The organism is Bacillus sp. J33 (genome assembly GCF_000518885.1).
Lineage (GTDB): Bacteria > Bacillota > Bacilli > Bacillales > Cytobacillaceae > Cytobacillus.
In genome coordinates, this window is sequence record NZ_JAEL01000045.1 from 1 (window position 1) to 45,567 (window position 45,567).

General features: G+C 41.6%; 42 protein-coding genes, 2 tRNA genes and 1 rRNA gene. 43 read left to right on the plus strand and 2 right to left on the minus strand.

The genetic code is table 11. From position 1 onward, the window contains the following. Positions 1–394: 394 nt before the first annotated feature. The 23 genes from rnmV to L634_RS0114105 all read left to right on the plus strand — a co-directional run bounded on the left by rnmV (position 395) and on the right by L634_RS0114105 (position 22,630). Positions 395–955: a ribonuclease M5 gene (rnmV, locus tag L634_RS0113990; RefSeq protein WP_026582986.1), complete on the plus strand. Its 561-nt coding sequence runs from the start codon at positions 395–397 to the stop codon at positions 953–955. Next, positions 948–1,826 (plus strand): 16S rRNA (adenine(1518)-N(6)/adenine(1519)-N(6))-dimethyltransferase RsmA, encoded by an 879-nt coding sequence (gene rsmA, locus L634_RS0113995; RefSeq protein ID WP_026582987.1) that lies wholly within the window; start codon positions 948–950, stop codon positions 1,824–1,826. The genes rnmV and rsmA overlap by 8 nt, the downstream gene beginning before the upstream one ends. Positions 1,827–2,226: 400 nt before the next feature. Continuing rightward, complete coding sequence (gene yabG, locus L634_RS0114000) at positions 2,227–3,111, plus strand: sporulation peptidase YabG (protein ID WP_026582988.1); 885 nt, start codon at positions 2,227–2,229, stop codon at positions 3,109–3,111. A gap of 306 nt (positions 3,112–3,417) precedes the next feature. After that, on the plus strand, positions 3,418–3,681 hold the full coding sequence (gene veg, locus L634_RS0114005; RefSeq protein ID WP_026582989.1) for a biofilm formation stimulator Veg: 264 nt from the start codon (positions 3,418–3,420) through the stop codon (positions 3,679–3,681). Positions 3,682–3,838: 157 nt separating this feature from the next. Beyond that, positions 3,839–4,012, plus strand: coding sequence for a small, acid-soluble spore protein, alpha/beta type (locus L634_RS0114010; protein WP_026582990.1), 174 nt, complete (start codon positions 3,839–3,841; stop codon positions 4,010–4,012). Between the two features lie 315 nt (positions 4,013–4,327). After that, entirely contained in the window at positions 4,328–5,197 is an 870-nt protein-coding gene (ispE, locus tag L634_RS0114020; protein ID WP_026582991.1) for a 4-(cytidine 5'-diphospho)-2-C-methyl-D-erythritol kinase, read from the plus strand. A 60-nt stretch (positions 5,198–5,257) separates the two neighbouring features. Then, positions 5,258–6,076: a pur operon repressor gene (gene purR / locus L634_RS0114025; RefSeq protein WP_026582992.1), complete on the plus strand. Its 819-nt coding sequence runs from the start codon at positions 5,258–5,260 to the stop codon at positions 6,074–6,076. Positions 6,077–6,337: 261 nt separating this feature from the next. After that, entirely contained in the window at positions 6,338–6,712 is a 375-nt protein-coding gene (locus L634_RS0114030) for a RidA family protein (RefSeq protein WP_026582993.1), read from the plus strand. Positions 6,713–6,945: 233 nt separating this feature from the next. Continuing rightward, a complete protein-coding gene (gene spoVG / locus L634_RS0114035; protein WP_009336662.1) occupies positions 6,946–7,236 on the plus strand; it encodes a septation regulator SpoVG in 291 nt (96 codons plus the stop codon). A 260-nt stretch (positions 7,237–7,496) separates the two neighbouring features. Further along, entirely contained in the window at positions 7,497–8,870 is a 1,374-nt protein-coding gene (gene glmU, locus L634_RS0114040) for a bifunctional UDP-N-acetylglucosamine diphosphorylase/glucosamine-1-phosphate N-acetyltransferase GlmU (RefSeq protein WP_026582994.1), read from the plus strand. 55 nt (positions 8,871–8,925) lie between these two features. Next, positions 8,926–9,882, plus strand: coding sequence for a ribose-phosphate diphosphokinase (locus L634_RS0114045; protein ID WP_026582995.1), 957 nt, complete (start codon positions 8,926–8,928; stop codon positions 9,880–9,882). 174 nt (positions 9,883–10,056) lie between these two features. Next, positions 10,057–10,710 carry a 50S ribosomal protein L25/general stress protein Ctc gene (locus L634_RS0114050; protein WP_026582996.1) on the plus strand — a complete coding sequence of 218 codons (654 nt, stop codon included), beginning with the start codon at positions 10,057–10,059 and terminating at the stop codon, positions 10,708–10,710. A gap of 183 nt (positions 10,711–10,893) precedes the next feature. After that, a complete protein-coding gene (gene pth, locus L634_RS0114055; protein ID WP_026582997.1) occupies positions 10,894–11,454 on the plus strand; it encodes an aminoacyl-tRNA hydrolase in 561 nt (186 codons plus the stop codon). Between the two features lie 131 nt (positions 11,455–11,585). Further along, a complete protein-coding gene (locus L634_RS0114060; RefSeq protein WP_026582998.1) occupies positions 11,586–11,816 on the plus strand; it encodes an anti-sigma-F factor Fin family protein in 231 nt (76 codons plus the stop codon). Positions 11,817–12,422: 606 nt separating this feature from the next. Then, positions 12,423–15,959 carry a transcription-repair coupling factor gene (mfd, locus tag L634_RS0114065; protein ID WP_026582999.1) on the plus strand — a complete coding sequence of 1,179 codons (3,537 nt, stop codon included), beginning with the start codon at positions 12,423–12,425 and terminating at the stop codon, positions 15,957–15,959. A 265-nt stretch (positions 15,960–16,224) separates the two neighbouring features. Next, the gene (gene spoVT / locus L634_RS0114070) at positions 16,225–16,761 is read left to right on the plus strand and encodes a stage V sporulation protein T (protein ID WP_026583000.1); all 537 of its coding nucleotides are present in this window, start codon (positions 16,225–16,227) and stop codon (positions 16,759–16,761) included. 470 nt (positions 16,762–17,231) lie between these two features. Further along, positions 17,232–18,839 carry a putative polysaccharide biosynthesis protein gene (locus tag L634_RS0114075; RefSeq protein ID WP_026583001.1) on the plus strand — a complete coding sequence of 536 codons (1,608 nt, stop codon included), beginning with the start codon at positions 17,232–17,234 and terminating at the stop codon, positions 18,837–18,839. 8 nt (positions 18,840–18,847) lie between these two features. Next, positions 18,848–20,302, plus strand: coding sequence for a nucleoside triphosphate pyrophosphohydrolase (mazG, locus tag L634_RS0114080; RefSeq protein ID WP_026583002.1), 1,455 nt, complete (start codon positions 18,848–18,850; stop codon positions 20,300–20,302). A 25-nt stretch (positions 20,303–20,327) separates the two neighbouring features. Then, positions 20,328–20,594: an RNA-binding S4 domain-containing protein gene (locus L634_RS0114085; protein ID WP_026583003.1), complete on the plus strand. Its 267-nt coding sequence runs from the start codon at positions 20,328–20,330 to the stop codon at positions 20,592–20,594. A 136-nt stretch (positions 20,595–20,730) separates the two neighbouring features. After that, the gene (gene yabP / locus L634_RS0114090; RefSeq protein WP_026583004.1) at positions 20,731–21,033 is read left to right on the plus strand and encodes a sporulation protein YabP; all 303 of its coding nucleotides are present in this window, start codon (positions 20,731–20,733) and stop codon (positions 21,031–21,033) included. Further along, positions 21,030–21,662 carry a spore cortex biosynthesis protein YabQ gene (yabQ, locus tag L634_RS0114095; RefSeq protein WP_026583005.1) on the plus strand — a complete coding sequence of 211 codons (633 nt, stop codon included), beginning with the start codon at positions 21,030–21,032 and terminating at the stop codon, positions 21,660–21,662. Before yabP ends, yabQ begins: the two co-directional genes overlap by 4 nt. Before the next feature lie 15 nt (positions 21,663–21,677). Beyond that, on the plus strand, positions 21,678–22,091 hold the full coding sequence (locus L634_RS0114100; RefSeq protein ID WP_026583006.1) for an FtsB family cell division protein: 414 nt from the start codon (positions 21,678–21,680) through the stop codon (positions 22,089–22,091). 83 nt (positions 22,092–22,174) lie between these two features. After that, positions 22,175–22,630: a S1 domain-containing RNA-binding protein gene (locus tag L634_RS0114105; protein ID WP_026583007.1), complete on the plus strand. Its 456-nt coding sequence runs from the start codon at positions 22,175–22,177 to the stop codon at positions 22,628–22,630. A gap of 390 nt (positions 22,631–23,020) precedes the next feature. On the opposite strand, the gene L634_RS0114110 is transcribed toward L634_RS0114105, so the two are convergent. Then, positions 23,021–23,092 (minus strand) — tRNA-Glu (locus tag L634_RS0114110). Between the two features lie 383 nt (positions 23,093–23,475). Next, positions 23,476–23,549, minus strand: a tRNA-Met gene (locus L634_RS0114120). A 438-nt stretch (positions 23,550–23,987) separates the two neighbouring features. Between L634_RS0114120 and spoIIE the strand changes: the two genes are divergently transcribed. The 20 genes from spoIIE to L634_RS0114225 form a co-directional block, all read left to right on the plus strand. Then, a complete protein-coding gene (gene spoIIE, locus L634_RS0114130) occupies positions 23,988–26,468 on the plus strand; it encodes a stage II sporulation protein E (RefSeq protein WP_026583009.1) in 2,481 nt (826 codons plus the stop codon). Between the two features lie 88 nt (positions 26,469–26,556). Further along, the gene (locus L634_RS0114135) at positions 26,557–27,300 is read left to right on the plus strand and encodes a vWA domain-containing protein (RefSeq protein ID WP_026583010.1); all 744 of its coding nucleotides are present in this window, start codon (positions 26,557–26,559) and stop codon (positions 27,298–27,300) included. Further along, complete coding sequence (locus tag L634_RS0114140; RefSeq protein WP_026583011.1) at positions 27,269–28,246, plus strand: serine/threonine protein kinase; 978 nt, start codon at positions 27,269–27,271, stop codon at positions 28,244–28,246. The genes L634_RS0114135 and L634_RS0114140 overlap by 32 nt, the downstream gene beginning before the upstream one ends. A gap of 362 nt (positions 28,247–28,608) precedes the next feature. Further along, complete coding sequence (tilS, locus tag L634_RS0114145) at positions 28,609–29,997, plus strand: tRNA lysidine(34) synthetase TilS (RefSeq protein WP_026583012.1); 1,389 nt, start codon at positions 28,609–28,611, stop codon at positions 29,995–29,997. 20 nt (positions 29,998–30,017) lie between these two features. Beyond that, complete coding sequence (gene hpt / locus L634_RS0114150; RefSeq protein WP_026583013.1) at positions 30,018–30,566, plus strand: hypoxanthine phosphoribosyltransferase; 549 nt, start codon at positions 30,018–30,020, stop codon at positions 30,564–30,566. Between the two features lie 144 nt (positions 30,567–30,710). Further along, the gene (ftsH, locus tag L634_RS0114155) at positions 30,711–32,702 is read left to right on the plus strand and encodes an ATP-dependent zinc metalloprotease FtsH (protein WP_026583014.1); all 1,992 of its coding nucleotides are present in this window, start codon (positions 30,711–30,713) and stop codon (positions 32,700–32,702) included. A gap of 476 nt (positions 32,703–33,178) precedes the next feature. Continuing rightward, positions 33,179–33,958, plus strand: a complete 780-nt coding sequence (locus L634_RS0114160) for a type III pantothenate kinase (protein WP_026583015.1) — start codon at positions 33,179–33,181, stop codon at positions 33,956–33,958. Between the two features lie 62 nt (positions 33,959–34,020). Continuing rightward, on the plus strand, positions 34,021–34,899 hold the full coding sequence (gene hslO, locus L634_RS0114165) for an Hsp33 family molecular chaperone HslO (protein WP_026583016.1): 879 nt from the start codon (positions 34,021–34,023) through the stop codon (positions 34,897–34,899). A 27-nt stretch (positions 34,900–34,926) separates the two neighbouring features. Continuing rightward, positions 34,927–35,802, plus strand: coding sequence for a peptidyl-prolyl cis-trans isomerase (locus tag L634_RS0114170; RefSeq protein ID WP_026583017.1), 876 nt, complete (start codon positions 34,927–34,929; stop codon positions 35,800–35,802). A 225-nt stretch (positions 35,803–36,027) separates the two neighbouring features. Further along, positions 36,028–36,957, plus strand: a complete 930-nt coding sequence (cysK, locus tag L634_RS0114175; RefSeq protein ID WP_026583018.1) for a cysteine synthase A — start codon at positions 36,028–36,030, stop codon at positions 36,955–36,957. Positions 36,958–37,197: 240 nt separating this feature from the next. Then, the gene (gene pabB, locus L634_RS0114180; RefSeq protein WP_026583019.1) at positions 37,198–38,604 is read left to right on the plus strand and encodes an aminodeoxychorismate synthase, component I; all 1,407 of its coding nucleotides are present in this window, start codon (positions 37,198–37,200) and stop codon (positions 38,602–38,604) included. Continuing rightward, positions 38,601–39,194: an aminodeoxychorismate/anthranilate synthase component II gene (gene pabA / locus L634_RS0114185; protein ID WP_026583020.1), complete on the plus strand. Its 594-nt coding sequence runs from the start codon at positions 38,601–38,603 to the stop codon at positions 39,192–39,194. The genes pabB and pabA overlap by 4 nt, the downstream gene beginning before the upstream one ends. Positions 39,195–39,197: 3 nt before the next feature. Next, the gene (pabC, locus tag L634_RS0114190; RefSeq protein ID WP_026583021.1) at positions 39,198–40,055 is read left to right on the plus strand and encodes an aminodeoxychorismate lyase; all 858 of its coding nucleotides are present in this window, start codon (positions 39,198–39,200) and stop codon (positions 40,053–40,055) included. 11 nt (positions 40,056–40,066) lie between these two features. Beyond that, on the plus strand, positions 40,067–40,903 hold the full coding sequence (gene folP / locus L634_RS0114195) for a dihydropteroate synthase (protein ID WP_026583022.1): 837 nt from the start codon (positions 40,067–40,069) through the stop codon (positions 40,901–40,903). Continuing rightward, on the plus strand, positions 40,896–41,255 hold the full coding sequence (gene folB, locus L634_RS0114200) for a dihydroneopterin aldolase (RefSeq protein WP_026583023.1): 360 nt from the start codon (positions 40,896–40,898) through the stop codon (positions 41,253–41,255). Before folP ends, folB begins: the two co-directional genes overlap by 8 nt. Further along, positions 41,255–41,782, plus strand: coding sequence for a 2-amino-4-hydroxy-6-hydroxymethyldihydropteridine diphosphokinase (gene folK, locus L634_RS0114205; protein ID WP_026583024.1), 528 nt, complete (start codon positions 41,255–41,257; stop codon positions 41,780–41,782). The genes folB and folK overlap by 1 nt, the downstream gene beginning before the upstream one ends. Continuing rightward, positions 41,734–41,949 (plus strand): helix-turn-helix domain-containing protein, encoded by a 216-nt coding sequence (locus L634_RS0114210; RefSeq protein WP_026583025.1) that lies wholly within the window; start codon positions 41,734–41,736, stop codon positions 41,947–41,949. The genes folK and L634_RS0114210 overlap by 49 nt, the downstream gene beginning before the upstream one ends. A 30-nt stretch (positions 41,950–41,979) precedes the next feature. Then, positions 41,980–42,981, plus strand: coding sequence for a tRNA dihydrouridine synthase DusB (dusB, locus tag L634_RS0114215; RefSeq protein WP_026583026.1), 1,002 nt, complete (start codon positions 41,980–41,982; stop codon positions 42,979–42,981). Between the two features lie 200 nt (positions 42,982–43,181). After that, positions 43,182–44,681, plus strand: a complete 1,500-nt coding sequence (gene lysS / locus L634_RS0114220) for a lysine--tRNA ligase (RefSeq protein ID WP_034262711.1) — start codon at positions 43,182–43,184, stop codon at positions 44,679–44,681. Positions 44,682–45,344: 663 nt separating this feature from the next. Further along, positions 45,345–45,567 (plus strand): 16S ribosomal RNA (locus L634_RS0114225); the annotation flags it as partial.

Sequence of the window (45,567 nt, forward strand, 5' to 3'; positions counted from 1 at the left end):
GTTAATGGTAACATTTTTTCTTTTCCAGCTGCTTTCATATATAATAAAAAATGTTCTTTATAAATATATTCTTCTTTCATATATTTAGACGAATTACATTACAGAAATGTTTCAAGTTTTTTTCAGTTTTTTTATAATATTTTTTGGCTCTGTTAAATTTACCTGTTGATTTCCGCTGCAGGCACTCGCTTTCCGCGGGCGGTCCGGGAGCCTCCTCGGTGCATTCGCACCTGCGGGGTCTCCCGCTGACACGCTTCTCCCGCAGGAGTCTCGCACCTTCCGCTNCAATCAACAGGGTGCTAAAATCAACAATAAGCTTTAACACAGCCTATTTTTTATAAAGGCAGCTAAGCCAGTAAATCCAGCTGTTTCGTTTGTAATATTAGGAGGAAACATGAAGATAAAAGAAATTATTGTGGTGGAAGGCAAGGATGATACAGCAGCCATTAGAAGGGCGCTGAATGCCGATACGATTGAAACAAATGGGTCTGCCATTAATCGGGATACCATTGAAAAAATAAAGCTTGCCCAGAAAACAAGAGGCGTCATTGTTTTTACAGACCCGGATTTTCCAGGGCAAAAAATAAGAAATACGATTACAAATGAAGTTCCCGGGTGCAAACACGCATTTATTGAGAAAGCGGATGCCCTGCATAAACATGGAAAAGGGGTAGGGGTTGAGCATGCTTCCCCTGAAATGATTCGCCAGGCCCTTAAAAATGCCCAGATGATGCAGGAAACTTATGAAGAGACAATCACCCAGGAAGACCTGGTTACTGCCGGCCTAATTGGCGGAAGCGGGGCCAAGGAGAGAAGGGAAAAGCTTGGAAAGCTTCTTAAAATAGGCTACACAAATGGTAAACAGCTTCATAAAAGATTGATGATGTTTCAGGTTAGCCGTGAGGATTTTGCAGCTGCAATAGAAGCTATTCGCAAGGAGGAGCAAAATGCATAAAGATATTGCAACACCAGTCAGAACACGGGCGATCTTAGAAAAGTATGGGTTTTCTTTTAAAAAAAGCCTGGGACAAAACTTCCTGATTGATACCAATATACTCAGGAGAATTGTCGACCATGCAAATTTAACTGAGGAATCCGGAGCTATCGAGATTGGCCCAGGGATAGGTGCTTTGACTGAACAATTGGCACGCAGAAGTAAAAAGGTGCTTGCTTTTGAAATTGATCAGCGTCTTCTTCCTATTTTAGAAGAAACTTTGTCGCCATATCCTAATGCCGCCATTATTAACGAAGACGTCTTAAAAGCAGATGTTAAGGGAGCGATTGAAAAGGAATTTAGCGGGATTAACGATATTATGGTCGTAGCTAACCTTCCATATTATGTGACAACACCGATTATTATGAAACTGCTGGAGGATAAGCTGCCCATTAGGGGAATTGTTTGTATGCTCCAGAAGGAGGTTGCTGACAGGATCTCTGCCAGGCCAGGTACGAAAGACTATGGTTCGCTTTCAATCGCTGTACAGTACTATACGGAAGCAGAAACAGCCATGATCGTTCCTAAGACGGTATTTGTGCCGCAGCCGAATGTGGATTCTGCCGTTATCAAATTAACAAAGCGCAAAGAGCCCGCTGTAAAAGTTAAAAGTGAATCGTTCTTTTTCCAGGTGACGAAATCAAGTTTTGCACAGAGGCGAAAGACTCTGCTCAATAATTTAACAAGCCAGCTGCCAGAAGGGAAACAGAAGAAGGAGCAAATCCTCTCTGCTCTTGCGATGGCAGAGATTGAACCTGGAAGAAGAGGAGAAACGTTATCGATAGAAGAGTTTGCGCGTTTAAGCGATGCTCTTTTGCCTCACTTCTCCTAAATATGGAAGCCTGCGGAAAGCGGGCTTTTTTTATGGGCAAAAATAAGCTGTCTCCAACTAATCTCCTTTTATACGCACATGTTTATAGACGAATGCATAATTTATGACATGAATATTAAATTCCCTAAGCGGCTTTTTCCTGTTCATATGCTGTTTTAAAGCACATTGTTAGTTTTGGCCCACTGTTGGTTAAGCGGAAGGCACGAGGTCTCCAAGATGCATCCGCATTTACTGATTCAAAGTCCTGCGGGATATGCGGGGCTAAGGGAGACCGATCAGTTGAGTATGAGCAGAGTGCCTGGAGCGTGAATCAACAGGCATATATAACAGAGCCAAAAAATAAACGCAAAGAGATTAGAGAAGCCCGGGTGTTCATTGCGGGCTAATTGGAGTGACGACATTGACTATTAATATTATGGATATCGTCGGAAGAATTTCTTATCGCTGTGATATTCTTTTCCGGGTTATTGATATAAAAGAACAGGGCGGCAGAAAAATAGCTGTATTGTTCGGTGAGGATATACGTCTTGTAGCCGATGCTCCCTATGAGGATTTAATCGTCATCAACCAGGCGGACCGGATGAAAATTGAACAGGAGTATAGATCATTGGAGGAGCAATCTTTTCAGCTTTTTAGGCAGGATTTGGCTCTTTTAAGGGAAAAACAGGAGTATGACGTTACAGACGGGTATAGCAAGACCCCTAATTATTTTCAAATACCGGGAAGAGTGCTGCACTTGGATGGAGACCCGTCTTATTTAAAAAAATGCTTGAGCGTCTATGATAAAATAGGCATTCCTGTAACAGGCATCCATTGCAATGAAAAGGAGATGCCAATAAAAATCGGACAGCTTATTGATCATTACAGACCTGATATTCTGGTTATAACAGGACATGACGCTTATTCAAAGTCTAAAGGAAAGAAATCAGACATTAATGCTTACAGGCATTCCAAAGAGTTTGTGCAAACGGTAAGAGAAGCGAGGAAGAAGATTCCTCACCTTGATCAGCTCGTTATTTTTGCCGGAGCCTGCCAATCCCACTTTGAATCGCTGATCCATGCAGGAGCCAACTTTGCAAGTTCACCTTCAAGGGTAAATATACATGCGCTTGATCCTGTCTATATTGTTGCTAAAGTAAGCCTTACTCCATTTATGGAAAGAATTAATTTATGGGATATTTTAAGAAACACATTAACAGGAGAAAAGGGACTGGGCGGCATTGAAACGCGGGGTGTTTTAAGAACAGGAATGCCATTTAATGATGAACAGTTAAATGAATCGTAGCGGCAAGCCGTTTGTATTTTATGGAACGGCTTGTTTTTTTATTTAATGCTGCAAATTACGATATATTTTGACAATTCGCCATCGTGGATAATAAGGGGGATAACAGATAATAATCTCTTGTCTTAATGCCTTTTTAAAAACTATACATATTCTCTAGTGTTTAGGGCAATCCTAAAATTGTTGAAAATTAGAAGAAAAAGTAGAACAAAACATATTGACATTTATTTTTAAACACTGTTATAATTTATATTTTTGTTTGACAGTATTGTGTCAGTGTGATATACTTTACATAGTGAGGTGGACCGAATGGGAAAAACATTATTGGATATTAAAAAAGCTCTTGATTCAAATCTTGGGAAAAGGCTTTTGCTAAAAGCAAATGGCGGGCGCAGAAAGACAATCGAGCGTTCTGGTGTTTTGGCAGAAACATACCCTTCTGTATTTGTGATTGAATTAGATCAAGATGAAAATGCATTTGAACGTGTATCTTACAGCTATGCGGATGTTTTAACAGAAACGGTTCAAATTACATTCTACGATGACACATCAGGACAGGTTGCTTTAAGCTAACATATATTTTACAGCGGAGCGGTGAACAATTTGTTTGCTGCTTTTTGTTTTGCTTTTTTTAGGTGTTAATCTTTTGTTCAGGATAAATAAGGCTCTTATGAATGCAGGGCTCGTGTTCCATAATAAAAGTACCGCAGTGCGAAAGGAGATGTTAATGTTGGGCAGAAGAAGAGGCATTATGTCTGATGGGTTAAAAGAAGAAATTGCAAAAGAGCTTGGATTTTATGATGTTGTCCAAAAAGAAGGCTGGGGCGGAATACGCGCTAAAGATGCCGGGAATATGGTAAAGCGCGCCATTGAGATGGCACAGCAAAATCTTCTTAACAAATAAAATTGGCTTAGATCCATTATTTCAACCATTAACAATTAAATAGTACTGCGGCTGCCGGAGCATCTTGCTTCGGCATTTATATTTTAAAAATCTCTCCTGAAACCTGAAAATCATGAGAAAACCTTATATTTCAAGGCCTTGAGCTTTTCTGTTTATTTTGTGGTAAAATAGGACAAAAAATGGAGACGCTCTAAAAGAATAGCCCATGGCACCTGCTTATTGACCGCATAATCCGGGCAGATAGTGCCATCAGCTAGACAGTTGCCGAAGTCCAATTTTATAAATTTTTCATATTCAAAGAAGTAGGTGGAAATGTTGAAGGTCATGGTTAAGGCACCTGCTAAAATCAATTTGTCATTGGATGTTTTACATAAAAGGGAAGATGGCTATCATGAAGTTGAAATGATTATGACAACAATTGATTTGGCAGACCGCCTAGAATTAACGCTTTTAGACAAAAATGAAATAAAAATTATTTCCCACAACCGTTTTGTTCCGGATGATCAGCGTAATCTCGCATATCAGGCTGCACATCTTCTTAAAGAACGGTTTCAAGTACAAAAAGGTGTGGCCATTACAATTGAAAAAACGATTCCTGTTGCTGCTGGGCTGGCGGGCGGAAGCAGTGATGCAGCAGCAACTCTTAGAGGATTAAACAAGCTATGGAATTTGGGGCTTTCAATGGATGAGCTTGCTGAGATCGGTGCGGAAATCGGTTCGGATGTGTCCTTCTGTGTTTATGGAGGAACTGCCTTGGCAAAAGGAAGAGGAGAAGTGATTAAGGAGCTTCCTGCGCCTCCAACATGTTGGGTAATTCTAGCCAAGCCGTTTATAGGTGTATCTACAGCGGATGTATATAAAAGGCTGGATGTCAGCCGCGTTAAGCATCCAAATACTAATGGGATGATTGAGGCTATACATAACGGAAGCTATGAAGGTGTATGCAGCAACCTTGGGAATGTCCTCGAGGATGTGACGCTTCAGATGCATCCTGAGGTGGCACAAATTAAAGACCAAATGAAACGATTTGGGGCCGATGCAGTTCTGATGAGCGGAAGCGGGCCAACTGTGTTTGGACTGGTTCATCATGATTCAAGAATGCATCGGATTTATAATGGCCTTAGAGGATTCTGTGACCAGGTTTTTGCAGTCAGAATGCTTGGAGAAAGGCATAGGCTTGATTAAATCCGTATATTAATGGTATATTATCGTTAAAATATTCGGATTTATATGGGGGTTCCATAAATGAAATTTCGCAGGAGCGAACGGTTAATAGATATGACTAATTATTTATTAAACCATCCGCGTCAGCTGGTATCCTTAACTTTCTTCTCAGAAAGATATGGTTCTGCCAAGTCTTCCATAAGCGAGGACTTGACAATTATAAAAGAAACATTCGAACAGAGAGGGATAGGCACTCTGCAAACTGTGTCTGGAGCTGCTGGCGGGGTTAAATTCAATGTAAAGGTAAATGATGATGAGGCTCGGCCTTTTGTGGAGGAGCTTTGCAGCTTAATTGCCAGTCCGGAAAGGCTTTTGCCCGGAGGCTATCTTTATATGACCGACATTCTGGGTGACCCATCGATAGTCCAGCGTGCCGGAAGATTATTTGCATCCGCATTTGCTGATAAGCCAATTGATGTCGTTATGACAGTGGCTACAAAAGGAATTCCGCTCGCCTATGCCGCGGCCAATTATCTCAATGTCCCAGTCGTCATTGTTAGACGCGACAGCAAGGTGACAGAAGGGTCGACAGTAAGCATTAATTATGTTTCAGGCTCTGCCAAGAGGATTCAAACTATGGTTCTTTCGAAAAGGAGCCTCGCAGAAGGCTCAAATGTTTTAATCATAGATGATTTTATGAAAGCTGGCGGAACAGTGAATGGGATGGTCAGCATGCTTGAGGAATTCAAGGCCAATTTGGCTGGTATTGCCGTTCTGGTTGAGGCAGAAAAGGCTGAGGAACGGCTGGTTGATGAGTATCTTTCGCTTGTGCGCCTATCTGATGTAGATGTACGGGACAAAAAGATCAATGTAAGTGAGGGAAACTATTTTAGAAAATAGGCTGTCTAAAAGCTTAATGTTCACTTAACACTTGTTTATTGAAGCGGAAGGTTCCTTAAAAAAATCTTTGCATTCTTCGTGCGGTGTTTTTTCGAGGATGCCCAGCCATTCAATATCCTGCAGGAGAAGCATCCCAAGGGAGACCCGGCAGGCGTAAAACGCGCGACGAGCCGGAAGCTCGCAGTTCGCTCTAGTGTCTGCAGCAAATCAGCATTCAAAAATAACAGAGCCAAATTAAATAATGTTTTAGGGGGAGAATTCATGAAAGTCATTCAAACGAATCAGGCACCTGCAGCAATTGGCCCATACTCACAAGGGATTACGGTTAATAACCTCTTTTACAGCTCTGGCCAAATTCCGCTTACAGCAGAAGGCGTTTTGGTTGACGGCGATGTAAAAGAACAGACTCACCAGGTATTTAAAAATCTTCAGGCTGTGCTTGAAGAAGCAGGCGCTTCGTTAAACACAGTAGTGAAGGCGACTGTCTTTATTAAAAACATGGACGATTTTACAGCTATTAATGAAGTGTATGGAGAATATTTCAGCACACATAAGCCGGCCCGTTCCTGTGTTGAAGTTGCGCGCCTTCCCAAAGATGTACTGGTGGAAATTGAGGTCGTAGCACTAGTTAAATAAGTTTGGTTATTCCCATCGCTCGTTGAATTTTTAACGGGCGTTTTTTATTATACGAGAAGAGTTAAATATACTGGTATTAAGGTCCGAAGCTGATATAATTTCATGCTTAATTGCCATGAGGAAAAGCTTGCACAAAATATTCAAAAAATATTTTCCAATTAAGAAGGAGATTTAACAAATATGTTGAATTTATAAAATTAGGATTATATCTTCTCGAAAAGGTGGTGAACAGAATGGAAGTGACAGACGTTAGATTACGCCGCGTCAATACGGATGGACGAATGAGGGCAATCGCATCTATTACATTGGATCATGAATTTGTTGTTCATGATATTCGGGTAATTGATGGAAACAATGGCTTATTTGTAGCCATGCCTAGCAAACGTACTCCGGATGGGGAATTTAGAGATATTGCGCATCCTATCAATTCAGGAACGCGCGGTAAAATCCAGGAGGCTGTATTAGCCGAGTACCACCGTTTAGGTGAATTAGAAGTTGAATTTGAAGAAGCCGGTGCTTCCTAAAAAAATAAATCATCAAGGGCCTACTTCAAAAGTAAGGCTCTTTTTATTTCATTTCAAAAAAATTAAGCTCTAAGCCAGCCAGCTATTGGAGGTGCTTAGGGCTTTTTTCTTTTACCCAGCATGATTTGATGTAAACCTCTTTAGAAAAAATTCCGTGCATGGCAATGACAAATATTTGTACTTTATCATCATTCCTTGAAATGAGAGCCCATTTAAGATATATTCTTAATGGATAAAAAGGTTAAATTGGAGGCCTGTAAATGTCTAATCGATACGCGGTAATTTTAGCCGCAGGCCAGGGGACTAGAATGAAGTCAAAGCTTTATAAAGTCCTTCATCCTGTTTGCGGCAAACCGATGGTTCAACATGTTGTTGATCAAGTTACAAAGCTTAATATAAAAGAAATTGTCACCATAACAGGGCATGGTGCCGAGATGGTTGAAGATCAGCTTGGCTCAAGCAGCAAATATGCTCTTCAGGAAGAGCAGCTGGGCACAGCTCATGCCGTCATGCAAGCGCGCGAGCTTCTTGAAGGCAAAGATGGCGTTACAATCGTTGTTTGCGGAGATACTCCACTGATCAGGCATGAAACAATGGAAGCGCTTTTTAAGCACCATGAGGAGCTTTCTGCTAAAGCGACTATTTTAACTGCGCACGCTGAAAACCCGTTCGGATATGGACGTGTAATCCGCAATGATATGGGAATGGTGGAAAAGATAGTAGAGCATAAAGATGCATCCGAGGAAGAACGGAAAATCCAAGAAATCAATACTGGAACATACTGCTTTGATAATAAGGCGCTTTTTGAAGCCTTGAACAAGGTTACAAATGATAATGTACAGGGTGAGTATTATCTTCCAGATGTAATCGAGATTCTTAAAAATGAAGGTGAAGTAGTAACGGCTTATCAAACACCCGACTTTGAGGAAACTTTGGGCGTCAATGACAGGGTGGCATTATCCCAGGCAGAAACATTCATGAAAAAGCGGATTAATGAAGAACATATGCGTAATGGGGTTACAATCATTGATCCGTCAAACACCTATATTGGTCCCGATGTGAAGATTGGTTCCGATACAATTCTTCATCCTGGAACAATCGTATCCGGCAATACGGTGATCGGTTCAGATTGTGTAATCGGACCGAATACTGAGGTTTCAGATTGCCATATTGGAGACCAGACTGTGATCCGCCAATCTGCAGCGTATGACAGCCATATTGGCTCACATGTTAATATTGGTCCATTTGCGCATATTCGCCCTCAGTCTGATATTCATGATGAAGTAAAAATAGGCAATTTTGTGGAAGTGAAGAAGTCTGTTTTTGGAAAAGGAAGCAAGGCATCACACCTAAGCTATATTGGCGATGCGGAAATTGGCAAAGACGTAAATTTAGGCTGCGGCTCAATTACTGTCAATTATGACGGAAAAAATAAATATTTGACCAAGATAGAAGATGGCGTGTTTATTGGCTGTAACTCTAATCTGGTTGCACCCGTAACAATTGGTGAAGGTGCTTATGTAGCAGCAGGATCAACCATTACAGAAGATGTGCCGGGAGAGGCGCTTTCCATTGCCCGGGCACGCCAGGTAAATAAGGAAAATTACACTCAAAAATTAAATAATAAGAAATAATTTTCCTGGACTTATTAAATATTATGAGCAAGAAATAAATCGATGGAGGCCCAACATGTCAAACCAGTATTTAGATCCAAATTTGAAGGTGTTCAGTTTAAATTCAAACCGGAAGTTAGCGGCAGAAATTGCGAATGTTATAGGTGTAGAGCTTGGAAAATGCTCTGTAACCCGTTTTAGCGATGGAGAAATCCAAATAAATATCGAGGAAAGTATCCGCGGATGCGATGTGTATGTCATCCAATCAACAAGCTCTCCTGTAAATGAGCACTTAATGGAGCTTCTAATTATGATTGATGCACTAAAGCGTGCATCAGCGAAAACAATCAACATTGTTATGCCTTACTATGGCTATGCCCGCCAGGACCGAAAAGCAAGAGCCCGTGAACCGATTACAGCTAAGCTTGCAGCGAACTTACTGGAAACAGCAGGTGCAACCCGTGTTATTACGCTTGACTTGCACGCACCGCAAATTCAAGGTTTCTTTGATATCCCTATCGATCATTTAATGGGTGTGCCGATCCTGTCTGATTACTTTAAGAATAAAATTATGGATGGCGATATCGTTATCGTTTCCCCTGACCATGGCGGTGTAACGCGTGCCCGTAAAATGGCAGATCGCCTTAAAGCTCCGATTGCCATTATTGATAAGCGCCGTCCAAAGCCAAATGTCGCAGAGGTTATGAATATTGTTGGTAACATCGATGGGAAAATTGCCATCTTAATCGATGATATTATTGATACTGCCGGAACGATCACTCTTGCGGCTAATGCACTTGTGGAAAATGGCGCATCAGAAGTGTATGCATGCTGTACACACCCAGTACTATCCGGACCTGCCATCGAAAGAATCGAAAACTCAAAAATTAAAGAGCTGGTTGTGACAAACTCAATCACTCTTCCAGAAGAAAAGAAAACAGATAAGATTGTTGAACTTTCAGTAGCACCGCTTATCGGCGAAGCTATTATCCGTGTTCATGAAGAGCAATCTGTCAGCACTTTATTCGATTGATAGCATAATTTAATAAGCATTCCAGGCTTGCTGAAAAGCAAGCCTGCTGTGCTATCGCAAATAAATATTTCAAGCAGAGAAATCTAAAACGTTTAGACTTCCTCATTTTAGGGCATTTTTTTATATAGACAGTCAATGACTTAACTATTTCTAAATGAGGAAGGGGACGTAATAATGACAGCTGTATTGCAAGCAAAAGAAAGAAAAGGATCGCGAAATTCTCACTTAACCGAGCTGCGCCAGGAAGGAAACTTTCCTGCAGTAGTATATGGTTCAAAGCTTGAAAGCAAGTCCATCTACTTAAGTGAAGCGGACTTCCTTAAGACGATAAAGGAAGTTGGAAGAAATGGAGTTTTCTCTTTGGATTTGGATGGGAATAAATATGATGTAATGCTGGGCGACTACCAGTCCAATCCGTTGAAAAATGAAATTGTCCATGCTGATTTCCTTGCTGTGGATATGACAAAGGAAATCACAGCCGATGTACGGGTGGTACTGGTTGGGGAAGCAGCCGGAGTTAAAGACGGCGGCGTTATGCAGCAATCCATGCATGAAGTTTCTGTCACAGCCACGCCAAAAAATATTCCTTCTTCTGTTGAAGTCGATGTTACCAACCTTCAGGTAAATGACACTTTAACCATTGCTGATATTAAAGCTAATCGCGGCTATGAAATCAATAACGAAGAAGAACAGGTTATTGCTTCTATCCTTCCTCCTAGACAGGAAGAGGAAATTAATAGCGGTGAGGAACAGGAAGCGGGCACTCCTGAAAACGAAGAAGGAAGAGAGACAACAGCAAAAGAAGATGAAGCTAAGAGTGAGGAATAGGCTGAAAAAGCCTTTTCAAGCAGGGGCTGGGCAATTTTGGGCCAGCCCCTATTTGCTTGCATAATTGCCATTTGCAGCACTATATTAAAATGGAAGTCCAGCATTTTTAGACGTGCTTTCATATAAGCGTTTGGGCGTATGTCTGGGTAGGCATGCGATCGAGCTTAACTAGGGGGGAAAAAAATGAAGCTGATTGTAGGCTTGGGGAATCCCGGCAAACAATATGATAAAACAAGACATAATATTGGTTTTGATGTAATTGATGTCTTATCAGAACGGCTGAATATTCCTTTAAATCAAGCTAAATTAAAAGGGGTATTTGGAACTGGTTATGTAAATGGAGAAAAGGTGTTTCTTCTCAAGCCTCTTACATATATGAATTTATCTGGTGAATCCATACGTGCTGTGATGGACTATTTTGATATTAACGATGACGAATTGGTTATTATTTATGATGACCTTGATTTGCCTGTGGGCAAGATTCGCCTTCGTCAAAAAGGCAGTGCAGGAGGGCATAATGGCATTAAGTCTACAATAGCCCATCTGGGGACACAGGAGTTTAACAGAATAAGAGTGGGCATTGACCGGCCTCCCAGCGGCATGAAGGTTCCTGATTATGTTTTGGGGCGATTTACAAAAGAAGAACAGGAAATTATGGACGAAGTGTCCAGAAGGTGTGCGGATGCTTGTGAAGAGTGGTTTAAAAAGCCATTTTTGCAGGTCATGAATGATTTTAATCAATAAATTTCATATTTTCTTGCTCTTATCATAAAATAATGTTACTTATAAACATCAATGAAGGTGTGCATGATGAATAAGTTCCCTCTCAACCGTTCATAATAGAATTATGGACAGTTCGACGGGGAGGGACAGGCATGGCTATTCATTATCATTGCCGTCATTGCGGAACAAAGATTGGTTCAATTGAAAATGACTCTGTTCATACAGAACAGCTGGGCTTTCATAAGTTGAATGATGAAGAACGCCAGGAAATGATTTCTTATGACCAATCAGGAAATTTGCATGTAAAAGCTATTTGCGAGGATTGCCAGGAATCGCTGGAACGCAATCCGGATTATCATCAGCAGGATTTTATCATTCATTAACAAGCTTTGGAGACAATCCAAAGCATTTTTCTATTTTCTATTGCAAGAGGTTTTCGTTCTTCTTTTAAAGATAAATATATGTTCCATTTCCTTTAAATTTTGTTGGAAAGGGAATGATTTGATAGAAACTCATTTATCCCGCATTAACGGGCAGTAAGGCCCCCATTTCAAGAGTTTGAGAGTCAAAGGGATAATTCTAAGTGGGGGTTCAACTGCCCGTAAATGCCCGATTGGTTCAACTAACCATCAGTGGGGGGATGAAAAAACCCCCACTGATGGAAGTTTCACTTTATAGAGTCCTTGTTGCATAATGAGCTTTTTTAGTAAGATTATGATAGTTAAAGTCGATGAAGTATTTATAAAAAAAATTATTATTTCAAATTTGGCAGTGTTGGGCTTTGCTTTTGCAATTTGCCCTGCACTGCCATGGCGCTTGCGCTTTCTATAGATAAAGTAAATTTTTTCGAACTGCGATAACTGTCTAGCTCCAGCGCCTACCCCCTCGAGGTCACAAGAAAGGCAAAGAACGCCTTTCCGTGGGGCTCGTCTTGTGCTTGTCGGGGGTGGGCAAGGCGCTTGCGCTTTTCTTAATTAGGAGGGGCTTTCATGTTAGGTCTTAAACAGATAATTAGCCAGCAGGATGATTTAAGTGCCATCTTGTCTGGGATAGAGGAAGGATTAAGGGAGCAAATGCTTGCCGGTTTATCAGGATCTGCACGCACTCTGTTTCTTTCATCTGTATATGAGCAATCCGGAAGGCCAATGCTGGTTGTAACCCATAATCTCCTGCAGGCCCAAAAGCTTTATGATGATATTGTAAGTCTGGCAGAGGATACAGAGGTATTTTTATACCCTGCGAACGAACTGATTGCAGCCGAGATAGGAGTTGCCAGCCCGGAGTTAAAGGCCCAGCGGATTGAAGCTTTAAATTACTGGAGTAAAAATAAAAAAGGAATCATGATTGTTCCTATGGCTGGGCTAAGAAAAATATTGCCTCCTCCATCCCACTGGAGCAAATACCAGCTTTCCTTAAAGATTGGCGATGAATTGACCGAGGAACAGTTAAAAAGCTTTGTCAAAATGGGATATGTCCGGTCAGAAATGGTTTCTTCACCTGGGGAGTTCAGTGTCAGAGGCGGCATTATTGATATTTATCCATTAACAGAAGCAGATCCGGTAAGGATTGAGCTTTTTGATACAGAAGTTGATTCTATTCGAACTTTTTCTTTGGAAGATCAAAGGTCAAAAGAAAGATTAAATGAAGTGACCATTGGTCCTGCAACAGAAATACCTCTGGATGCTGAGCATTTTAATAAACTGATTGAAAAACTGGAAAAAGGCTTGGGTGATAGCCTAAAAAAATTAAAGGACGATAAAGCCAAAACGCAGCTGGCACAAAATGTAGGCTATGAATTGGAACAGCTGAGAATGGGAAATAAACCTGAACAGCTCTTCAAATACTTATCCTTTGCATTTGATAATGGAAGTAGTTTAATAGACTATCTCCCTGCAAATGGATTAATTTTCATAGATGAAATCAGCCGTGTGCAGGAAATGAACGACTCTCTTGAGAAGGAAGAAGCGGAATGGTACACGAGTCTGCTGGGTGAAGGGCAGATTATCCATGATGTTAAGGTTTCTCATAACTTAAAGGAAATTTTGCATCGATCCAAGCAGCCGATCACATATATGGCCTTGTTCTTAAGGCATGTGCCGAACACGAATCCGCAAAACATTATCAATATCTCCTGCAAGCAAATGCAAAATTTCCATGGGCAAATGCATGTGCTGAAAAGTGAGCTGGAAAGGTGGAAAAAAGGCAAGTATTCCGTTGTTTTTCTGGGTCCTGATGAAGAGCGGGTCAAGAAGCTTCAAAGAGTTCTTGAGGATTATGAAATTGATGCGGCTTTTGTCAATGCAGACCAGCCGCTTTTACGGGGCAAAGTTCAAATTTTAGAAGGAAGCCTTCAGACAGGCTTTGAGCTCCCAGGCCAAAAGCTTGCTGTTATTACGGAAGAAGAGCTTTTTAATAAACGCACGAAAAAGAAAGCACGCAGGCAAAAGCTATCAAATGCAGAGAGAATCAAAAGCTATTCAGAACTTAAAGTCGGAGACTATGTGGTCCATGTAAACCATGGTATCGGAAAGTATCTGGGGATTGAAACGCTTGAAATTAATGGAGTCCATAAAGATTACCTCCATATCCGTTATCAGGGCAGCGATAAGCTATATGTACCGGTGGAGCAAATTGACCTTGTCCAAAAATATGTTGGTTCAGAAGCAAAAGAGCCAAAAATCTATAAATTGGGCGGAAACGACTGGAAGAGAGTTAAGAAAAAGGTTCAATCATCTGTACAGGATATTGCAGATGATCTGATTAAGCTATATGCAGAGAGAGAGGCATCCAAGGGCTACGCATTCAGTCCTGATGGAGATATGCAAAGAGAGTTTGAAGCAGCATTCCCTTATCAGGAAACGGAGGATCAGGTTCGTTCTATTCACGAAATCAAAAAAGATATGGAAAGAGAACGCCCGATGGACCGCCTGCTATGCGGCGATGTGGGCTATGGCAAAACAGAAGTGGCAATCCGTGCTGCCTTCAAGGCAATTGCAGATGGAAAACAGGTAGCTTTCCTGGTTCCTACCACTATACTTGCCCAGCAGCATTATGAAACCATGAAAGAACGATTCCAGGATTATCCCATTGAAATAGGGCTATTGAGCAGATTCAGAACAAAAAAACAGCAAACAGAAACGCTAAAAGGCTTAAAAGCAGGGACTATTGACGTAGTTGTCGGCACGCACCGGATTTTGTCAAAAGATATCCAATATAGAGATTTAGGCCTGCTCATTATTGATGAAGAGCAGCGCTTTGGCGTGACGCATAAAGAGAAAATCAAACAGCTAAAGACCAATGTTGATGTCCTTACCTTGACTGCTACCCCTATTCCGAGAACCCTTCATATGTCAATGCTTGGAGTCAGGGACTTATCTGTTATTGAAACTCCGCCGGAAAATCGATTCCCGGTTCAAACCTATGTGATGGAGTATAATGGCTCATTAGTCCGTGAAGCGATTGAAAGGGAACTGGCAAGGGATGGACAGGTCTATTTTCTATATAATCGTGTAGAGGATATAGAACGAAAAGCCGAGGAAATATCCATGTTAGTTCCAGATGCAAAGGTAACTTATGCCCATGGGAAAATGACGGAAAATGAGTTAGAATCTGTAATGTTAAGCTTCCTTGAAGGCGAGTCCGATGTTCTTGTCAGTACAACGATTATTGAAACTGGAGTTGATATTCCAAATGTCAACACATTGATTGTACATGATGCTGACAAAATGGGCCTATCGCAGCTCTACCAATTAAGGGGAAGAGTTGGCCGATCCAATAGGGTTGCCTATGCGTATTTCACATACAGAAAAGATAAAGTATTAACAGAAGTAGCTGAAAAAAGGCTTCAGGCAATAAAAGAATTTACGGAACTAGGGTCAGGCTTTAAAATCGCAATGCGCGATTTATCGATTAGGGGGGCCGGCAATTTATTGGGAGCCGAACAGCATGGGTTTATTGACTCTGTCGGATTTGATTTATATTCTCAAATGCTTAAAGAAGCTATTGAAGAGAGAAAAGAGAATATTACCGGCGAAGTAAAGGCAGCTAAAATAGAAATTGATTTGGATGTAGATGCCTATATTCCAGACTTCTATTTGTCTGACGGCCACCAGAAAATTGAAATGTACAAACGTTTTCGGGGTATAACCTCTCTTGAAGAGGTAGAAGAACTTCAGGATGAAATGATTGACCGATTTGGTGAATACCCTGATGAAGTGGCTTATTTATTCCAAATTGCCGAAATGAAGGTTTATGGAGAGATGGCAGGAATTGAAACTGTAAAACAGTCTAAGCATGAAGTGCTCATTCTCTTATCTGAACATGCAAGCGAAAATATAGACGGCCAGAAAATATTCCAAATCACAAGCAAACACGGAAGAATGATTGGCCTTGGAATGGAAGGAAAGAAACTAAAGGCTGTCCTCCATATCAAAGGAATTAAAACAAATGAGTGGTTAAACATCGCCTACGAAGTAATAAAAGGCATGCATGAAGCCAAAAAAGAGCAACAACATCCAACTGCGTAAAAATATGGAAATATTTCTGTTAAAAAAATGAAACAATAGAAATGTTTATCTGTTCCATACAAGGGTAATTTCTATTTGAGGGATCATTTGGAATGTTTATCCGATTTTGGAATCTATATCATCTATGAGAAAAAGTTTTTGGTGCACGTATATAACTTTCCATATGAAAGATACTAAGTTCAAACATGGCGATGTATTCATTTTCTCCCAATATGAGTCATAGCCAAATTTAAAAAATCATCAGATGAAAGTGAGGCAACGTTGGATGAAAGCAACTGGTATAGTTCGTCGTATCGATGATTTGGGTCGTGTAGTAATTCCTAAAGAAATCCGCAGAACATTGCGGATTCGTGAAGGGGACCCGCTGGAGATTTTCGTAGATCGTGATGGAGAAGTCATCTTAAAGAAATATTCACCAATCAGTGAACTGAGCGATTTTGCAAAAGAATACGCAGAAGCCTTATATGACAGCCTGGGAAATCCAGTGTTAATCTGTGACAGAGATTCTTACATCGCTGTTGCAGGAGGTTCCAAAAAAGATTACTTAAACAAAAATATAAGCGATCTTGTTGAAAAGACAATGGAAGAGCGCAGTTCAGTCCTTGTTAACCAGCCTGGCGATATCTCGCTTGTTGACGGGAACACAGAACCTTCCTCCGCTTATACAATTGGCCCAATCATTGCAAATGGAGATCCAATTGGAGCAGTCATTATTTATGCTAAAGAAGATTCATTAGGCGATGTGGAGCAAAAAGCAGTTGAAACAGCTGCAGGTTTCCTTGCCAGACAAATGGAATCATAAAAATGAGTACTAAATGAAAGGGGTAGCGGAATGCTGCCTTTTTTCTTTTTCTAAGTAAAGAACCATTATCACTCGGACATAAGCGCATCTTTTAACCAATGGTTCGCATATAGCCGCAGGCTCTCGCAGAAATCAGTTGAATTCGCATGCAAACCGCAGGGGGCCGAGCACAAATGAGGAAAACCTACGCACAAAATCCGCTGAAATGCGCAAAATGCTAGTATGTGCCCAAAAATCAGCTAAACTCGCCGTTAACCGCATGAGGCTTTGCACCAATAAAGAAGTTTCACGCAAAATTGCCTGATCAGCGCACAAATCCAGTAGACCCCCAAAGCTGCTTAATCCATTTCCGTATCCGATTTACTAAAGCTTGTAACAATTCGTTTTCTAAATTTAAAATAGAAGCCATCTGAAGGAGCAGTCCTGATATGCTATAATACATTCGAATTCAATTGGAAGGAGATGGGCAATTGAAGCCCGTTCAAACATCAGGCGATCTATTTAAAGGTGCTTTTATTTTGACGATCGCCGCCCTTGTTACAAAAATTTTAAGTGCTATATACCGTGTGCCTTTTCAAAACATTGTCGGTGATATAGGCTTTTATATTTACCAGCAGGTCTATCCCTTTTATGGGGTTATTTTAGTGTTATCTACATATGGATTTCCTGTCGTGATTTCAAAGCTTTATGCCGAGCAGGCTGCTTTGAAGGAGGAAAAGGAAATTCAAAACTTATTTGTGATTTCTGCCTTTATCCTGACAATAATAGGTTTTATAGGGTTCACCCTGCTGTATTGGGGATCAGACTGGCTGGCTGCCAGAATGAACGATCCGCAGCTTGCTGTTTTGTTGAGGGTGGTTGCATTTGCTTTTCTTATTTTTCCTATTGTCTCGATCTTCAGGGGTTTTTTCCAAGGAAAAGGAGATATGCTGCCCACTGCAGTTTCGCAGGTAGGGGAACAGCTGGTAAGGGTGATAACCATTCTGCTTGCGGCTTTTCTGTTGGTAAGGGAAGGACGTTCTCTTTATATTGTAGGGGGAGGCGCCCTTTTTGGAGCAATCACAGGGGGTTTTACGGCCGTACTTATATTAATTACATTCTTTTATTTAAAACAAAGAAGGAGGCTTCCTTCTTTTATTGAAATTGATTTTAAAAAAAGCGGAAAAATTGCCAAGGCGCTTATGATCCAGGGGTTTGCGATTTGCATTAGCAGCCTTGTTCTCATTTTTATCCAGCTGGCAGATTCACTGAATTTGTATTCACTTCTGTTAGCTTCCGGTTATGAGGGGGGGCAAGCAAAGGAACTGAAAGGTGTGTATGATCGTGGCCAGCCAATTGTACAGCTTGGGATGGTAGTAGCGACGTCGATGTCTTTGTCGCTCGTACCGCTGATTTCCAAAGAAAAAATGAAAAACCAGGCTGATTTTCTTCAAGATAAAATCAGGCTTGCACTTCAAATAGGCATTCTCGTTGGAGCAGCCGCAACAGTGGGCTTATGGACGATCATTGAACCGGCAAATATAATGCTTTTTGAAAATATGTCGGGTTCAGATGTACTATCTGTTCTTAGCCTGTTAATTTTTTTAAGTTCCATGATTATCACCATTACAGCCATATTGCAGGGGCTCGGGTTTATTCTGTATCCTGCGGTAGTAATTGTCCTGGGGTTTGTGATTAAGTATGGCTTGAACGTTCTATTGGTGCCATTGTATGGGACAATTGGGGCTGCGGCTGCCTCTTGCCTTGCACTTGGGGCGGTACTTATGCTTCTTTTCATCAAGCTAAAAAGGTACTTCCGAATATCCCTGATTTCAGCCCGCTTTTTATTTATTATTGGTTCGGCAGCTGCTGTTATGGCCATTGTTTTACAATTGTACCTTGATGCAACAGGATTGTTCGCATCTCCTGAGCGGGACCGCATGTTTGCCGGGTTTCAGGCGTTAAGTGCCGTGGCTCTGGGGGGCTTTATTTATTTGTATATTGTGTTTAAAGGCAATACTTTTAAAGAGGAAGAGCTCGCTATGCTTCCATTTGGAAGCAAACTAATGTTCTTGCTGCCTAAAAAGAATAGGAGATGAAGAAATAAATGAAGAAAATAACGATTCTCGGGCTTGGAGCAGGAGATTTGGACCAGCTTCCTTTAGGAGTCTATAAAAAGATCAGGAATGCAGAAACCCTTTATTTACGTACAAAGGAGCACCCAGTTCTGCGAGACCTTGAGAAAGATGGGCTGGAGTACCAGTCTTTCGACAGTATCTATGAAAAGCATGGCCGATTTGAGGAAGTTTATGAAGAGATCTGTGAAACATTGCTGGAAGCAGCCCTTGACACAGATGTGACATATGCTGTACCTGGCCATCCTCTTGTTGCAGAAAGAACAGTACAGCTGCTGATCGAAAGAGCCCCGCAACAAGACATCGAGATTGACCTTGGCGGCGGGCAAAGTTTCCTCGACCCCCTATTTCAGGCATTGAGAATAGATCCAATAGAAGGATTTCAGCTCCTCGATGGAACTGATTTAAATAGGGATGAAATTGAAGTTGCCCAGCACATTATTATTGGGCAGGTTTATGATCAATTTGTCGCTAGTGATGTCAAGCTGACACTTATGGAAAAGCTTCCTTATGATTATGAGGTTTACATCGTTACGGCTGCCGGCAGCAGGGAAGAAAAAGTGACAAAGGTACCACTGCATGAACTTGACCATGGTATGGAGCTAAATAACTTAACTTCTGTGTATGTGCCTCCTGTGAAGGATGAAACGATTTTATATAAGGAGTTTTCAAAGCTGCGCAGCATCATAGCAGAATTGCGCGGACCGAATGGCTGCCCGTGGGATCTTAAGCAAACCCATGAATCACTAAAAAAATATTTAATTGAAGAAGCATATGAGCTAATTGAAGCGATTGATAATGAAGAAAGCGAACATATGGCAGAAGAGCTTGGAGATGTCCTGCTTCAGGTTATGCTGCATGCCCAAATTGGGGAGGATGAAGGCTATTTCACCATTGATGATGTTATCCAAGGGCTTTCTGAGAAGATGATCCGCCGCCATCCGCACGTTTTTGGAGATGTACAAGCTGAAAATGAAGAGGATGTTTTGAAAAACTGGCAGAGCATTAAGCAAGAAGAAAAAGGTGAAAAGCAGGAATTTATTATGGATTCTATACCTAAATCCTTTCCTAATCTTATGAGAGCTGCAGAAATTCAAAAAAAGGCAGCTAAAGTCGGCTTCGATTGGAAGGAAGTCGAACCTGCCTGGGAGAAAGTGAAGGAAGAGATTTCTGAATTCGAATCTGAGGCAAGAGCTGGCAGCAGCCAAATGGAAGCTGAATTCGGGGATATTTTATTTGCATTGGTTAATATTGCCCGTTTCTACAAAATCGATGCTGAAGAAGCGACTAGAAAGACAAATGAGAAATTCATCCGCCGTTTTTCGTTTGTGGAAGAGCGAGTAAAGATGAGCGGCAGAAGCTTTGAAGATTTTACGCTGGAACAGCTTGATGACTTTTGGAACGAGGCAAAAGCGAAGGGATATTAATGGGAAAACCAGAGGAGTGGCAAAAATGAGATTGGATAAATTTTTAAAAGTATCAAGGCTTATTAAAAGAAGGACACTGGCAAAAGAGGTTTCCGACCAGGGCAGAATAACAATTAACGGACAGCAGGCTAAAGCAAGCTCGACTGTTAAAGTAGGAGATGAGCTTCAAATCCGTTTTGGGCAGAAGCTGGTCACTGTCAAAGTGGAGCAGCTGCAGGAAACCACACGCAAGGAAGAGGCAGCGGAAATGTACAAGATTATCAAGGAAGAGAAAGCTGAAACAGAAGCATAAAAACAGGAATTTATAAACTTCAATAACTGTCTGGATGTGGCGCCTTGCGCTTTTCTAATTGGCTTGTTCTAATTTCATTTTCCTATTCATAAACATGTACAAAAAGGTTGTACTATGTGATTGCGGGGGATGAATAATGAGCCAATATTATGAGTCAAGTTCAAACAAAGTGAATACCCAGGAACATGATGTTATCATGAGAGGCAGAAGGCTTCTGGATATCACAGGGGTTAAACAGGTTGAAAGTTTTGATAATGAAGAGTTCTTGCTGGAAACGGTGATGGGGTTCCTGGCGATTAGAGGGCAGAATCTGCAGATGAAAAACCTGGATGTGGACAAGGGAATTGTTTCCATCAAAGGAAAGGTATTTGACCTCGTTTATATAGACGATCAGAATGGAGATAAAGCTAAAGGTTTCTTTAGCAAGTTATTCCGATGACACTGACCACTCAATTTATGACCATGCTGGCCATGATTGGCATGGGAAGTGTTTTTGGGGCTGCCCTTGATACCTATAATCGTTTCCTTATGAGAACCAAGCGGAAAAGCTGGATTGTCTTTATTAATGACATCCTTTTTTGGCTGCTACAGGGATTGGCTATCTTTTATATTTTATTCCTGGTTAATAAAGGTGAACTGAGGTTTTATATTTTTGTTGCCTTGCTTTGCGGATTTGCTGCTTATCAAAGCTTATTTAAAAAAGTGTATTTGCGGGTATTGGAGATTTCCATCAGAATGGCTATCTCCATATACCGCTTTTTAGTTAAGGCATTTACTTTAGTCATTTATAGACCCATCCAAGGGCTTATAACTGCGTTAATTGCTATCAGTGTTATGCTTGGGAAGGGGATTTATTCCCTTTTAAAGGTAATCTTAAAGGTCCTTTGGCTTACTGTGAAGGTGGGATTTATGCCTGTCAAATGGCTTTTGTCACTTTTGTGGAAACTTTTGCCGAAAAATATTAAAAAATCCGTCGAGAAGTTATATAATAAATTGGCAGGATATTTACAGCAAACAAAGAATTATGTTTTAAAGTGGATCTCAAAATGGAAAAAGCATAAAGAGTAAGGAGGGAATGCGAAAGTGAGTGTCAGCAAGAAAAAGAATGTAGCCAAAATGGAAACAAGCTATGTCAGACAGCAGGAAGCGGCAGAGATCAGTGCGGGCCGGAGAAAAAAGCTTTTATTTAGAAGATTAGCAGCATTTTTTACAATGGCAGCCGCCATTTCTGTTTTTATGATCTCCACACTCGTTTCGCAGTCTGCTGCTCTGGAAAGTAAAGTGGAAGAAAAGAATCGGCTGGACAAAGAGCTGGCTGAATTAAAGAAAAAGGAAGTCATTCTTGAGGAAGAAATTGTAAAGCTCAATGATGATGAATATATCGCTAAGCTTGCCAGGAAAGACTATTTCTTATCTGACAATAATGAAATTATTTTTAGCCTCCCTGAAGAGACAGAAAATGAAAAGAAAAAGGATAAGGAAAAATCAGCTGACTAGAGGCTGTATTGACACTCTTTTTTTTGATTCTGTATAATATATAGAAAGTATGATTTATATCTTTCAAGGAGGAAATTTTTTTAATGTCAATCGAAGTAGGCAGCAAGTTACAAGGAAAGGTCACAGGTATCACAAATTTCGGAGCTTTTGTGGAGCTGCCGGAAGGCTCAACCGGTCTGGTGCACATAAGTGAAGTCGCAGACAATTATGTAAAAGATATTAATGATCACCTAAAAGTAGGTGACGTGGTCGAAGTAAAAGTCATTAATGTCGAAAAGGATGGCAAGATCGGTTTATCCATCAAAAAGGCGAAAGACCGTCCTGAGCGATCTGATAGACCTGAAAGAGGCGACAGGAAAGAATTCAGAGGACATTCTAATTCTGGCCGTCCTCGTCATGGCAGAACAAATGATAACCGCTCTAAAGAAAATTTTGAAGCCAAAATGGCTCGTTTTTTAAAGGATAGCGAAGATCGCCTGTCATCATTAAAACGCCACACTGAATCCAAGCGTGGAGGAAGAGGCGCAAGACGAGGATAACTTGCTGCTGTTCGTGATATATATCAGGAAAAAGCAAGTCCGTTTAGGGCTTGTTTTTTTGTTGTCTAGGAAATTATAAAATTATGTGAATAACTTTGTGAAAAGTTGTCTGCATCTAGCTCCAGCGCCTAGCCCCTCGGGTCATAAGCCAAATCACTCCAGAAATCAGGACAAGGAAGGCTTCGGCAGCGATACATCGCCTGACCAAAGCGAGCTTTGGTAGGTTTCCTGCGTGATTCGTCTTATGCCTGTCGGACTTGCACAGGACGTGGCGGTTTTTAGCTGAAGTTCCTATGTCAAGGCGCTTCAGCTTTTGTTCTTTTTCTTAAAAATATCCCCTATATAACGCTATCAAAAAAACGCCAGCCTAAGGCTGACGCTTCTTTGAAATGACCCGTACGGGATTCGAACCCGTGTTACCGCCGTGAAAGGGCGGTGTCTTAACCGCTTGACCAACGGGCCTTGGTAAGATTAATTGTATTTTAACATTCCAGCTTCAGCGCGTAGGGGATCTGTCAAAAAGGTAAAGTACAACCTTTCTGCCATCTTGTCTTATGCTTGTCGCCCCTGGGCAACACGCTTCCGCATCCTATGATGTCCAGCTTCAGCGCCTACCCCCTCGAGGTCACAAGCCGATCCTCCCATAAAGGTAAAGAACACCTTTCCGTGAGGATCGGCTTGTGCTTGTCGGGGGTGACCAAGGCGCTTCCGCATTTCAGTAGTCCAGCTTCAGCGTGTAGGGGCTCGAGGTCATAAGCCAATCTGTCAAAAAGGTAAAGTACAACCTTTCTGCCATCTTGTCTTATGCTTGTCGCCCCTGGGCAACACGCTTCCGCATCCTATGATAGCGGCGGAGGGGATCGAACCCCCGACCTCACGGGTATGAACCGTACGCTCTAGCCAGCTGAGCTACACCGCCATATTTTTAATAGATTAACAGTGTGCCTCAAAGCACAAGATTTATAATACAAAGTTTTAAAAAGGAAGTCAATAAGATATTTAAAGAAATATGTCGCAAATCTTCACAGAGACTTCGTCAATTTTTTCCAAATGGTTGATTTTCCGGAAACTGGACTTTTTGGGTTCTCTCACTATTTCTGTTATTCAGGGAAATGTCTTTAACAAAAAGGCTGTGTTAAAGCTGAATGTTCTTTATAGCATTCTGTTGATTGAGCGGAAATCAGCAATCAAGTTTAACAGAGCCACCAAAAAAGGCTTTAAATATTGTTATCTAATCCCATATATGGTGGAAAACCGTCGAACGAAAAACCGAGGCTTGTCCGCTATTTTGACAAACTTTTGAGTGCGGGGCTTTTATAATTGTCAGCAACGATAAAAATATGGGGAGTGTAGTTTAATGGAAAAGGTAGAAAGGAATGTAATAGAGCCGATCGGAGATGTGCCATTTAACAAACCGAAACTGGAATTTGCCAAAGGCTTAAAAAAACTCCAATCAGGGTTGGAGAATTTCTTTCTTAAAAAAGGCTATGTTCTGTTGATCATTGGCTTTTTGCTTGGAAGAGCCTTGATATTAGCGAAACTAACCCCTTTTAGCCTTCCGTTTTTTGCAGCGGTTTACTTTATACGAAGAGATAAAGCGCCGCTCGCATTAGTTGGATTGATAGCTGGTGCTGCGACTTTATCCATATCAAATGCCGTATCTGCATTTGGGATTGCGTTTATATTCTTATTTGCTTTCCGGGTTTCAAAAAAGTGGCTTCATAATGAAATAAAGGCCTTGCCCTTTTATGTTTTCTTCACCCTATTAGCAGGAAAGCTGCTGGAGGCCTTTATTATGAAGGGCCAGCTGACTCTGTACGATGGTATGATGGCTGGAGTAGAGTCCAGCCTTGGCTTTATATTAACTCTTATTTTTCTGCAAGGGCTGCCTTTGCTATCCATTAATAAACGGAGGCAATCACTGAAAACGGAAGAAATTGTCTGCCTGATTATCATACTGGCTTCTGTTATGACAGGAACAATAGGATGGACAGTCTATGATCTATCTGTGGAGCATATTATGTCACGCTATCTTGTCCTGCTGTTTGCTTTTGTGGCAGGTGCAACGGTTGGATCTACTGTAGGAGTCGTAACCGGATTAATCTTCTCCTTAGCTAATATATCAAGTTTCTATCATATGAGTTTGCTTGCTTTTTCAGGCCTGCTTGGAGGCCTTTTAAAAGAAGGCAAAAAATTCGGTGTTGCATTTGGGCTTCTAATCGCTACTCTTCTCATGGGCATGTATGGAGAAGGAAGCGCAAACTTAATGAAGACCCTGTCAGAAACAGGCGCTGCCATTCTCTTATTTCTGTTAACTCCACAGGCTTTAACTGTAAAATTATCAAAGCATATACCCGGAACACCTGAATATGCCGCAGAGCAGCAGCAGTATATGCGAAAGATGCGGGATGTTACTGCACAGCGGGTTGCGCAGTTTTCCAGTGTATTTCAAGCACTGTCTAAAAGCTTTTCATCTCATGATCAGCCGTCAGAGCGGGAGGAAGATCATGATAGAGAAATGGATTATTTCTTAAGCAATGTAACGGAAAAGACGTGCCAGACGTGTTTTAAGAAAGAACATTGCTGGACAAAGAACTTTAATACAACCTATGAATATATGATGGATATTATGCATGATGTTGACGATAATCAAGGTTCTCTTTCCCCAAAACTTGCAAGGGAATGGGAAAAATACTGCACGAGATCCAAGAAAGTGACTGAAGCAGTACAGCAGGAATTAACCTATTTTAAAGCAAACCAAAAACTGAAGAAGCAGGTACAGGAGAGCAGAAGGCTTGTGGCCGACCAGTTAATGGGCGTTTCAGAAGTAATGGGCGATTTTGCAAAGGAGATTCAGAGGGAACGTGAAAACCATCATAAACAGGAAGAGCAGATCCTGGAGGCGCTTCAGGAATTTGGCATTCATATTGAGCAAGTTGAAATATACAGCCTTGAACAAGGAAATGTCGATATTGATATGACCATTCCGTACTGCCAGGGTCACGGGGAATGTGAAAAACTGATTGCTCCGATGCTATCTGATATTCTTGGAGAAACCATTCTAGTAAATTCAGAGGAATGCGCTTCATTTCCAAATGGTTTTTGCCATGTAACCTTCCGCTCAGCTAAGGCATTTGCAGTGGAAACAGGCGTTGCCCATGCAGCGAAAGATGGCGGTTTTATTTCAGGAGACAGTTATTCAACTATAGAGCTGGGCTGCGGAAAGTATGCCATTGCCATCAGTGATGGAATGGGCAATGGGGAACGCGCTCATGCTGAAAGTAAAGAAACGCTTAAATTGCTCCAAAAAATACTTCAATCCGGAATCGAGGAGCAAGTAGCAATCAAGTCAGTAAACTCTGTACTATCTTTGAGAACAACAGATGAAATTTTTTCAACCTTGGACTTGGCGATGATTGATTTGCAAAATGCTGATGCAAAATTTTTGAAGATTGGATCAACCCCGAGCTTTGTGAAAAGAGGCCACAAGGTAATGAAAATTCAGGCCAGCAATCTTCCGATGGGGATTATCCAGGAATTTGATGTAGATGTGGTAAGCGAGCAGCTGAAAGCCGGAGACTTATTAATTATGATGAGTGATGGCGTTTTTGAGGGACCGAGGCATGTTGAGAATTTTGATTTATGGATGAAGCGGAAAATTACAGAGCTAAAGACAGATGATCCTCAAGAAGTGGCAGATTTAATTATGGAAGAAGTGATCAGATCCCGATCTGGTAATATTGAAGATGATATGACTGTAGTGGTTTCAAAAATCAAACATAATACACCTAAATGGACAAGCATTCCAGTTCATGCCATCCGCCAGAAAGCCAACTGAATAATTTGCTCAAAACGAAGACAAGTTATGTATAATTCCCCTCTTTTCAGTCAAAAATGGTAACAACTCAGATGTGGAGGGGAGTTTCATGAAAACAGGAACACTTAAGCAAATCTTGCTGATAACGGACGGTTGCTCGAATCAAGGTGAAGATCCCATTGCAATGGCTGCTCTGGCGAAGGAGCAGGGGATTACTGTAAATGTAATTGGAGTTATGGAACACGATGTAATTGATGAACAAGGAATGAATGAAATCGAAGGGATTGCCATGTCTGGCGGCGGCGTCAGCCAGGTAGTCTACGCTCAAGCATTATCTCAGACAGTGCAAATGGTTACAAGGAAAGCGATGACCCAAACTCTTCAGGGAGTTGTGAACAAGGAACTTCAGCAAATTCTAGGCGGATCAAAAACAATGGAAGACCTTCCTCCTGATCAACGCGGCGAAGTCATGGAGGTAGTTGATGAACTAGGCGAAACAGTCGAGCTGGAAGTATTGGTGCTGGTTGACACAAGTGCGAGTATGAAACATAAGCTTCCAACGGTAAAAGAGGCGCTGCTTGATTTATCCTTAAGCCTTAATGCCCGTTCCGGTGATAACCGCTTTTCTGTTTTTGTATTTCCCGGGAAAAAGAAAGATGTCGAAAAACTGCTGGACTGGACGCCTAAGCTTGAGTCTCTCACCAGTATTTTTGCAAAGCTGACAACAGGCGGGATTACGCCAACCGGTCCTGCCATCCGTGAGGCATTGACCTATTTTAAGAAAAAACACTCATTAAGGAGTCTGCTTTCCCGTGATGATGATGATGAATCATTCTTTGAAGAGTCAGTGTAAAGTAAACCCTGGAACCGTAATCGAAGGAAAGTGGCACCGCAACCGTTATACAATCGTAAAGGAACTGGGTTTTGGTGCAAATGGGATTGTATATCTGGCCAAAGGCCAAAATCAGCAGGTTGCTTTGAAAATGAGCGATAACGGGATGTCCATAACTTCTGAAGTGAACGTCCTTAAATCCTTTGCAAAGGTCCAAGGCTCTGCCCTCGGGCCTTCTTTGCTTGATGTGGATGATTGGGAAAGAAAAAGCGGAAAAGTCTCCTTCTATGTGATGGAGTATATTCAAGGTCCTGATTTGCTGGCGTTTATTGCACAAAAGGGACCTTCATGGACAGGTGTTTTAATCGTCCAGCTGCTAAGAGATTTGGAATCATTGCACAAAAGCGGGTGGGTCTTTGGCGATTTAAAGCCAGATAATTTGATTGTAACGGGACCTCCGCCAAAAATCCGTACAATTGATGTGGGAGGAACAACCATCCGGGGAAGGGCCATTAAAGAGTTTACCGAGTTTTATGACAGAGGGTATTGGGGACTTGGAACAAGGAAGGCCGATCCTGCTTACGATCTTTTCGCTGTGGCGATGATTTTGATTAACACTGCCTACCCGAAAAGGTTCAGCAAAACCACAGGTGATCTAAAACAGCTTAAAATGATGGTTCGGCAAAAGAAAGAGCTGATGAAATATGAGGATGTCATTTTAAAAGCGCTTCAAGGCCATTATGCCTCTGCTGATATAATGAGAAATGATATGCTTCAGCTTACACGCCCAAATTCAAGGCATAGCAATGCATCAAACAGAAAAGCTGGACAATCAGCGACCCGGCAGCCTGCCAGCCGCCAGGCTTACGTCCAAAGAAATAAAAAGGGCAGCTTTATGGAAACGGTCTCAATTGTCCTAATTGTAACCCTCCTTTATTTCTTCTATATTTATGGGCAGCTTCTTTAAATTTTTTCGAAAAATGAAACCTTTTATAGGTTAAACCGTATATAAAGTTTACATATTCCCTTTTGATATTTGTCCTGCATTAACGGGCGGTGAGATCCCCATGCGGCCAAATTGTAAAGAGAATTCTTAATGGGAGCCAGCTGTACATAATAGCCCTTATCAAAGGTCAGATTGTCCGATGTATTGCTGCCTTGTTCTGGTTTGCCCCGGATCGTGCTGGCCATAACCATCAGAAAGAAAAGCACCCGCTTATATAAGTTTCACTTTATGGGAAAAAATGATATGCTTTTTTATGCACAAGGATTATATGTACCACGGCAAGGGTAAAGAAAAATATATTTATAAATGTAAGGAAGTAGCCTATGCTCGAAGAAAAAGTAAGAGCTTTCCTTAAGAGACAGGGTATTGAACTAAATAATAAGCAGCTCTTGGTTGGAGTCTCGGGAGGACCTGATTCGATGGCCCTGCTCCATTACCTATGGAGCTTTAAAGATCAATACAATATAGGGCTAATTGCTGCTCATGTCGATCATATGTTCAGGGGCGAAGAATCCTTCGAGGATGCCATGTTTGTTAAGGAGTATTGCAAAGAAAGGGAAATTCCCTTTGAAATGGAGCAAATCAATGTACCTGAGCATATAGAGAAGACGGGAAAGAGTTCCCAAACAGCAGCGAGAGATTGCAGATACGGTTTCTTTCGAAAGATCGGAATAAAGTATGATGTGGATTACATTGCTCTGGGACACCATGGAGATGACCAGATAGAAACCATATTAATGCGGTTAACAAGGGGAAGTACCGGGAAAGCTAGAGCAGGAATGCCTTTTAGGCGTCCATTTGGGGATTTCAGCATTATTCGCCCCTTTCTATGCTTGAATAGAAATGAAATTGAACAATATTGCCTTGAAACAGGTCTGAACCCCCGGAGGGATCCCAGCAATGAAAAAGGAATATATAGCCGAAACCGCTTCAGAAAAGAAGTGCTCCCGTTCCTGAGAAAGGAGAACCCTCAGGTACATGAGCATTTTCAAAGATTTAGTGAAGATTTGCAAAGTGATGAAGCTTATCTGCAGGAATTAACTGTCCAAAAGATGAATACAGTAATGAAAAAGAAGGCAGATGGGGAAATTAGCTTGGATATCGATGCTTTTGCGGCAATGCCAATGCCTTTACAAAGAAGAGGGATTCAACTAATATTAAACTATCTTTATGAGGAAAAGCCTGCATCTTTATCTGCAGCACATATAGAGAGCATTTTTTCCTTATTGAAAAGTCCTCATCCATCGGGAAAGCTAAATTTTCCAAACGATTTACATATTGTACGCTCCTACCGGCAATGCCATTTCCGATTCCCGAAGGAACCTGTACAATCCTATCGATTTGAAGTCTTCGAACCTGCAATTATTCAACTCCCAAATGGCGGATCCATTATATTTGAATATACTGACTGTCCTGATGGAAATCTAAACAATGATGTCTTGCTTCTAGACAGGGAAGATATCTCTCTTCCGCTTATTGTAAGGACGAGAAAAACTGGAGACCGCATGACTCTTAAAGGAATGCAGGGAACCAAAAAGATAAAGGACATTTTCATTGATAAAAAAATACCGCTGCAGGAAAGGGAAACTTGGCCGATTATAACAGATCGGCATGACCGCATCTTATGGGTTCCAAGTTTGAAAAAGTCACATGATGCCGCGCAGCCAAAAACTGATGCTAGCTATATTATTTTAAAATACATAAAGCAATGATCTTCTAGGGGGCACAATAAATGATGAAAAATGATATTGAAAAAGTATTAATTTCGGAAGAGGAGCTGCAGGATAAAATCAAATCCCTTGCTGCTGAACTTACTGAAGAGTACAAGGATCGATTCCCGCTGGCAATTGGTGTTTTGAAAGGGGCAATGCCATTCATGAGCGACCTTTTAAAGCGTGTAGATACATACCTTGAGATGGATTTCATGGATGTGTCCAGCTACGGAAATGCAATGGTTTCTTCAGGTGAAGTGAAAATTCTAAAAGACCTTGATACCTCTGTAGAAGGCAGAGATATTCTTATTATTGAGGATATTATCGACAGCGGTTTGACGCTTAGCTATCTTGTTGAACTTTTCCGTTACAGAAAAGCGAAAAGCATTAAGATTGTAACCCTGCTTGACAAGCCGACAGGCAGAAAAGCTGATATCAAAGCGGACTATGTAGGCTTTATTGTTCCTGATGAGTTTGTTGTAGGCTATGGTCTGGATTACGCTGAAAAGTACCGTAATCTTCCTTATATTGGAGTTCTTAAGCCAGAGGTATACAGTAATAATGAGTAAGTAAATCATAAGAAGTATTACTAAGTTTAAGCCCTTTACTGAAACAAGAAAACACCCGGTTTTGAAAAGTCTAATTCCTTGTATTGGCACGATTTTCTATGATACTATACACTATAGTTTGTTTACCGTGGGAGGAGGTAAGGGATGAATCGGATCTTCCGGAATACCATCTTTTATTTATTAATATTTTTAGTCATTATTGGGGTTGTCAGCTTCTTTAACGGCAACAATGAACCTACAGAGCACATCTCTTATAATAAATTTGTTGAACACTTAGAAGGCGGCGAAATTACGTCCATTTCGCTTCAGCCTGAGAGAGGTGTTTTTGAGGTACGGGGACAGCTTGAAGGATATGAAGAAGGGAAATACTTTCTGACATATATCATGAACAATGATAGTATCCTTGACCGAGTTGACCAATTAGCTCAAACTTCGGATGTTGAGGTAATGCCTGCTAAGGAAACGAGCGGCTGGGTAACGTTCTTTACTTCAATCATACCTTTCATCATTATCTTTATTTTATTCTTCTTCCTGCTGAACCAAGCGCAGGGCGGAGGAAGCCGAGTAATGAACTTCGGCAAAAGCAAAGCCAAGCTTTATGATGAAAGCAAAAAGAAAGTTCGCTTTAAAGATGTAGCAGGAGCGGATGAGGAAAAGCAGGAGCTTGTTGAGGTTGTTGAGTTCCTAAAGGACCCTCGCAAGTTTGCTGAATTAGGGGCAAGAATCCCTAAAGGGGTGCTTCTTGTTGGACCTCCGGGAACTGGTAAAACTTTACTTGCACGTGCAGCTGCCGGTGAAGCGGGTGTGCCGTTCTTCTCCATCAGCGGTTCTGATTTCGTAGAAATGTTCGTGGGTGTGGGTGCTTCCCGTGTCCGTGACTTGTTTGAGAATGCTAAAAAGAATGCTCCATGTATCATTTTTATTGATGAAATTGATGCAGTTGGGCGCCAGCGCGGTGCTGGGCTTGGGGGCGGCCATGATGAACGCGAGCAGACCCTTAACCAGCTTCTAGTTGAAATGGATGGATTCGGAGCTAATGAAGGCATTATTATCATTGCTGCAACGAACCGTCCGGACATTCTTGACCCGGCATTATTGCGCCCGGGACGTTTTGACAGACAAATTACGGTTGACCGTCCTGATGTCAAAGGCCGTGAAGCTGTACTTAAAGTACATGCCCGCAATAAGCCTTTAGATGAATCGGTCAACTTAAAGAGCATTGCTATGCGTACTCCGGGCTTTTCAGGTGCAGACCTTGAAAACCTATTGAATGAGGCAGCGCTTGTAGCAGCCCGCCGAAATAAGAAAAAAGTGGATATGGAAGATATTGACGAAGCAACAGACCGTGTAATTGCAGGACCAGCCAAGAAAAGCCGAGTTATCTCCGAGAAGGAAAGAAACATCGTTGCTTTCCACGAAGCTGGCCATACGGTTATTGGCTTAGTGCTTGATGAGGCTGAAATGGTCCATAAAGTAACGATTGTACCACGTGGGCAGGCTGGCGGTTATGCTGTTATGCTTCCGAAAGAAGATCGCTATTTCCAAACCAAGCCTGAGCTTCTAGATAAAATTGTCGGCTTGCTGGGCGGACGTGTAGCAGAAGAAATCGTGTTCGGCGAAGTAAGTACAGGCGCCCATAATGATTTCCAGCGTGCGACAAATATTGCCCGCCGCATGGTTACCGAATTTGGGATGAGCGATAAGCTTGGACCGCTGCAATTCGGACAGTCACAGGGCGGCCAGGTCTTCCTAGGACGTGACTTCCATAATGAACAAAACTATTCAGATGCAATTGCGTATGAAATTGATCTTGAAATACAGCGTATCATTAAGGAATGTTATGAGAGAGCGAAAAATCTCTTAACTGAAAACCGTGATAAGCTGAATTTGATTGCCAATACATTGCTTAAAGTGGAAACACTTGATGCTGAACAAATCAAGCATTTGTCGGAGCATGGCAAGCTGCCTGACCGTACAGTGGCTTCCATTGAGAGTTCTGATGATGTTAAAGTAAATATAAGCATTAAAAAAGATGATCCTGCCGAATCAGGAGAAATCCCGGAGACAAGGGAAGGTTCAAGTCCTGCAGAAGCGGATACGCCTCCAGCGATTGATGAGGAACATAAGGATAAATAAGAAAAAGCGCCTTTGGGCGCTTTTTTCTTTTCAAAAGATAAGAAAGTATCACTTTGAACTTCGATAACTGTCTAGCTCCGGCACCCTATCGACNCGGCGTGCTTCCCTCACCTCGTCTACGACGACGCACAGGATGTGCTAGTAAGGCGAGGCGCACAGGACGTGCGCGTTTCCGAGCGTTATAAGTCAACATCGAATCGCTATCGCTCTTCGTGTTTCCTTTATCTCACAATAAGGAACTCAGACTAAAAGCGCCACGTCCTGTGGCAACGTCTGAGTGACCCACGTCGTGTGGGCCTCAGTCCACCACGTCCGTCGATGGGCAAGGGTGCCTCCGCTTTTCTTGTGACCAATACCCTTCAACCAGACAATAGTATTTCCTATTACACGAAACAATAGGAGTTATGATATGATGTTTTCAGTGTATAAAAATAAAGCGTTTGCGCTTTTTAAATAAAAATAAAGTGGTGAGAATGTTGATCTTTGTTTTTGATGTAGGAAATACAAATATAGTTCTCGGTGTCTATGACCAGGATGAATTAAAACATCATTGGAGAATTGAAACAAACCGCAACAAAACAGAGGATGAATATGGAATGATCGTCAAGTCTCTGTTTGAGCATGTAAATCTTTCTTTTTCTGATATAGATGGCATTATTATTTCCTCGGTTGTACCTCCAATTATGTTTTCACTGGAAAGAATGTGCCAAAAATATTTTCATGTTAAGCCTCTTGTAGTTGGTCCCGGAATAAAAACAGGGCTTAATATAAAATATGAAAATCCAAGAGAAGTAGGGGCTGACCGCATTGTCAATGCTGTGGCAGCCATTCATGAATATGGAAGCCCTCTTGTAATTGTCGATTTCGGCACAGCCACTACCTATTGTTATATAAATGAAAACAAGCAATATATGGGCGGTGCAATTGCTCCAGGCATCGGGATTTCAACTGAAGCCCTCTACTCGCGGGCAGCCAAGCTTCCAAGAATTGAAATTGCCCGTCCTGACCATATTGTAGGGAAAAACACGGTTGCTGCCATGCAGGCAGGGATTCTTTATGGTTATGTTGGACAAGTTGAAGGTATAGTTAAGAGAATGAAGGACCAGGCAGCCGAAAGCCCGAAGGTAATAGCAACCGGAGGATTGGCCGGCCTCATTGCACAAGAGTCGAATATCATTGATGTAGTTGATCCATTTTTAACCTTAAAGGGATTGCAGATTATTTATAAACGAAATATGGAAACCCTAAGAAAATAGCACGTTAGTTTAAAAAAGAGCCGCCGTTAAACAGCAGCGGTCTTTCTGGAAAGGAGCAAGAAATGAACGATTATTTGGTAAAAGCACTCGCATATAATGGACAGGTACGTGCCTATGCGGCCCGCACTACGGAAACAGTGGGGGAGGGGCAGCGCAGACATTATACGTGGCCGACTGCATCTGCTGCGCTTGGCAGGGCTATGACTGCCGGTGTTATGATGGGTGCAATGCTCAAAGGTGATAATAAGCTGACGATTAAAATTGAAGGCGGCGGTCCGATTGGTGCTATTCTTGTAGACAGTAATGCCAAGGGCGAGGTCCGAGGTTATGTCACTAACCCGCAAACGCACTTTGATCTTAATGAACAAGGAAAGCTTGACGTACGCCGTGCGGTCGGTACGGAAGGCACATTAACAGTAGTGAAAGACATTGGAATGAGAGAACACTTCACTGGGCAGGTTCCCCTTATTTCGGGTGAGCTTGGGGAAGACTTCACATACTACTTTGTAACATCCGAACAGGTGCCATCTTCAGTTGGTGTAGGTGTATTAGTTAATCCGGATAATACAATTCTTGCTGCTGGAGGATTTATTCTGCAGCTAATGCCTGGAACGGATGAAGAGACAATCACATTAATCGAAAACAGGCTAAAAGAAATACCACCTGTTTCGAAGCTTGTCCAGCAAGGGCTGACACCTGAAGAACTGCTTGAAGCTGTTTTGGGCGAAGAGCAGGTTAAATTCCTTGAGAAATTGCCGGTATCTTTTACCTGCACTTGTTCCAAGGAGCGCTTTGCGAATGCGATTATCAGCTTAGGCGAAAATGAAATTCAGGAAATGATTGATGAGGATGGGCAAGCAGAGGCTTCCTGCCATTTCTGCAATGAAAAATATCATTATTCAAAAGAAGAGCTTGAAGAATTAAAGAGAGAAGCAAAATAATTGCATTTCTTCTTGGGGGAGGAGCAGTTGGAAAAGAAACACTTTTGGATAATTATCGCTGGATTGGTGCTGCTCAATGTTCTGACACTTTCTTTTTTAGTTTTTAAAGGTGATGGCGGCAACAGGGAAGCGGTAGCTAAGGTTGGAAAGGATAAAATCACTCGGCAGGAGTGGCTGAGTGAAATGGAATCAAGATACGGCAAGAGTACCCTAAATGAATTGATTGACCAAAAAGTAATCGAAAATGCCGGAAAAAAATACGGCATTAAAATTAGCGATCAGGCAATAGACCGTGAGCTGAAGATGGTTAAAACGATGTACGGAAGCAATTTTTCTGACCAGACAACTGAGGATAACTGGAGAAAGCAAATAAAGAACAATTTAATTCTTGAAGAGCTTTTGACAAAAGATGTAACTGTATCGGAAGATGAAATGAAGCAATATTATGAGCAAAACAGCAGTCAATTTAATGTGCCTGATTCATTCCACATTTCACAGATTGTCGTAAAAACCAAGGAAGAGGCTGAGCAAACCCTGAAAGAATTAGAACAGGGATCCAACTTTTCTGTGTTAGCGATGGAACGCTCCATTGATGAATTTACTGCTAATCAGGGAGGGAATGCTGGATATATTAGCGAAGATGATGAACATATAACGGCAGACTTCCTTGAGCAAGCAAGAAGCTTGAAGCCAGGTGAATGGAGCAGCCCGATAAAAACGGATGAGGGCTATGCTGTTATAATGCTGCATGAGCATCTTAAAGGTGAAAGCTATTCTTATAAAGAGGTAAAAAACTTGATCCGCCGGCAGATTGCTCTAGAACAAATGGATATTCCTGTTTCAGCAAAACCATTTTGGAAAGAAGCAGATGTTGAATGGTTTTACGGGGAAGAGGCACAATGATAAAGAAAAACACGGAAGATCTCCGTGTTTTTTGCTACATACTATAGAAAGTTTCCCTAATAACAGAGTATGAATAATAATTTAGGGTAAATTAATCAAGGTAAAAAAGTATGAATTTTCTATTAAATAGGTATCTATATTGTTCAAATTGATTGACAACTCAAATGAAAATTGGTAAATTTGTATTAAACCAATAAAAATACTCGGAAATAAGGAGTGGGGAAGATGGTACGCGTGGCAAATACAATTGCTGACCTTGTAGGTCAGACACCGATTGTGAAATTAAATCGTTTAGCTGACGAAAATAGTGCAGATGTTTATTTGAAATTAGAATATATGAATCCTGGAAGCAGTGTAAAAGACCGTATTGCCTTGGCCATGATTAATGCGGCAGAGAAGAATGGAAACCTTAAGCAAGGTGATACCATTATTGAGCCAACAAGCGGAAACACAGGAATTGGGCTAGCGATGATTGCTGCAGCAAAAGGCTATAAGGCAATTCTGGTTATGCCGGAAACAATGAGTATGGAGCGCCGCAACCTGCTTCGAGCTTATGGTGCTGACCTTGTCCTGACCCCAGGCCCTGAAGGAATGGGAGGTGCCATTCGCAAGGCACAGGAATTGGCAAAGGAAAATGGCTACTTTATGCCTCAGCAGTTTGAAAACCCTGCTAACCCGGAAATTCACCGTTTAACTACAGGACCTGAAATTGCTGAACAAATGGGCGACCAGCTAGATGCTTTCATATCAGGGATTGGAACAGGCGGAACCATCACTGGTGCAGGTAAGGTGCTTCGTGAAAAGTATGAGAATATTAAAATCTATGCAGTGGAACCGACTGACTCACCAGTTCTTTCAGGCGGTAAGCCAGGCCCGCATAAAATTCAAGGTATTGGAGCAGGGTTTGTACCAGACACACTTGATACCAATATTTATGATGAAGTGATTCAAGTTTCCAATGATGAAGCATTTGAATATGCACGCCGTGCGGCAAAAGAAGAAGGAATTCTTGGAGGCATTTCTTCTGGTGCAGCCATCTCTGCAGCACTAAAGGTGGCAAAAGAGCTGGGCAAAGGAAAAAAAGTTCTCGCCATTATTCCAAGTAATGGGGAGCGTTACTTAAGTACACCTTTATATCAATTTGAAACTGAATAATGATAAGGGCAGCGGCCATTTGGCCGTTGTTTTTTTATGTGCGCTGTTTTCGTAAAGTTTGTTGCTTTTCAGGGGTAACTAAGGTTACCAAATTTATAAGCAAAAACAACAAGTAAAGATAAAAGAGGCTTTATGTAAGATCGGTTTTGCACTGGAACATTAATTTTAGTCAAAAATTATGAAAGCTTGCCCTTCATCATGTATGATGAAAAAAGAGAAATATATAGGGGTGACATTCTATTGAACCAGCTTTACATCCATGCAAAAAAAATACCTTTTACATATAATCGCTTCTTTCGCCAATATCGCAGGCTCTCGAAAGGAAGAACACATCATGTATTATTGGAAAGCGGGAGAGGCGGCCGTTACAGTATTGCAGCTTTTGAGCCGGAAGCTATTTTAACAGGCAAGAATTCAAGGCTTGAAATACTCCAGAACGACAAAAAGCAGATCCTGGAAGGAAATCCTCTTCACCTGATGCAGGATTGGCTAGGTCAATATCAAGTGGAAAAGCTGGATGAACTGCCTGATTTTCAGGGTGGCGCTATCGGGTTTATCAGCTATGATTATGCACGCTATATTGAAAAGCTTCCAAATGATGCAAAAGATGATCTTCAAATCCCTGATATTCACTTTTTAGTATTTAGAGAGTTCTTTGTCTTTGACCATGAGAAAGAAATGATGTGNCTGCTTTTCTTATATCCAAAAGGGGAAGAGCATTTAATTGATGAAAAAGCCAGGAAATGGGAGTTTCATTGGCAAAAAGAAGACCTGGAGCCTGCTGCTGCAGGTAAATCAAAAGAGCTCGGCGATGATTTGGAAGTTTCTATGAATGAAGAAGAATTTATGACTGCTGTCAGGAAAGTGCAGGAATACATCTCTCAGGGAGATGTATTTCAGGTAAATCTTTCTGTTCGTCAAAGCCGTGCTATTCAGATCGAAGCGATGGAAGTATATGAACAGTTAAGAGCTTTAAATCCTTCCCCGTATATGGGTTATTTCCATACACCTGACTATCAGCTTGTGAGCGGGTCGCCAGAGCTATTAATCAAGAAAAAAGGAAATGAAGTCAGCACCCGTCCGATTGCCGGTACAAGATCCCGCGGGAAGGATCATGAGGAGGACCTTAAGCTTGCCAGCGAGCTAATTGAAAATGAAAAAGAGCGTGCGGAGCACGTTATGCTAGTTGATTTAGAGAGAAATGACCTGGGCAGAGTCTGTAAATATGGAACGGTCATAGTTGACGAATTCATGGTGATAGAAAAATATTCACATGTTATGCATATTGTTTCCAATGTTAAAGGGGAAATAGCGGATAATAAAAATGCAGTTGATTTAATTGATGCTGTATTTCCAGGTGGAACAATTACCGGTGCTCCAAAGGTTCGGACAATGGAAATTATTGAGGAGCTTGAACCTGTTACCAGAGGACCATACACCGGTTCTATGGGGTGGATTAATTTCAGCGGAGATCTTGAACTGAATATCATAATCCGGACAATGCTTGTAAAAGACGGAAAAGCACATGTACAGGCAGGTGCCGGGATCGTTATTGACTCTAATCCTAAAAATGAATATAAAGAGTCTCTGAAAAAAGCCATTGCTCTTTGGAAAGCAAAAGAACTAGCAGAAGGGGATCAGCCATGATTTACATGATCGATAATTATGATTCTTTTACTTATAATCTTGTTCAGTATCTCGGTGAATTGGGTGAAGAACTTGTAGTGAAAAGAAATGACGAGACTTCTATTTCTGAAATAAGCGGTCTGCAGCCTAAGTTTTTGATGATTTCTCCGGGACCATGCAGCCCAAATGAAGCGGGCATCAGCCTTAAAGCCATAGAGGCATTTTCAGGCAAACTGCCTGTTTTTGGCGTTTGCCTCGGCCATCAGTCCATTGCACAAGTGTTCGGTGGCGAAGTAGTGCAGGCGGAGCGGCTTATGCACGGGAAAACCTCTGAAATTTTTCATGATGGAAAAACAATTTTTAAAGGCTTGCCTAACCCATTTCCGGCTACACGCTATCATTCACTAATTGTAAAAAGGGAAACTCTCCCATCCTGCCTTGAGGTATCAGCCTGGACAGCAGAAGGGGAAATAATGGCCATCCGCCATAAAGAATTGCCTGTAGAAGGAGTTCAGTTCCATCCCGAGTCAATTATGACAACCGCCGGGAAGGAATTGCTTCAAAACTTCATTAATTATTATAAAAAGACTTTGCATGCTGAGGAGCTATAAACTTTGTATATTTACTTAAATGGTGAATTGGCAAGGGAAGAAGAGGCCAAGATATCCCCTTTTGATCATGGTTTTTTATATGGGATGGGACTTTTTGAGACCTTCCGTGTCTACAATGGCCATCCGTTTCTTCTGGATGACCATTTAGAGCGTCTGAATCGGGGGCTCAAGGATTTAAATATAGAAGCAAGCTATAAAAGGGAACAAGTGCTCGAAGCGCTGGATAGGCTGCTTGAGAAGAACGGATACAAAAATGCGTATATCAGGATGAATGTTTCAGCAGGGACAGGTGAGATTGGCCTGCAGACAAAGCCGTATATACACCCAAATACGATTATTTTCAGCAAACCGCTTCCGCAAAGGGGGCTTAAACAGGAAAAGCAGGCAGCATTGCTGAATATTCCCCGCAATACACCTGAAGGAACGGAACGTTTAAAGTCGCATCATTTCCTGAATAATATCCTGGCAAAAAGAGAAGTTGGAAATGATCCTGGAACAGAGGGATTATTTTTGACAAAAGAAGGTTTTTTGGCAGAAGGGGTAACATCAAATTTATTCTGGATAAAAGGGGATAGCATATGCACGCCTTCTATTGAGACAGGCATCCTCAATGGAATTACCAGACAATTTGTAGCCAGGCTGGCAGAGACGTTAGGGATGAATATACAAGAAGGACTTTACCGGGCAGAGGACTTATTAAAGGCAGATGAAGCTTTTGTCACCAACTCCATTCAGGAGATTGTCCCGATCTCGGCTTTTAATGGAAATTCAATGCCCGGACTAGCGGGTACGAAAACATCAGAACTCCATGAACTTTATGCACGCCATTGTGAAACTTTATGGAGCAGGAATGAACTGTAGGAGGTTTCGTTATGTCTAAAACAACGATTCAATGTGGACCATATACTTTAGATTACGGTAAAAAAACAATTATTATGGGAATTTTGAATGCAACTCCGGATTCTTTTTCAGATGGCGGCAGGTACAATCATCTTGATCGGGCGGTAAAACATGCCATTGAAATGGTTAAAAACGGAGCTGACATTATTGATGTTGGAGGAGAGTCCACTCGACCTGGATTTGCTGCAGTGCCTGCAGAAGAGGAGTTAGAACGGGTGCTCCCTGTAATTGAGGCAATTACAGCGGAAGTGGAAGTACCAATTTCAATTGACACGTATAAAGCTGAGGTCGCAAAACAAGCCATTGCAGCTGGAGCGCATATTATTAATGATGTTTGGGGTGCAAAAGCCGACCCTGACATGGCTTCGGTTGCAGCGGAAACCCAAGCTCCGATTATTTTAATGCATAACCGAAAAAACATGGAGTACACTTCTTTTTTTCGTGATGTGATAAATGACCTGTACGAAAGTATCACGCTGGTGAAATCTGCAGGTGTAAAGGATGAGAACATTATTCTTGACCCGGGAATTGGGTTTGCAAAAGACCTGACTTATAACCTTGAAATGATGAGAGATCTGGACAAGCTTGTTGCAATTGGCTACCCTGTCTTGCTTGGAACCTCAAAAAAGCGAATGATTGGAACCATCCTGGATCTTCCAGTAGAAGAGCGGACAGAAGGAACAGGAGCCACTGTTTGTTACGGCATTCAAAAGGGCTGCCAAATGATTCGAATCCATGATGTGAAGGAAATGAGCAGGATGGCTAAAATGATGGATGCCCTCATGGGAAAAGGTGATCACCATGGATAAAATTCATGTAAATCATATGGAGTTTTACGGGTATCATGGTGTATTTCCGGAGGAAACGCGTCTTGGCCAGCGTTTTGCAGTAGATCTTACTGTTGAAACAGACTTGAAAAAAGCGGGGCAAACAGATAATCTCGAGGATTCAATAAATTATGGCGAGCTTTACACGGTCTGCAAAGAAGTTGTGGAAGGAAAACCATATAAACTTTTGGAATCAGTTGCGGAGAAGCTGTCAGAAGAATTGCTCCAACGATTCCCGCTTATCTCACAGCTGACTATTAAAGTGATCAAGCCGGATCCGCCCATTCCAGGGCATTATAGATCAGTTGCGGTAGAAATCACGAGGGGCAGATAATGGAGAATACCGCTTACATTGCAATAGGTTCCAATATAGGCAACCGATTTAACAATTTAAAAGAAGCCATTGCTCGGATTAACCGTCTTCCTGGGATAGAAGTGGTAAATGCTTCATCCATCTACGAAACTGATCCGGTTGGCTATGAAAATCAAGAACAATTTTTAAATATGGTCATCCATGTATCAACAGCTTTAAACCCTTTGGAATTGCTTGATGCATGTCTTGAAACGGAATTAACACTTGGGAGAAAAAGGGAAATCAGGTGGGGACCCCGGACAATAGACCTTGACATTTTACTGTATAATCACGAAAATATTGAAACAGAGAAGCTAATTGTTCCCCATCCTCGGATGCATGAAAGAGCATTTGTCCTTATTCCTCTTTTAGAGATTGATTCCAGCATCAGGCTTCCGAAGATGGAGAGGCCACTTCGTTCAATACTGGAGGATATACCTGACAGAGAGGGAGTACGGATATGGAAGCAGAAAAATGGGGAAGACGTATTCGCGCTTTTCGAAAGTTAAAAGGATTTACGCAGGAAGGGTTTGCAAGAGAACTGGGTGTATCGGTATCGATTTTGGGTGAAATCGAAAGAGGAAACAGGATGCCGGCCCCTTCTTTAATCGAGCAAATCGCTTATGCGCTTAATGTAACACAAGAAGAATTGGCTCCAAAGCAGGAGCACGATTAATATATACGATAAAAAATATAGGGGGTAACAATGTTCAAAATTGGCGATATCGAGATGAAAAACCGAGTTGTTCTCGCTCCTATGGCTGGAGTATGCAACTCAGCTTTTCGTCTGACAGTAAAAGAATTCGGTGCCGGTCTTGTGTGTGCCGAGATGGTCAGCGACAAAGGGATTGTGTTTAAAAACGAAAAAACGATGAACATGCTATACATTGACGAAAGAGAAAAGCCATTAAGCCTGCAAATTTTTGGAGGCGAAAAGGAAACACTTGTTGAAGCGGCTAAATTTGTTGATAAAAATACGAACGCAGACATTATCGACATCAACATGGGATGCCCTGTTCCAAAAATCACAAAATGTGATGCAGGTGCTAAATGGCTTTTGGATCCGGATAAAATTTATGAAATGGTTTCTGCAGTAACAGATGCTGTAGAGAAGCCTGTTACAGTGAAGATGCGCATGGGCTGGGATGAAGATCATATTTATGCAGTGAAAAATGCCCGGGCGGTTGAGCGCGCCGGAGGTAAAGCAGTTGCCCTGCACGGACGTACTCGTGTACAAATGTATGAAGGTAAAGCGAATTGGGATATCATCCGCGAAGTAAAACAAAGCATTAACATTCCATTAATCGGAAATGGTGATGTGCAAACACCTCAGGATGCGAAGCGCATGCTGGATGAAACAGGCTGTGATGGGGTCATGATCGGCCGAGCGGCTCTAGGAAACCCTTGGATGATTTATCGCACAGTAAAGTATCTTGAAACTGGTGAATTGATGGGTGAGCCATCTGTACGCGAGAAAATTGACGTTTGTATTATTCATCTTGACCGCCTGATTTCTCTAAAAGGCGAAAACATTGCTATCCGTGAGATGAGAAAACATGCAGCTTGGTACTTGAAAGGAGTCCGCGGAAATGCAAAAGTCCGTAATGCTATTAATGAGTGCAATACAAGAGAAGAATTGGTGACTCTGCTGAATGCTCTTGTCATTGATGCAGAAGAGAAAGAAAGAAACCAGATCCAGGCTGGATAATCGGCATAACGTTTGACATGCTGTCATTCTTTGCCTATAATACTTTTGATACAGAGAAACTGCCAGTGCATGAACTGGCAGTTTTTATTCTATTTAAATATTTGATGTCTGATTTAGCCTCTTTGTGTAAAATAATAGAGATATACATTTATTGAAGGACTTCAGGGTTGTGCATACATAAAAAGATTTACAAAATGGAGATGATTTCAGTGAGCCAGAGTCATGAAGAACTAAATGACCAATTAAAAGTTAGACGCGAGAAAATGAACAGCTTGCGCGAAATGGGAATGGATCCTTTCGGGAAGCGGTTTGAGCGCTCTCATCAAAGCAAAGAACTAATTGAACAATATGGAGAGCTTGAAAAAGAAGAAATTGAAGAAAAAAATGTTTCTGTTACATTGGCAGGACGAATTATGACAAAACGCGGAAAAGGGAAAGCCGGCTTCGCTCATATACAGGATCTATCAGGACAAATCCAAATCTACGTCAGGAAAGATGCAGTAGGCGAGGAGCACTATTCTATCTTCGAATCTGCCGATCTCGGAGACATCGTAGGGGTTACTGGTACACTATTTAAAACAAAGGTAGGCGAATTATCTGTTAAAGCCCAGGAGTTTGAACTCCTGACGAAATCCCTGCGCCCTCTTCCTGATAAGTTCCATGGACTTAAAGATGTTGAGCAGCGCTACCGCCAGCGTTATCTTGACCTTATTATGAGTGAAGAAAGCAAACAAACCTTCATCACACGCAGCCGCATTATCCAATCAATGCGCCGATATCTGGACGATCATGGATATTTGGAAGTTGAAACGCCTATGATGCATTCAATTGCCGGCGGAGCATCAGCACGCCCATTTATTACACACCATAACGCATTGGATATGGAATTATATATGCGTATCGCGATTGAGCTGCATCTAAAGCGTCTGATTGTCGGCGGCCTTGAAAAGGTTTATGAGATTGGACGAGTATTCCGGAATGAAGGTGTATCAACTCGCCATAATCCAGAATTTACAATGATTGAATTATATGAAGCTTACGCTGACTATAGGGATATTATGAGTTTGACTGAAAACCTCATTGCCCACATTGCCCAGGAAGTGCTTGGAACAACTACTGTACAATATGGCGAGTACGAAGTTGACCTAAAGCCTGAATGGAAAAGGCTTCATATGGTAGATGCCATTAAGGAGTACACTGGTGTAGACTTCTGGAAAGAAACAAGCAAGGAAGAAGCACAGCAGCTTGCAAAAGAGCATGGGGTAGAAATTAAAGACAATATGGAATACGGCCATATTGTGAATGAATTTTTCGAGCAGAAGGTGGAAAAGAAACTTATACAGCCGACATTCATCTATGGGCATCCAGTAGAAATCTCTCCGCTTGCAAAGAAGAATGATGACGATCCGCGCTTTACAGATCGTTTTGAGTTATTTATTGTAGCGCGTGAACATGCAAATGCATTTACTGAGCTAAATGATCCAATTGACCAGCGTGAGCGTTTTGAAGCGCAGCTTAAAGAGCGTGAACAAGGTAATGATGAGGCTCATATGATGGATGATGACTTCATTGAAGCGCTTGAGTACGGTATGCCGCCAACAGGGGGATTGGGCATCGGAATCGACCGCCTTGTCATGCTATTAACAAACTCTCCTTCTATTCGAGATGTTCTGTTATTCCCTCTAATGCGTCACCGTTAATAAAAAGATTCTATCAAAGAAGCAGAGCACTGATGATGTGCTCTGTTTTTTATTTACGCTGTTTTCGGAAAAGTTTGTTGCTTTTCAGGACTAACAAAGGTTAACGAACTGAGTTGATTGTAGCGGAGGACACTCGAAAATGCATTCGCATTTTCTTGCGACGAGGTGTTTATTCAAGGATGCTTTGCCAATGTTCTGCTCCGAAGTGAGGGGAGCGGGAGACCCCGCAGGCTTAGCCGAGTTATCATGAACGAAACTAGCTCCTACCCGAAATCAACGAAAGTAAAAACATCAAATTTATGATAAAAGTATCTTAATTAATATAAGGATAAGTTCAGTTGAAAAATGCTATAATGCTTCTTTTCTTAGTATATTTTTCGAGCAGAATAATGGGAATATTTTTTCTTTGCTGTTTACGGATAAAAAAACAAAAAACATATTGCAAGTTGCCTGTTATGGTGATATATTTATATTCGTTGCTGCGAGACAGCGACTTACGAAAAAAAGTTATTAAAAAAGTTATTGACTCAGACGAATGAATCTGATAAGATAATAAAGTCGCCTTAAGCGACGGATTGATCTTTGAAAACTGAACGAACAAAAACGTCAACGTTAATTCTTTAGTCTTTTTTGAAAAGACAACTTATGAGCTTAATCAACTCTTATATGGAGAGTTTGATCCTGGCTCAGGACGAACGCTGGCGGCGTGCCTAATACATGCAAGTCGAGCGGACGGATGGGAGCTTGCTCCCAGACCGTCAGCGGCGGACGGGTGAGTAACACGTGGGCAACCTGCCTGTAAGACTGGGATAACTCCGGGAAACCGGGGCTAATACCGGATAATTCTTTCCCTCACATGAGGGAAAGCTGAAAGATGGCTTCGGCT

Excerpts from the sequence above, each read along its gene's own strand:
- rnmV (WP_026582986.1), top strand. The coding sequence starts at position 395 with ATGAAGATAAAAGAAATTATTGTGGTGGAAGGCAAGGATGATACAGCA.
- rsmA (WP_026582987.1), top strand. The coding sequence starts at position 948 with ATGCATAAAGATATTGCAACACCAGTCAGAACACGGGCGATCTTAGAA.
- veg (WP_026582989.1), top strand. The coding sequence starts at position 3,418 with ATGGGAAAAACATTATTGGATATTAAAAAAGCTCTTGATTCAAATCTT.
- purR (WP_026582992.1), top strand. The coding sequence starts at position 5,258 with ATGAAATTTCGCAGGAGCGAACGGTTAATAGATATGACTAATTATTTA.
- L634_RS0114030 (WP_026582993.1), top strand. The coding sequence starts at position 6,338 with ATGAAAGTCATTCAAACGAATCAGGCACCTGCAGCAATTGGCCCATAC.
- spoVG (WP_009336662.1), top strand. The coding sequence starts at position 6,946 with ATGGAAGTGACAGACGTTAGATTACGCCGCGTCAATACGGATGGACGA.
- glmU (WP_026582994.1), top strand. The coding sequence starts at position 7,497 with ATGTCTAATCGATACGCGGTAATTTTAGCCGCAGGCCAGGGGACTAGA.
- L634_RS0114045 (WP_026582995.1), top strand. The coding sequence starts at position 8,926 with ATGTCAAACCAGTATTTAGATCCAAATTTGAAGGTGTTCAGTTTAAAT.
- L634_RS0114050 (WP_026582996.1), top strand. The coding sequence starts at position 10,057 with ATGACAGCTGTATTGCAAGCAAAAGAAAGAAAAGGATCGCGAAATTCT.
- pth (WP_026582997.1), top strand. The coding sequence starts at position 10,894 with ATGAAGCTGATTGTAGGCTTGGGGAATCCCGGCAAACAATATGATAAA.
- L634_RS0114060 (WP_026582998.1), top strand. The coding sequence starts at position 11,586 with ATGGCTATTCATTATCATTGCCGTCATTGCGGAACAAAGATTGGTTCA.
- mfd (WP_026582999.1), top strand. The coding sequence starts at position 12,423 with ATGTTAGGTCTTAAACAGATAATTAGCCAGCAGGATGATTTAAGTGCC.
- spoVT (WP_026583000.1), top strand. The coding sequence starts at position 16,225 with ATGAAAGCAACTGGTATAGTTCGTCGTATCGATGATTTGGGTCGTGTA.
- mazG (WP_026583002.1), top strand. The coding sequence starts at position 18,848 with ATGAAGAAAATAACGATTCTCGGGCTTGGAGCAGGAGATTTGGACCAG.
- L634_RS0114085 (WP_026583003.1), top strand. The coding sequence starts at position 20,328 with ATGAGATTGGATAAATTTTTAAAAGTATCAAGGCTTATTAAAAGAAGG.
- yabP (WP_026583004.1), top strand. The coding sequence starts at position 20,731 with ATGAGCCAATATTATGAGTCAAGTTCAAACAAAGTGAATACCCAGGAA.
- yabQ (WP_026583005.1), top strand. The coding sequence starts at position 21,030 with ATGACACTGACCACTCAATTTATGACCATGCTGGCCATGATTGGCATG.
- L634_RS0114105 (WP_026583007.1), top strand. The coding sequence starts at position 22,175 with ATGTCAATCGAAGTAGGCAGCAAGTTACAAGGAAAGGTCACAGGTATC.
- spoIIE (WP_026583009.1), top strand. The coding sequence starts at position 23,988 with ATGGAAAAGGTAGAAAGGAATGTAATAGAGCCGATCGGAGATGTGCCA.
- L634_RS0114135 (WP_026583010.1), top strand. The coding sequence starts at position 26,557 with ATGAAAACAGGAACACTTAAGCAAATCTTGCTGATAACGGACGGTTGC.
- L634_RS0114140 (WP_026583011.1), top strand. The coding sequence starts at position 27,269 with ATGATGAATCATTCTTTGAAGAGTCAGTGTAAAGTAAACCCTGGAACC.
- tilS (WP_026583012.1), top strand. The coding sequence starts at position 28,609 with ATGCTCGAAGAAAAAGTAAGAGCTTTCCTTAAGAGACAGGGTATTGAA.
- hpt (WP_026583013.1), top strand. The coding sequence starts at position 30,018 with ATGATGAAAAATGATATTGAAAAAGTATTAATTTCGGAAGAGGAGCTG.
- ftsH (WP_026583014.1), top strand. The coding sequence starts at position 30,711 with ATGAATCGGATCTTCCGGAATACCATCTTTTATTTATTAATATTTTTA.
- hslO (WP_026583016.1), top strand. The coding sequence starts at position 34,021 with ATGAACGATTATTTGGTAAAAGCACTCGCATATAATGGACAGGTACGT.
- cysK (WP_026583018.1), top strand. The coding sequence starts at position 36,028 with ATGGTACGCGTGGCAAATACAATTGCTGACCTTGTAGGTCAGACACCG.
- pabA (WP_026583020.1), top strand. The coding sequence starts at position 38,601 with ATGATTTACATGATCGATAATTATGATTCTTTTACTTATAATCTTGTT.
- folP (WP_026583022.1), top strand. The coding sequence starts at position 40,067 with ATGTCTAAAACAACGATTCAATGTGGACCATATACTTTAGATTACGGT.
- folB (WP_026583023.1), top strand. The coding sequence starts at position 40,896 with ATGGATAAAATTCATGTAAATCATATGGAGTTTTACGGGTATCATGGT.
- folK (WP_026583024.1), top strand. The coding sequence starts at position 41,255 with ATGGAGAATACCGCTTACATTGCAATAGGTTCCAATATAGGCAACCGA.
- L634_RS0114210 (WP_026583025.1), top strand. The coding sequence starts at position 41,734 with ATGGAAGCAGAAAAATGGGGAAGACGTATTCGCGCTTTTCGAAAGTTA.
- dusB (WP_026583026.1), top strand. The coding sequence starts at position 41,980 with ATGTTCAAAATTGGCGATATCGAGATGAAAAACCGAGTTGTTCTCGCT.
- lysS (WP_034262711.1), top strand. The coding sequence starts at position 43,182 with ATGATTTCAGTGAGCCAGAGTCATGAAGAACTAAATGACCAATTAAAA.